We start from the raw sequence: 57,671 nt of genomic DNA, 5'->3' as shown, positions 1-57,671 counted from the left end.
AAATTACTATTTATATTACTCAGCCTTAAATTGGAATTTATTAAATTAGTAACCAATAAAAGCTTTGAACTTCTCAATACTTGTATTTAGAATCAATTCCTCATCAAAATTTAATTCTTTTAATAGTTTATATGCTTCAGAAAAATCACCCACATAGCTTGGATCATGAGCATCAGAATTGATGATTATTGGCACCCTATATTGACTACAAAGAGTAAGCATTTTCTTATAATTCTCCACACAATTTAGTCGCCTATTTTTCTTTAATAAAGAACTATTATTTACTTCTAATGCAACATGATACTGTTTTGCAGCCATAACCAATTTTTTATAATCTAATGGTGTGTTATCATCATCAGGATGTGAAACAAAAAATACTTTTTTATTTTTCATACAAGAAATTAAGTTCTGAAAAAATATTTTTAATTCTTCATTCATTTAAATTACACCTAGTATCTAATCATGTACATTATAAGTACATTTTACCACAAAAATAAGAGCTTACTTTACGTAAACTCTCAATAAAATATAATTTATTTAAATAGGTTTAATTCACAATCAAAAATAATAAACTAATACCATCATATACTTGTCCATTATTTTTTCATGTGTTTAACTAGAGAGCATATTAATTGTTTGATATTATCTAAGCATCCATCCTGAAATTACCATCATTTGAACTTCTGATGTTCCTTCATAGATTTCTGTTATTTTGGCATCACGCATCATTCTTTCAATTGGATAATCGCTTGTATATCCATAACCACCAAATAATTGTAAGCAACGATTAGTTACATCAGTAGCATTTCTAGCAGAAATTAATTTTGCCATAGCAGCTAAATGTGTAAATTTTTCATGATCATCTTTTGCACATGCAGCTTGATATACTAAAAGTTTCGCAGCTTCCGTGTTTGCACGCATCTGTGCTAATTCAAATTGTGTATTTTGGAATTGTGAAATAGCACGTCCAAATTGAACACGTTCCTTAACATATTTTACAGTTTCCTCTATTGCGCCTTCTGCAATACCAAGAGCTTGTGCAGCAATACCAATACGACCTCCATCAAGAGTCGCCATTGCAATGCCAAATCCTTTGCCTTCTTCTCCTAAAAGATTTTCCTTTGGAACTTTACAGTTATCAAAGAATAATTCGCATGTAGAAGATGCACGGATTCCCATCTTTAATTCATGACTTCCAACTGAAAATCCCGGGAAATCTTTTTCAACAATAAATGCTGAAATACCTTTTGTTCCTTTAGTCTTATCTGTCATAGCCAAAACAATATATATGTCTGCATAGCCTGCATTAGTAATAAAAATTTTGCTTCCATTTAATACATAGTGATCTCCGTCGAGTATTGCTGTTGACTTTTGCATAGAAGCATCAGTTCCAGCAACAGGTTCTGTTAATCCAAAGGCTCCTAATTTTTCTCCTGAAGCAAGTGGTTTTAAATACTTCTCTTTTTGCTCCTCTGTACCATATGTGTAAATTGGTGTTGCACAAAGACTTGTATGTGCTGAAACTATAACACCTGTAGTAGCGCAACATTTAGATAATTCTTCTACACATTGTATATAACTTAAGGTATCCATTCCAGCTCCGCCATATTCTTCAGGGAATGGAATTCCAAGCAAGCCCATTTCAGCCATTTTTGCTACATTTTCTTCTGGAAAACGCATGCTTTCATCTATTTCTTTTGCAATTGGTTTTACCTCATTTTCTGCAAACTCTCTATACATTTCTTGTAATTGTTCATGATTTTCATCTTGTTTAAAATTCATTTTAATCTTCTATCTTCCTCTTTTTTACATTTCCTTTTTTATTTTGTGGGATATAGCTCGCATTTTAATTGTATCTTATTATATTAATTACTCTACTTTACAGCATACTTTACCTGGATTCATATAAGAAGCAATTTTATTTACTTTATTCACAAACCTTTCCAGGGTTTAATATATTTTTAGGATCAAAAGCTAATTTTATTCCTTGCATTATATTCATACATTGATCTGGTAGTGATTGTTTTAAATATCCTTTCTTTGCAAAACCTATACCATGTTCTCCTGAAACTTGTCCTTTTAATTCTTTAGCTTTATCATACATTACTTGCATAATTTCTCTTAATTTTGTATGCCATTCTTTTTCATTCAATTCATCTCTTAATATATAAACATGTAAATTTCCATCTCCAGCATGACCAAAGCTTTTTATTCTGATATTAGCTGTTCGTTCAAGTTCATGAGTAAAAGTTACAAACTCTCCAATTTTATTTCTTGGTACAACAACATCAACTTCATCCATTTCAGTAGTTAATGCTTTAATTGCTTCAAGAAAACAGCCTCTAGCTGACCATATTGATTCTTGTCTCTCTTCTGTATCTGAAATCAACACATCTAACGCTCCAGATTCCAAGCAAATATTAGCAACATTTGCATAATCCTTTTCAATTTCTTCTGTAGAATTTCCATCAAAAGTTAATAAAAGATATGCATCTGAAGATTTGTCTGGAAAACTCTTTCCTAGGAATTCTTCCGCTGCTACTATTGCTTCTCTTTGCATAAACTCAATTGCTGTTGGTATTGACTTCGATTTAATTATTTTCGGAACAGTCTCTATTGCTCTTTCAAGACTTTCGAAAGGTATAAGTAAACTTAGTGCTTTTTTAGGAAGTGGTAACAATCTTAAAATTGCTTTTGTAACTATTCCTAAAGTACCTTCTGAACCAACCATTAAATCTTTTAATGAATATCCTGAACTGTTTTTAACAACTTTTCCTCCAAGTTCTACCACTTCACCATTTGGAAGTACAACTTCAAGACCTCTTACGTAATCTCTAGTGACTCCATATTTTACAGCTCTCATTCCACCTGCATTAGTGCTTATATTCCCACCAATTGTTGCCGATTTTTCTCCTGGATCTGGTGGATAAAACAAGTCAAATTCTTCAACATATTTACTTATTTCCATAAGTAAAACCCCTGGTTCTAATGTTAGTGTAAGATTTTCTTCATCTAGTTCTAACATTTTATTCATTCTACTAAGATCTATAACTATCCCACCTTCAAGTGGAACTGCTGCACCAACAAGCCCAGTACCAGAACCTCTTGGAGTCACAGGTATTCCCTTTTCATAAGCATACTTCATAACTTTTGAAATCTCTTCAGAATTTATAGCTTGAACTACTATATCAGGCATTTTCTTAATTCCACCTAATTCATCATGACTATAATCCTCATTTATATTTTCCTTAAATAAAACTCTTTCTTTATCATTTTCTGCAATAGATAATATATATTCGTAGTCTTTTAATTCAACTTCTTTGTAACTCATAACCTATGCCTCCTTATCCATTTTTATTTTTTCTAAAAGTTGTGGAATTATTTCATACATATTCCCAACAACTCCATAGTGAGCCACTTTAAATATTGGTGCTTTTTCATCTGTATTAATAGCAAATATATACTCTGAATTATTCATTCCTGCTGTAAATTGAACTGCTCCAGATATTCCACAAGCTATTATAAGTCTTGGTCTTACTGTTCTTCCACTCAACCCTATTTGCCTTTTTGCATCAACCCATCCAGCTTCAATTAGTGGTCTAGTGCATGCAAATTCTGCATTCAAAACTTTAGCTAATTCCTTAACCATGTCCAAGTCTTTTTCTGACTTAATTCCTCTTCCAGCTGCTACAATTACTTCTGCATCACTTATTCCAACTTCTGATGCTTTTTTCTTTATTTCAAGGGCTGTTATTCCAGATTTTAGTTTTTCTTTGTCTATACGGCAAGGAACTATCTCGCCTTTAATTTCTTTACTTCTTTTTGGAGCTGTCATAACCTTGTATCTAACAGTTGCGAGTTGTGGTCTTGAATTAGGAGTAACTATTTGAGCCATTATATTTCCTCCAAAAGCAGGCCTTATTTGAACCAAATCTGTATTTTCTTTTATATCTAAAATAGTACAGTCAGCTGTAAGTCCAGTTTTAAATCTAGCCGCAATTCTTGGTGCCAATGATCTTCCTATAGTAGTTGCTCCAACTAATAAAGCCGTTGGCTTTACCTTTTTTATAAAATCTTCAAAAGCAGCTGTATATGGTTCTATTCTAAAATATTTTAATTCTTCCTCATCATATACAAAAACCTTATCTACTCCATAGTGTAAAAGTTCCTCTGCTTTATGAGAAATATTCTTTCCTACAAATACTGCATAAACCGGATGATTTATTTTACCTGCTAGTTCTCTGGCTTTTCCTATTAGTTCATAAGTAACTGGATGTATATCTCCATCTACATGGTCAACATAAACACCAATACCTTTCCATGCACTCTTATCTATTTCCTCAATTGCCTCTTCTATATATTCAACTGCACCTTTAGGACCTTTTTTAACACAAAGTTTACACATTTTGCAGGCTCCACTTATCTCAACTGTTCCATTATTATTTTCAATAGCCCCAAAAGGGCAAACTTTCATTAATTCTTCAATATTTATTATCTTTTCTTGATTTACAACTAATTTTGCCATAATTTCTTCCTCCTCTTTAATCTTCCATTTAATTTAAGAATATTTGACAATACTATTTACATTCTTAGTGTTTTATCTAAATAACTTTTAACGCTTTTAATTTATTCCCTACTCTTTCACTCAATTCACTTGAACTTCCATTCCACATTTCCCTATCATCATTAACATCTGGTGGAAATATTCTTTCAACTTGAGTAGGCGAGCCATTAAGTCCATAATTTTTTTCATCCTTATCATCAAAATCATTAAGACTTAATATTTCTATATTCCTATTTTCAGTTACTAATTTCTTTTTATATGAAGGTAATCTTGGTTCAAAGATACCCTTGTCTACAGTAATTAGGCATGGGTATTCTATTCTTACAGTTTCAATACTCTCAGGCATGTCCATTTCAACTGTAATTGTCGAATCTTCTACTTCCATTATATTTTTAACATTAGCTACATGAGGTATATCTAACCACTCTGCCATTTCAGATCCAACTTGTGCTGTATCACCATCTGTGGTTTGTTTCCCACAAATTATAAGTTCGAAATCCCCCATCTTTTTAACTCCTTGAGAAATTGTATATGATGTAGCCAAAACATCTGCGCCACCAAACTTTCTATCAGATAACAAGGTGCCTTCATCAGCTCCCATTGTATAAGCTTCCCTAATTACACTTAATGCTTGATTAGGTCCCATACTTAAAACCTTAACTGTTCCGCCTTTTTTCTCCCTAATTTTTAATGCTGTTTCTAATGCATATAAATCATATGGATTCATTTTAGAATCTATCCCATCTCTCTTTAACACTCCTGTAACTGGATCAACTTCTACTTTTGAAGTTCCTGGTACTTGTTTAATACATACTAAAATATTCATTATACTTTTTCCTCCTAATAATTTATATTTAAAATTCACTTATCACAACTTGTGGTTAGCAAAGTTCATTAACTTTTTATTTCAAAATCCAAATATGGAACTACAAAAAAGCACTATTATTCCTGCTATAACAATTAAAAACGTTATCACAAATGCCCTGTGGCAAGCTTTATCACCTGCAATTTTGAGCTTTCCATCTTACATCCTTTGGTCATTCCAATTATAAATTGGTCATACCAATTTATAACTTAACTTGATTATAACTATTAAAGTATTTCTTGTAAAGTATTGTTATTTTTTTAACATACAAATGTTTACATGTTTTATATTCATTAAGTTTGTATTATTAAGCGCTTTTCATATTATAAGATTTAGTTGAATTTTAAAAAAAAATTGATGTTTAAGCTTAAATTTACTTTTTTTGGATTTACTTGTTAATAAAATAACAAATAAAATACTGGAATTACCTTCATAACTTAAATCATGCTGATAATTCCAGTAAATATCCTTAGATTTATAAAATAAATTTATTTATCATATCCATAGGCTTTCCTAATCAGATTAAAATGTTCTTTCATTGCATCACAAACCTTTGATTCATCCCTGCACTTCAATGCTCTTGCTAAATTTTCATGTATTCCTAATAAACTTTCTTTAGTGTTTCCTTCATGCAAAATCTGCATTCTAGATTTCTGAATGAATTCATCCATAAGTTGTGATATAACTTCAAGGACATTAATCAGTAATACGTTTCTTGATGATTTCGAAATTAAATAATGAAATTTAATATCAAATTCAAGACTTTCTTCTTCATTTCTCGCAATATACATTTTATCTAATATTAAACTTTGTCAAAAACATTTATAAACATTTGTTTGATTTCACTTATCAATGGATATCTTGGATTTGCACCTGTACATTGATCATCAAAAGCGTGTTCTGACATTTGATCTAGAGTCGCATAGAATTTTTTCTCTGTAACTCCTGCTTCATTAATAGTTTTTGGTAAATTTAATTTCGCTTTTAATTCTTCTATAGCTTTAATTAATAATTCAACCTTCTCATCTTCTGTTTTTCCGCCTAAGTTTAAGTAGTCAGCAATTCTAGCATATCTAAATTTAGCATTTGGATATTTATATTGTGGATATGCAGTTTGTTTTATCGGATCCTCCACAGCATTAAATCTTATAACTTCATTAATTAATAATGAGACAGCTACTCCATGTGGTATATGGTATTCTGCGCCTAGCTTATGTCCCATTGAGTGACATACTCCTAAAAACGCATTAGCAAAAGCCATACCTGCTGTAGTTGAAGCATGTGCCATCTTTTCTCTTGCTTTTACATTAGTTGAACCCTCTTCATATGCTTGTGGTAAGTATTTAAATACTAATCTTATTGCTTCTAGTGCAAGTCCATTTGTATATTCTGATGCCATCACTGATACATAAGCTTCTATACCATGAATTAAAGCATCTATACCGGATGCTGCTGTCAATCCCTTTGGCATATTCATCATTAATTCAGTATCAATTATAGCCATATCTGGAGTTAATTCATAGTCCGATAATGGATATTTCGCCCCTGATTTTTCATCAGTTATAACCGCAAATGGAGTAACTTCTGAACCTGTACCGGAAGTTGTTGGTATTGCAACCATCATAGCTTTGACACCTAATTTAGGGAATGAATACAATCTCTTTCTTATATCCATAAATCTCATAGCAAGGTCTTCAAATTTTTCTTCTGGATGTTCATATAATACCCACATGATTTTAGCAGCATCCATTGGTGACCCACCACCAATTCCTATAATAGTATCTGGTTCAAAGCTAAGCATTTCTTTAACGCCTTTTTTAGCTGTAGCCAATGTGGGATCTGATTCTACTTCTGCAAATATCTTATAGCTAATTCCTATTTCTTCAAGAACCTTTGTAACATTATCTACATAGCCTAATTCTTGAAGGACTTTATCAGTTACTATAAAGGCTTTCTTTTTATTCATGTCTTTTAATTCTCTTAATGCAAATCCAAGACATCCATATTTAAAGTAAATCTTTTCTGGGACTCTAAACCAAAGCATATTTTCTCTCCTCTCAGCTAAGCTCTTAATATTTAATAAATGTTTAGGTCCAACATTTTCTGATATAGAATTTCCTCCCCATGAACCACAACCTAATGTAAAAGAAGGAGCTATTTGAAAATTATATGAATCTCCGTTAGCACCCTGTGATGCTGGCATGTTAATGAAAGTCCTTACTGTCTTCATGGCATCACCAAATTTATCTATCTTTGCTCTTTCTGTCATTGAATTTACATACAATACTGATGTATGTCCTAATCCCCCTAATTCAAGAAGTTTCCTCGCCTTTTCTACTGCATCATCAAAGTTCTTGGCTCTATACAAACCAAGTACAGGAGATAACTTCTCGTGTGCGAATGGTTCTTCTACTCCGACAGATTCCGCTTCTCCGATAAGTACTTTAGCTGTTTTCGGAATTTTAACCCCTGCCATTTCAGCTATTTTAAAAGCTGATTGACCTACAATTTTCCCATTTACGCTTCCATTTATAAATATTGTTTTTCTAACTTTATCTATTTCTTCTGCATTAAGTATATATGCGCCTCTTTTATCAAATTCGCTTCTAACCTCATCATATACTGAATCCAATGCTATTATTGATTGTTCAGAGGCACAGATAAGCCCATTATCGAAGGTTTTCGAAAGAAGTATTGAGTTTACAGCCATCTTTATTTCAGCACTTTCATCAATTATAACTGGTGTGTTTCCAGGACCAACACCTAATGCCGGCTTACCTGATGAATATGCAGCTTTAACCATTGCAGGTCCCCCTGTAGCAAGTGTTATATCTGCTTCTCTCATTAAAATTTGCGAAAGTTCAACTGTTGGTTCATCTATCCATCCTATTATTCCTTTTGGAGCGCCAGCTTTAACTGCTGCATCAAGAACTATTTGGGCCGCAGCTATAGTTGATTTTTTTGCTCTTGGATGTGGTGCTACTATTATACCATTTCTAGTTTTCAAAGCTATTAAAGTCTTGAAAATTGCTGTTGAGGTTGGATTAGTTGTTGGAATAATAGCTGCGACGACGCCTATTGGTTCTGCAATTTTAGTCATACCAAATGCTTCATCCTTTTCTATAACTCCACAAGTTTTTTCATCCTTGTACTTATTATATATATACTCTGAAGCAAACTGATTTTTAATAATTTTATCTTCTAATATTCCCATTCCAGTTTCTTCTACAGCCATTTTAGCTAAGCTAATTCTGTAATTTGATACTTCCATAGCTGCTTGTCTAAAAATTTCATCAACTTGTTCTTGTGTGTAAGTTGAGAATTCTTTTTGAGCATTCTTTACTTCTTGTAATTTTTTCATTAATTCTTGGACATTTGTAACTTTCATCATCGCTCTCTCCTTTAAATAGATTTAATACATGAACTTACTTTCAATTTAATAAATTGTGTTTATAATTCCTCTAATAAGATTCATTCAGCGGAAGATATTGTTTGTTAAATATCAAACAGTATCTTTGATTTTTTAAAGAAAATATTCGTTACTTTTCTTTAAATTGAAATATTTTCATAGCATTTTAATAATATTCTAAAACATAACTATATTTATTTGTTAAATATTTAACTATCTTGGCATTATTTATTGTAGCGCTTAATGTAATTATAGCTGACTTTATTATGGTAATCAAGGGTGAAAATAGACTGAATTTTTTGAAAAATAACCCAAAATCAATTGATTTATAACGTTTTTATCATAAAATCTTCTAATTATTACTTTATAATCCTAAAATCTATATCCTAGTAAGATAATATTTATAATTATCCTATAAAATTAAAGCTTTCTTCAAAGTACTTTATTGATAAAATTTTAACTTTCATTTATATTGGGAAAAGCATTGATCTATTATATATTTTCAATCAGTTTCCAAATTATAACAATCCGCAAAAAAACAATTATGAGATTACTTACCTATATTGTTAATTCTTTTTAATTTATATTTGAAAGGATATCATGGTTTATCGGACAATACAGAAGAATTGGTTTATAAAAGGTCATCAAAGAAAAATACCGACATACGGTAAAAATGCTGGTGTTAAACTTATAGGCATATTAAGACTATGTTACTGGTAAAGTTTATTGCGAAGATCATGAAAGATATGATGTTGAATCATCTTCAGTCTAGTTGGCATGAAATTGCAAGGAGCAATGGCAATATTGGCTGTAAATCTTAAAATGGTTCTAACTTTAATGAATGAGAAATAACAAGATATAGTAAACCAAAAATCAATAAAATTATATCATTTTCAAGGTTAAACAACAGCCTAAAATATATTTTCATTATTTAATATGACTTCAATTTCAAATAAAAAACCAACTCTTAAAGAGCTTGGCGAAGAATTTATATTGACAATATATAGTTCTTGATTAAGGCACTATCAAAAAAATAACAAGTTCCCTACAATATATAGTTGAACTTGTTATTTTCATAATTTATTTAAATAGGTTTAATTCACAATCAAAAATAATAAACCAATACCATCATATACTTGTCCATTATTTTTTCATGTGTTTAACTAGAGAGCATATTAATTGTCAAGATATTATCTAAGCATCCATCCTGAAATTACCATCATTTGAACTTCTGATGTTCCTTCATAGATTTCTGTTATTTTGGCATCACGCATCATTCTTTCAATTGGATAATCACTTGTATATCCATAACCACCAAATAATTGTAAACAACGATTAGTTACATCAGTAGCATTTCTAGCCGAAACTAATTTTGCCATAGCTGCAAAATGTGTGAATTTTTCATGATCATCTTTTGCACATGCTGCTTGATATACTAAAAGTTTTGCAGCTTCTGTACTTGCACGCATCTGAGCTAATTCAAATTGTGTATTTTGGAATTGTGAAATAGGGCGTCCAAATTGAACACGTTCCTTAACATATTTTACAGTTTCTTCTATTGCACCTTCTGCAATACCAAGCGCTTGCGCAGCAATACCAATACGGCCTCCATCAAGAGTTGCCATTGCAATTCCAAATCCTTTGCCTTCTTCTCCTAAAAGATTTTCCTTTGGAACTATGCAGTTATCAAAGAATAATTCACAAGTAGAAGATGCACGAATTCCCATCTTTAATTCATGACTTCCAACAGAAAAACCTGGGAAGTCTTTTTCAACAATAAACGCTGAAATACCTTTTGTTCCCTTACTCTTATCTGTCATAGCAAGAACAATATATATGTCTGCATATCCTGCATTAGTAATAAAAATTTTACTTCCATTTAATACATAGTGATCTCCATCTAATACTGCTGTTGACTTTTGCATTGAAGCATCAGTTCCAGCAACTGGTTCTGTTAATCCAAAGGCTCCTAATTTTTCTCCTGATGCAAGTGGTTTTAAATATTTCTCTTTTTGCTCCTCTGTACCATATGTGTAAATTGGTGTTGCACAAAGACTTGTATGTGCTGAAACAATTACACCTGTAGTAGCGCAACATTTAGATAATTCTTCTACACATTGTATATAACTTAAGGTATCCATTCCAGCTCCACCATATTCTTCAGGGAATGGAATTCCAAGCAAGCCCATTTCGGCCATTTTAGCTACATTTTCTTTTGGGAAACGCATGCTTTCGTCTATTTCTTTTGCAATTGGTTTTACCTCATTTTCTGCAAACTCTCTATACATTTCTAGTAATTGTTCATGATTTTCATCTTGTTTAAAATTCATTTTAATCTCCTACCTTCCTCTTTTTACATTTCCTTTTTTTTATTTTGTCTGATGTCTAGCCACTGTAACACTCAATCTTTTTCAAATCTTGAGCTAACAGTGGCACGACCCTAGACGAGTTCAACTAAGATTCACTTTGTGGGATATCGCTCGCATTTTGATTGTATCTTATTATATTAATTACTCTATTGGGCAGCATACTTTACCTGGATTCATAATCGAATTTGGATCAAATACTTTTTTAATACCTTTCATTATGTCCATATTTATTTCTCCAACACTATCTGCTAAATAACTCATCTTTCCACTGCCAATTCCATGTTCTCCTGAAACAAGGCCGCCACATTTTATTGCTTCTTTGTAAATAATCTTGAAGAACTTATCAACTCTTGCTTTAAATTCTGCTTCTTCTAAATCATTACTGCATTGGTATATGTGAAGATTTCCATCTCCTGCATGTCCAAAACTTTTAATAGTTATTCCACACTCTTCACCCGTTTTATTTACAAAAGCAAGATAAGGAGCAATTTTATTTACTGGAACTACAACATCGCATTCATCTAACAATTTAGTTTCTGCCATAATTGCTTCTAAGAAGCTGGAACGTGCAGCCCATGCATCTTTTATTTTTGCAGGTGTATCAGCTACAAGCACATCAATTGCTCCTGCTTCTAATACTATTTCACTTGCTTGTTCAATAAGGTTATTTAATTCATCTTCATTACCTGCATCTATAGTAACAAGTAAATATGCATTTGCAGTTACTCCATCAATTACTTGTGGGAATACGCTCTTTCCAATATATCTTTCACTGGCTAAAACAATTTCTCTTTCCATAAATTCCAATGCTTGTGGATTCATGTGTTCCATCTTAAATTTAGGAACAGCAGAAATACAATCATCTAAATTTTCAAAAGGAATAATCAAACTAGCAACTACCTTAGGTGCTGGCATGATTTTCAAAGTAAGTTCTGTAATAATTCCAAGGGTACCTTCTGATCCAATCATTAAATTCAAAAGGCTATAACCCGAACTTGTTTTTGATACTGTAGCTCCAAAGTTTGTAATTTCTCCTGTTGGAAGAACCACCTTCATTGCACGTACATAATCACGTGTTGCACCGTATTTAACAGCTCTCATTCCACCAGCATTTGTTGCAACATTTCCACCTAAGCAAGCGAACTTTTCACCAGGATCTGGAGCGTATAATAATCCTTGTTTTGCACAATCCTCTGCAAGATCGTTTAACAAAACACCCGCTTCTACATGAACGACAAAATTTTCTAAGTCATAAGAAAGTATTTTTTTCATCTTTGTAATATCAATTAAAACACCACCGAGTAGCGGTACTGCTCCTCCTGCAAGTCCTGTTCCTGCTCCTCTTGGAGTTACTGGTATCTTATTTTCATTACATATCTTTACTACTTTTGCAACTTCCTCTGTAGAATGTGCCATAAACACAACTTGTGGAGCTTTCTTTCCATAAATAGGCATTTCATCGTGACAATAATCTTCATTAATATCATTACCTGTCAAAATATTCCCTGGAGCTGCCTCCTGTAATTTTGTGATTAATTCTTCTGTCAATTTATTATACTCAGCCATAATACTCATTCCCTTCCAATTTTTCCTTACTTCATAATAAGTGTTCCTACAAAACATACGATTCCAGCGATTACTATATAGCATACAAAATATTTAAATACACTTTTTAAAATTTTACTTTCAGAGCCAGATTGATTAATTGCACTTGCACCAATTGCAATACTTTGAGGACAAATCATCTTTCCGATACCTGCGCCTAAAGTATTTGCTGCTGCCATCCATGCTCCAGAAAGTCCAAGATTTTGTGCCGTTTGTGATTGTAATCCTCCAAATAAAACACTAGTTGATGTACCTGAACCTGTAACAAAGCCTCCAATAGCTCCAATTAATGGGGCTATTAATGGATACGCTCCTCCTGTAACTATAACTAAAAGACTTGCAATATCTGAAATCATTCCACTATAACTCATTACCTTTGCTGTTGACATAACTGCACAAATTGTAACAATTGTTTTCCAATTTGCCTTTAGTGTATTAAGTAACACCTCATACATGGTTGATATTTTTGCACCTTGTATAAGGCCTCCAATAATTGCAGCAACAAAAATAATAATACCTGGTGTATTAATCCAACTAAAGGTCAATGTATTTGCCCCTTTACCACCATATACACTTGTACTTGTTTTAAATACTGCAATTGCATCATGAATTGGTGCACATAATGTAGATGTAAACATTAGCATTAAAAATATTAAAATAAATGGACACCATGCTTGTACTGCTTTACCTAGTGATAAAGTTTGTTCTTTTTGTTTATTAGTAATTTTAATACAATATTCTTCCTGAGGTTTTTTATTAAGGATTTTTGCTGCAACAACCGTGCAGATCATACAACAAATAGAGCCTACTATATCTGGTAATTCTGCTCCAACTACTGTTGCTGTAATATAAGCAGGTACTGTAAATGATAACGCAGAAACTAATGTAATAAAAAATACTCCCTTTAATGCCCTTATTCCACCACCTACAATACATACCATAATAAATGGAGTTATAATAATAAGAATTGCTTCAATTATCGCTGTATTTGCAGCCAAAATGTTAGATCCAATTCCTGTTACTGCAGAAGCCGTTACTAAAGGTATTCCAACTGATCCAAATGCAGTTGGTGTACTATTAGCAACCAAACATGCTAAAACTGCGGAAAATGGATTAAGTCCAATACCTGCAAGAATTGATGCTGGAATAGCAACTGCTGTACCAAAGCCCGCCATTCCTTCCATAAAGCATCCGAATCCCCATCCAATAATTAATGTTAAAACCCTTTTATCCCTGGAAACTCCTGCTAACATTTCTTTTATGAAATCCATGGCACCTGTACGTAAAATCAAATTATACGTAAACAAAGCCGCAACAATAACTAAACAAATTGGCCACAATGCATTAAGTATTCCTTCAAACACACCGGTTACAGTATAATCAACATTCAATTTCCAGAAAAAAATAGCTAAAAACATTGTAAGAACAAGTGCAATTAAGCAGGCTTTATACCCTGGCATTTTTAATCCACTGAGTGCAATTATAAGCCAAATGATAGGTAATATCGCCATTAAGAATTTAAAAAACAACATTTTTTTATCCCCCTTATTCACTTTAGATAACTAATTTTAATCTACGTTCTTTACAACTACTCCTACTCCATTTGGAATTACTGCAACATCTGCATCCTTCCCTTTTATGTCATATGCTAAATTTAATGCTTCATTAAAAGTGTACGCATGTTTCATATGCATACTTTTAATCATATTTGGATCACACATATCTGTAACAACAATTACAGTATAATTACTAAGAATTCTTGCTAAAATTTGAATTTCCCATTGATCAGGTATTGTTTCATTTCTAGGTACTTTTAATATTTTTTCAAGAAGTTCTTTTGGTCCTGTTGAATTTGCTAAAGTATCGTAAAAGGATTTCCCTCCATGGCCATCATTACAAGCAGCTATCATAATAATTACTCCGCCTTTTCGACAAGTGGCTTCTGCAGCAGTCATACCTTTTACAGACTGGTATATATTTTGATCTAGTGGGTAGCCTCCATTGCTTGAAATTACAATATCAGCTTGTATACTTTTTACACTGGAAAGTTCCATAACAAATCTGCAGCCTTCTTCATGGGCAAGCTGACTATCTCCTGAAAAAGCATTTATGATATTTTTCTCTTCATCTATAACTACATTTAATATAAATGCAAGGTTTGCTTTTTCTGCTGCATAAAGCATATCCTTATGTATAGGATTATCCTTTATAATTCCAGTTCTTGCATGATTGCTATTGATAAATTCTGAACAGTGATTAGCCATTATAGTTTTTGCTGATGCTATTCCAGGTAAAATGCTTTTTCTTCCTCCAGAGAATCCTGCAAAAAAGTGTGGCTCTATAAACCCTTCAGCTATTAATAATTCTGTTTCTATGGCTAATTTATTTAAATATAGTTCCCCACCAGAAGGTAATGTTCCTACATTAATTAAACTGCTTTCATCTGTAGAAACATGGTTTATAATTTCTTCATTGTCAACTATATTTTGTCCAAATTTATTTATCATTTCTTCTTTTGTTGTTGGTCTGTGAAATCCTGTAGCTATAATAATCTTTATATCTATATTAGGATTTACCTTTCTTATTCTTTCGAGGAGAATAGGCATGGTTATCTTACTTGGAACAGGTCTTGTATGATCACTGGTTATAATAACCATGTTGTGTTTATCTTTTACTAATTCCTCTAAAGATTTGCTGCCTATACAATTATCAAGAGCCCTGTGTACTATATCACTTTGTGAACAATCAGCTTTATAACAATTTGCCTTAGAAACTAATACTCCTTTTAGGTTTTTGTCATTAATTTCTATTTTTAAAGATTTTGTTGAATATGGTATCTCTATTGACGCCATAATATACCTCCTTACTAAAAAAATAAATCTCTATATAAGTTGCAATCAACCTTCAGTAGAATATTAAAACTGCCTCTGAAGCTAATCTTTACTCTGCTTTTGCTTTCTTCATTTCTTCAATCATAACTGGAAGAACTTCAGTTACATTTCCAACAATAGCTATATTTGCAATTTCAAAAATCGGAGCCTCTTCATCTTTATTAATTGCCACAATATAATTAGAGCCTGACATTCCGGATGTATGTTGTGTTGCTCCAGAAATGCCACATGCAATATACAGTTTTGGTGCAACAATCTTTCCTGATTGTCCAACTTGGTGTGCACGAGAAATCCATCCATCTTCAATTGCTGGTCTTGTTGCACCAACTACGCCACCAAGTGCACGTGCTAATTCCTCAACAAGTTTAAAATTTTCTGCATTTCCCATTCCACGTCCACCAGAAACAATAACCTCAGCTTCTTCTAAATTAACAGATTCAGAAATTTCTTTTACTACATCAATAATTTTTGTCTTAATGAACTCTTCTGAAATTTCTACTTTTTTTTCTGTAATTCCTGCATTTGAAGCAGCTTCTGGTTTTGAAAAGCTTCCATTTCTAACTGTAACTACGGCTGTGCCTTCTACTTCAATATGTTCCAAAATTGTGCCACCATAAGCTGGTCTAGTATATATAACTTTACCATCACTTTTACTAATTCCTGTTACATCACTAACACATCCTAAACTCATTCGTCCTGCAATACGTGGTGCAATATCTTTAGATAATGGTGTATTTGCTAATAAAATAATATCTGGATTTTGTTCTTTAACAGTTTCTGCTAATACTTCTGTTAAAGTATCACAGCCAACCGCAGTATCTGTAAAAATAACTGGAATTCCAAAAGCAGCTACTGTATCTGCTAAAGCCCTGTTACCTACTACAAGCGCTGTTCCTTCTGCTTCTAATACTTTTATTGCACTAATAAGTTCTAGGCTTCCTCCCAATACTTTTTCTCCATCTGTTTCAATAAATAATAATACTTTCATGATCTCATTTTCCCCCTTAAGTTAGATTGCTTTATCTTTTTTCATTTGCTCCATGGCAGCACTTACTGCAAGTAGCGCATCTTTCTCTTGAATCTTGATACCAGCTTCTTTCTTAGGAGGTTCAACATATTGAGTGCAGCGTACTTTTGCCTGTTTGAACTCTCCAATTTCTGCTGCGCAGTAAGTTGGAATCACTGCCTTTCGGCTTGCCATCTTAGTCTTAATAGTAGGGTAACGCGGATCATAATTAGGTTTACTTACTGTTAATACAGCTGGACATTTTAAAGAAACTAAATTATATCCTTCATCAGTTTCTGCATGAACTTCCATTGAATTATCTTTAAAATCGATTTCAATAACACTACTAACAAAACCCATTTTAAGTTTTTCAGCAAGCATTGCTCCTACTTGTCCAGTAATTTCATCTGTAGATTCTTTTCCGCAAAGAATTAAATCAAATTTTTCACCCTTGTCTTTTTCAATTTTATGAATAGCATCTGCCAAAACATGAGCTGTTCCAATGGAATCTAAATCTGCATATAAATCATCTTTTATAAAAAATGCTTCTTTAGCTCCTACAGAAAGACAATTTTTTAAGGTGTTTAAAGAATCTTCACTTCCAACAGTTAATACACTTACTTTTCCTCCATGCGCTTCACTTAAACGAACTGCTAACTCTAATGCATATGTATCAAATGCATTTGCTACCAAACTCACTCCATTCAATTTAGGTTTTTTAGCTTCCTTATCCAAATGAATTTCAATAGAATCATCTGGAACTTGTTTTACACATAACAGAATCTCCATACTTTTTCTCTCCTTTACCCTTTACATTAATTAAACTATTTTTGATAAAATGATTTTGTATTTCTATTGTTAAAAATACTGTTAAACTTTTGTTTTAATTCCTGTAAAAAATTTTATTTATTGAAATTACCTTTTCATTGTCATACCAGTTATAGATTGGTAATACCAATCTATAACTTAATTATATCTTCTAAAATATTCCTTGTAAACAATTGTTATTAATTTAACAAGCAAAATGTTTACATAGGCAATGCCTCTTCCAACTTATAACTTATGTATTACATGGATCTTCACACGGAATATAATTCATTTGAAATCAAAAAAAGTTTTGCAACTTTAATTTTGATTTGTTTTAAAGCTTTTAATTGTTTGAAAAATATCAAGAAAATACTTGTATTCACAACATAATTTAAAAAATCATGGTACAAACAAATTATCTGCACCACGATTTACAATATAGCCCAATATTTTGCTTCAACTTAATAAACGCATACTCCATTATTATCTATTTCATATCCATCTATATTAGTATTAACAGCCATTTTTCCTAATTCATAATTTTATTACATGGAAGTATATCATTATATTCACTAATTTATAAAATTAGCAATTTTATTCACATACTTTTCCTGGATTTAATATATTCTTAGGATCAAAAGCTAATTTTATTCCCTGCATTATGCTTATACATTGATCTGGTAATGACTGCTTTAAATATCCTTTCTTTGCAAAACCTATACCATGTTCCCCAGAAACTTGTCCTTTTAATTCTTTAGCTTTATCATACATTATCTGCATAACTTCACTTAATTTTGTATGCCATATTTCTTTAGATAATTTATCCCTTAATATATATATGTGCAAGTTTCCATCTCCAGCATGTCCAAAACTTTTTATTCTTATGTTTGCTTTTTTTTCAAGTTCATGGGTAAAAGTTACAAACTCTCCAATTTTATTCCTTGGCACGACAACATCAACTTCATCCATTTCGCTAGTTAGAGCCTTGATCGCCTCAAGAAAACATCCCCTAGCTGACCATATTGATTCCTGTCTTTCTTCTGTATCTGAAATGAACACATCCAATGCTCCAGATTCTAAGCAAATGTTTGCAACATTTTCATAAGCCTTTTCAATTTCTTCTGTGGAATTTCCATCGAAAGTTAATAGTAAATATGCATCTGAAGATTTATCAGGAAAACTTTTTCCAAGAAATTCTTCTGCTGCAATAATAGCTTCTCTTTGCATAAATTCAATTGCTGTTGGTGTTGATTTTGATTTAACTATTTTAGGCACTGTATCTATTGCTTTTTCCAAGGTTTCAAATGGTATTAAAAGGCTTAAAGCTTTTTTAGGAAGAGGTATTAACTTCATAGTTGCCTTTGTTACTATTCCTAAAGTTCCTTCAGATCCAATCATTAAATCTTTTAATGAATATCCTGAGCTGTTTTTAACAACTTTTCCTCCAAGTTCTACTACTTCACCATTTGGAAGTACAACTTCAAGACCTCTTACGTAATCTCTAGTGACTCCATATTTTACAGCTCTCATTCCACCAGCATTAGTACTTATATTTCCACCTATAGTTGCAGATTTTTCTCCTGGATCTGGTGGATAAAATAAATCAAATTCCTCAACATATTTTCCAATATCCATTAAAAGTACTCCTGATTCTAGAGTAAGGGTTAAATTTTCTTCATCTAGTTCTAATATTTTATTCATTCTGCTAAGATCAATAACTATTCCACCCTTTAAAGGAACAGCTGCCCCTACAAGACCTGTACCAGATCCCCTTGGAGTTACAGGAATGTTATTTTCATATGCATATTTCATTACTTTTGAAACTTCTTCTGTTGTTATAGCTTGAATTACTATGTCTGGCATCTTTTTAATTCCACCAAGTTCATCGTGACTATAATCTTCATTTATTTCATTTTTAAAAAATACTCTTTCTTTATCATTTTCTGTAATTGACATTATGTACTCATAATCTTTTAACTCAACTTCTTTATAACTCATTGTCTATGCCTCCTTAGCAAGTTTTATCTTTTCTATTAATTCAGGAATCACTTCATATAAATCTCCAACAACTCCATAATGAGCAACTTTTAGTATTGGTGCTTTTTCATCTGTGTTAATTGCAAAAATATAATCAGAATTATTCATTCCTGCTGTGAATTGGACTGCCCCTGATATACCACAAGTTATTATAAGCCTTGGTCTTACAGTTCTTCCGCTTAATCCAATCTGCCTTTTTGCATCAACCCATCCTGCTTCAATAAGGGGCCTTGTACATGCAAATTCTGCATTCAAAACTTTAGCTAATTCTTTAACCATGTCCAAATCTTTTTCTGACTTAATTCCTCTGCCAGCTGCTACAATAACTTCAGCATCACTAATTCCAACTTCTGATACTTTTTTCTTTATTTCAAGGACTGTTATTCCAGATTTTAATTTTTCTTTATTTATACTGCAAGGAACTATCTCACCATTAATTTCTTCACTTCTTTTTGGAGCTGTCATAACCTTGTATCTAACAGTTGCGAGTTGTGGTCTTGAGTTAGGAGTAACTATTTGAGCCATTATATTTCCACCAAAAGCTGGTCTTATTTGAATCAAATCTGTATTGTCTTTTATATCTAAAATAGTACAGTCAGCTGTAAGTCCAGTTTTAAATCTAGCCGCAATTCTTGGTGCCAATGATCTTCCTATAGTAGTTGCTCCAACTAATAAAGCCGTTGGCTTTACCTTTTTTATAAAATCTTCAAAAGCAGCTGTATATGGTTCTATTCTGAAATATTTTAACTCTTCCTCATCATATACAAAAACCTTATCTACTCCATAATGTAAAAGTTCCTCTGCTTTATGAGAAATATTGTTTCCTACAAATACTGCATAAACAGGATGATTAATTTTACCTGCTAATTCTCTGGCTTTTCCTATTAGTTCATAAGTAACCGGATGTATATCTCCATCTACATGGTCAACATAAACTCCAATTCCATTCCAAATACTTTTATCTATTTCCTTAATTGCCTCTTCTATGTATTCAACTGCACCTTTAGGACCTTTCTTAACGCAAAGTTTACACATCTTGCATGCTCCACTAATTTCAACTTTTCCGTTATTGTTCTCAAGAGCACCAAAGGGACATATTTTTAATAATTCTTCAATATTTGTTATCTTATCTTGATTTACAACCAATTTTGCCATAACTTCTTCTCCTCCTCTAATTCAAAAATATTAATAAATTTTTTAGCCCTTCCAGCCTATTTGTTAAACAAATTTTAATGTTTTTAATTTATTTGATATTCTTTCACTTAATTCACTTGAACTTCCGCCCCACATTTCTCTATCATTATTAACTTCTGGTGGAAATATTCTTTCAACCTGAGTTGGAGAACCATTCAATCCATAATTTTTTTCATTTTTATCATCAAAATCATTTAGACTTAATATTTTAATTTCTCTATCCTCAGTAGATAATTTCTTTTTATAAGAGGGTAACCTTGGTTCAAATATTCCCTTATCTACTGTAATCAAACATGGATATGCTATTTCTACAGTTTCAATACTTTCCGGCATGTCCATTTCAACTGTAATTGAAAACTCTCCTATATTAATTATTCTTTTTACATTTGCTACATGAGGTATGTTTAGCCACTCTGCCATTTCAGGTCCAACTTGTGCTGTATCCCCATCTGTAGTCTGCTTACCACAAATTATAAGCTGAAAATCCCCCACTTTTTTAACACCTTGAGCAATTGTATAAGAAGTAGCTAAAACATCAGCACCTCCAAATTTTCTATCTGATAACAAGGTTCCTGCATCAGCTCCCATAGTATATGCTTCTCTTATTACGCTTAAAGCTTGATTAGGTCCCATACTTAGAACATTAACTATGCCACCTTTACTCTCTTTAATTTTTAATGCTGTTTCTAAAGCATATAAATCATATGGATTCATTTTAGAATCTATACCATCTCTTTTCAATACTCCAGTATCAGGATCAACTTCTACTTTTGCAGTTCCTGGTACTTGTTTAATACAAACTAAGATATTCATAATAATTTTCCTCCTATTAATTTATGCTCACTTGTCATACCAATTTTAATATTGGTATGACCAATTTGTAATTTCATTATAGCTCCTCAAATATCGCTTGTAAACAATTGTTATTAATTTAACAGAAAATGTTTACACGAGTATTATCTTCTCGTGTAAATAATTACATATTTATGCTATAATTAATTTTCTAAATTACAGATTAAAAATAAAAATTTTTTTCTATATCTTCATTTTTAACATTCATTGTTAAATTAATAACATACCTATATAAAAAAATACTTAGATTATCAACATAACTTGTATTAATAATCTAAGTAAATATATTGGAATTTAAGGAATTATCAAAAAAATAACAAGTCAATCTACTTGCTTGTTATTTTCTTTCATATGCCTAATCATCATATCCATAAGCTTTCCTAATCAAATTGAAATGCTCCTTCATGGCATTATACACTTTTGATTCATCCCGGCATTTCAAGGCTCTAAGTAAATTTTCATGTATTTCTAATAGACCTTCTTTATTTCCTTCATGTAAAATCTGCATTCTGAATTTTCGAATAAATTCATCCATAAGCTGAGATATAACTTCAAGAACATTTATCAGCAATACGTTTCGTGAAGCTTTTGCAATTAAGTAATGAAGCTTAATATCGAGTTCAAGACTTTCCTCTTCACTTCTTGCAATATACATTCTGTCTACTATTGCAGTCAAAAGTGCAAGTTCATTATCCTCTATATTTTTAGCCGCTAATTTAGCACATTGTAATTCTAATGTTTCTCTTAAGTCAAACATTTCCCTAACAGAACATTCCTGCAGCATAAACATTGCTGAAAGAGGCTCAAATAATGAATTATCAAAATTAGTTTTTATGTAGTTCCCAGCTCCCTGCCTGCTTTCTACCAAACCAACCACCTCTAAGGCTCTTATAGCCTCCCTTACTGATGTTCGTGACACACCAATTGATTCTGCCATTTCTCTTTCTGATGGTAATTTATCTCCCTTTTTTATTTCTCCACATTTTATTTTATTTTTAATTTGTTCTATAACTTGATCATATACTTTTGTAGTTTTATTAGGTGTTATCATATGTGTCTCCCTTATTTCTTTATCTCTAATTTATATTATTTAATACATTATACATCAAAGACAAAACATATAAAAGAAAATTAAGCTTCATCGTTTATCCTTGCAAAATAAAGGTATACCATCACTTTTTATATAAAAATTTTCGTCCCAATTATTATAAATCATATAAGTGTGAAATGGTAAAAGTAGCAGAATACTCATCCAACGAAGATTATCAAGGCAACTTTGGGCTTGTTATTTGCTTTCATGTGCCTAAAGTGTTTTAAAATAGCCCTATAAAACACACATATTCAATATCCAAAACATCCTTACCAAAACCCTCTCTAAAAAATTCTATAACTGCTTGAGTATTATTGCCAATAATTCTTGAAAAAACTACAATATAATCTTTTATGTCTTGAGGATCTATTTCCTTGTTTTTACTCATACAATATTTCAAAAATACAGCATACCTTACTAATAAATACTCTACTATAATCATTTGAAAAGAGATAGCCATATCGAAAATATCATAGCTTATGCAGCTGCTTAAAATATCGGATATAATACAATTTTCATTTAACATATTATATTGTTCAAACAAACTTTTATAATCCTGCCACGCCGCAGAAAGATTTTCAATTTTAATATTTTTCGCAAAGTCAGAAATATCTTTTAAAAAGATCTCAAAAATAGCAACTTCCTTATAATTCTTTGTCATATCTAAAAATAGATAATTAATTTCTTCAACTGAATCATTTATGCCAAAATCTATTTTCTTATATATTTCTATATGTTTTTGTATATAATCTCTGCTTTTATACTTTTCTAGTTCTTCAATTAAATTTTTTTCTGTGAAGTTTTTATCTTCTAAAATAGTTAATAACATTTGAAAACTAACAATCAACTTCTCATCTAATGAAAATTTTTCCATTTGCATAATATTAATTATAGCATCCCTGACTTTAAGTTCTAATAAATTACTTTTTAAATTATTATCATTTTCTGAAACAATATTTATTTTTCCAGTTAATTTGCTTATAAGTTCTACTACTTCAGGACATGCACATGATAATGAAAGTTCCTTTTTATCTTCAAAGATATTCTCTATCCTAGGAAACGTATGACATGTAAAAGACAAATACTCTTCTCCAAGGGTTTTGACTACCTGGCATAATCCCTGTTTATCCAAAAGCGCACATGCTTCATGATTTTCCTTATTAATAAAATACTCTCTTTTACTTCCGCATTTCTTTATCTTTACATTATTCAAAATAAACCCTGTCTTATGATTTTCTTTTTTCCATTTATTATAAGTATCTTTATCTATACTAACGTCCCATCCTTCGCAACATGTAAATCTGCATTTATCAGCTATGCACTTAAACTTATCATAATTTGAAATTTTAAATATTTCTATTTTTTTATTCATATAATTTGACTCCAATTTTTTATTTTATTATTTTAACTGTCTATATAAAGGGAGCATAACAAGTCTGCATTCATTAATATATCACAAATAAACATTTACTTTACAATAATCCATTCATAATATCCTCTCTATTATGAAATTCCTTCTTGCACAACATCTGCAATACAATATATTATATTCACGAAAAAAGACACTTATATAAGTGCCTCATAATTACTTAACTATTTTTAAATGGTCTTTTATATCAAAAACATCTTCCTCTGTTTCATGAAGTTTATGTTTAATAAATTTAACATCTTTATTAATAGAACTAAAATTATCTTTAGTTTCAGTACGAAATTCAGTTAAATCGGCAGTTTGATCATATACAGAATTAATTTTTCCTTTAATTTCAGTTATGTCAGATTTCATTCCAGTTATATCAGATTGTATTCCCGTTATGTCAAATTGCATTCCAGTTATGTCAGATTGCATTTTAGTTTGATTTTCAAGAATCTGTACTAATAAAGATTCAATTTTATTATTTTCCATTCACACAGCTCCTTATAAATTAATCGTACTACTATTATACACTAAAAATCAATAAATATCCTGTGCTTAATCCTTATATCTCAAGATAATTTTTAAGTTGAAAGTAAAATTCTTTTTCCTCAATGGATTTTGTTGATGACAAAATCACCAAATGATTAATCCAACTTAATTCTTGATGCAATGCGTCAATATTGTTAAACAGAGAAAACAAACTTTTTATTAACCTTATTCACAATATTCCTTAACAATATCGGATTTTTCTTTGCGTCCATTTTTTCAGATGTAGCTCAATTCTTAGAATAATTCCTTTAACATTGTTGAAATAGAAACAAAAGTTTAATATAATATTGTTAATACACCAATGGAATGGAGGACAGGCCATGAAAAAAGAAGAACAGGTCATGATGGGTCTAAGGGACTTATTAAACAAGATGGCTTCGCTTAATAAGTCTAAGATGAAAGACAGTTTTAAGGATTATAAGTCTTCTGAAGTACATTGCATCGAATACATAGGAGGAAATGTAGATTCCAACGTGACAAAACTTGCGGAGTCCTTTTATGTGACTAGGGGTGCCATAAGTAAACTAAGTAGGAAGCTCATAGAAAAAGGCATTATCGAAAGCTACCAGAAGCCGGATAACAAGAAAGAAATCTATTTTCGATTGACGACCCAAGGGGAAGAAATTAACAAAATCCATAAAAAGTTGCACAAAGAGTTTCAAGAGCGGGATAAAGTCGTATTTGAGCAGATAACCGAGGAACAATTTGATAGCATGATTAGATTCGTGGAAAAGTATAGTAAGCATTTGGATTCAGAAATAGAGAAGCAAGGTGTAGATATAATAAATCAAAATGATTTTGAATAATAAGGTTGCATAAAAAATCGCCTAAAGGGGGTTGTATAATACGCTGAACCATCAGCGTATTATACAGTTCCTGTTTATTGTTGACAAAGAAACAATAAAATGATAAGCTTATTATGTTGCCAAGGAAACATAATGATTGTTTTCGAGAGTTGAAAATGTTAAATGTGTAAAAAGAAAAAATTAAATAAGTAGCATAAAAAATTTACGCTACCTGAAAATTTAAGGAGGATTATTATATGGGGAAAAAATGAGCAAAAAATTTTTGTGGATCATTGTGGGAATTGTGCTTATGAATGGAATCTGGATGACGGTGGTATTCCCCCTATTGCCATTTTTACTTGGCAACTACTTGCCCGCTTCGCAAATAATTGTAGGAATGAGTGCATTGGCATCAGTTTTTGCGGCTTGCACCTTTTTTGCAGCGCCAATATTCGGGGCATTAAGCGATCGCTACGGTAGAAAAAAGATTTTAATTATTAGTTTACTCGGATCTGTTATAGGATATATTCTGTTTGGTATCGGTAGGGCGCTGTGGGTACTCTTTCTGGGCCGCATAATTGATGGACTAACAGCAGGCAATATCAGTACGTTGTTTGCTTACATTGCTGATAGCACAGAACCCCAGGAGCGCACAAAATGGTTTAGCTATATAGGTGCTGCCATGGGAATAGGATGCATGATAGGGCCTGCACTGGGAGGCCCGCTTGGTGCCATTTCAATTACGCTGCCGTTTTTCGTTACTGCTGGTATAACGTTTTTCTCCATTATTTGCACCTATTTCTTTCTGCCGGAATCACTGTCTCCTGAAAAACGATCACCTCATTTTTCCATAAAAAGTTTTAATGTCTTCGATCAGTTCAAATATATTTTCACCATGAAAGAGGTCAGAGCGCTTATCATTGTCGGAGGATTCTTCTATGTGGGACTCGGAATCTATCAATTCAATTTCAGCATCTTCTTAAAAGATATTTTCTCGTGGGGACCTGCGCTTATCGGTGGTATGTTTACTATTATCGGAGCCTGCGATATTATTTCGCGAGCTGTGTTATTACCGCGTCTTCTTAAAAAGTTCAGTGAGCGAAATATTGGTATTGTCGGTCTTTTCGGACTAGCACTTGGATTGGGGCTGATAATTCTTAGCATTAATATCTCGTCTCCAGTACTTATTATTGCTGCGGTTATAAGTATCACCCTAGGCGAAGGCTTGTTCGATCCATCCTACAACGGACGACTCTCGCAGTCTGTAGATGAAAGTAGCCAAGGAAAATTACAAGGTGTAAATCAAAGTTTGCAGTCTGCTTACAGAGTTCTTGTTCCTCTTGCAGCAGCAGCTATATATTCATTCAGTCCGGGCATTTTATACGGAGTTGCAACTTGTGTTATAATTGGATCCCTCATTTTATTCTCGAAATTACAACCGCAATATATTTAAAAATATATTGCACCTTATTTTAATGTATGATACATTAATGATATGATTTAATTGTATTAAATTTAATTTAAACTAATTATATTTTGTTATCTACAAGTATAATACATATACATAACTCATAATTTTCACAAATTTAATTTATAAGGAGATTTTAAAATGGATAAAATAATTGATTTTTTAGAAAAAAATAATGTAGGTGTCTTAACAACATCTGAAAACAATAAACCTCATGGCAGACCACAGCATATTCATTTAATAAAGGATGGTAAATTTTACTTTACTACTGCCAATGTTAAAAAAGCCTATACTCAACTAAAAGAAAATCCATATATCGAATTTATTGTAACTACACAGGATTATGTAACAGTTAGAATAAATGGAAAAATTGAATTTGCAGATAACTTAGCTGAAAAACAACTTATCATTGATAATGCACCTTTAGTGAAAAAAGGATATGAAACAGCTGAAAATCCAATTTTTGAAGTTTTCTATCTTCAACATGGTGAAGCCATTTATTCAAACTTATTATCTAAGGAACCTGATGAAACTTTCACTTTTTAAAAAGAATAACCTATTGTACAAACAACTTTATAATTAAAAATAAAAAGATGCAGCCATATTAATTACTGCATCTCTATACGAATTTATGGTAATAGGTTTCCTTCTTTAACTTCTTTTGCAACTTCATTTTTATATGCCTCACCAATTGATATATCAACTGGTTTATACATGAGACTTTTGGTTTTACTTCTGTCCACTATTATCTATAAACCAACCATAAATACCAACTTTACTAACACCTTGACCTTCTTCAGTTGCTATATTTGTTGTTTCATCGGGTCTATACATATATTTTCTACCTTCAACTGTGCATCCTCCATCAGATTTAATTAAATCTCTTGAAAAATTACTATCTATGAACATTATATTTAAATTATTAATTGTACCAGAATAAGCTTGAATCCAGGTTTTATTCCATAGATTATTTTGATTCATTTCTTTTTTACTATAAAAACTTGGATTCTTATCATCATATTTGCAATAATATAAATCTAATGGAATAACATTGGTTAAAGGTACTGAAATAGCACCTGAAAATCTACTATCTTTATACTCTTGTGCTGATTTTATTATTTTAATTTTTCTATCTCCTACCTGTTTAATTGACTCACTATTTTTTTGTGCCTTATCAATTTCAGTTTGTGATGCATCAACAAATCCGTTGCCTACCCAAATATAACCAGAATAATATGACATATATTTCTTTTCAATCATATCAAACGCATCATCCTGAGTACCATATTTTGATCCTTTCACTTCATATATACCATTTTTATCAATAGCTTTATTACTAAATTTTGAATCTGCAAACATGAATATATTGTAATTATTAAGCAATCCAATATATAATTGACTTTCAACTTTACCCCGTAATCCCTTTTGGTCTAATTCACTTTCTGAAAATATCACTCTATTTTCAAAGGGTTCTGATATTTTATAATATTCTATTGGTTTCACATTACTGAGGGATATTCTTATATTAGTATTAAACTCAGTATCAAGGAACCCTGTAACTGAATAAACTTTTGTAAATATATTATTATTATCAACAACTTTCTTTTTGTCTTCATATGATTTATTAGCCTTATTATAATTAGACTCAGCTTGATCTTTATTTGCAGATATACGACCTAATGCACTAATTATCATAATAAGGCATATGATACCTCTAATTATGCCTCTGGTATTTAAAGGCTTATTTTGCTGCTTTTCAATATATATTTCTTTGGTTTTAATTTCCTTTTTAACAACTTCTTCTGCCATAAGATTATCTTTATCAAATCTTATTTTTCTAACATTCTTTCCTTCTAATTGTGACTCTATATTTTTTAAATATTTCTTTATTGTTTTATTATTATCATACAAATATATCAGTTTTTGAAAATTCTCTCTTGCCATTATTAAATCATCATTATAATAATAGCAGTATGCAATATGATTTAAAGCTAATTTATCATTATTATTGTAAGATAAATACACGTTTAAATATGATATTGCTTCACTAAAGCGTTCAAATGAAACTAAAATAATTCCAATACGTAATGCACTCTTTAAGTCATAATTATTTATTTCAAAAGCTGATTTATAAAATTCTAGTGCTTTTTCTATATCGTTAAGCTCATAATTATAATTTCCCATTAATCTTAATAGTTCAGCATCCTGATTAAATAAAGAATTTGCCTTTTTTAAATGTTTATATGCTTTAGCATACTTTTCATTTTCCAATGCTTCATCTGCTTGTTGTCTTTCATATAAATATTCATCCGCAATTTCTGGACTTATTGACCTTATATAATCATATTTAAGCTTACTTGGGTTCTTAAGATTTTTTAGAAACTCATTAACTATAGATTCAGAATATTTATCATATAATTTTATTTCATTTTTGCTCCAATTAAAATTATTATTTAGCTTTGTCCATATTTCTACTGGTAAATATCTATGCTTGATTAGAAAATTAAACATATCATCTTCTATAATTGAAAAAGCTTGTACATTCCAAATCACATCAGAATTTAATAACTCTTCCCATGCTGCTGAATCTGTTCTTAAGTAGATATTATTATATATTTCATTTAATCTATTTGAAAATTGCTTTATTTGTTCATTTAAATTAATATTTGTATCTTGCTTTTCAATGTAGATTTCATTAATATTAATATTTGATTTAAATTTAATTTGTTCATCCTCAATTTTAGTTTTACCTGCTTCATAATTAATATAGTCAATGTATGAATCTGTCCTGGATTCACTGAGTTTATCCTCATTATTATTTATATGTACTTCATTAATATTGCTTTTATCTAAATTATCATCAATAAATTTCTGAGCTTTTTGATTATCATTATTTTTCTTTGCATATTTTACAGCCGCATTATATGCTTCTCTAAGCCTTTGATATCCTTCCGCATCATCTTCAGGATTATAAATTTTGAGTAATTTTGCATAAGCTTTTTTTATTGTTTTCAAATCGCTATCATACGATATCTCTAATATATTCCACCAATTCATAATTAATAGTAACTCTCCAATTCATTTAATCTTTCAGCAAACAATTTAGTATTTTTTCAATTAGCCTTGGATATTGAGTTTATAATATTCTTTCAAATTCACTTAATAAATTTGAAATATACTTATGGTTTTCACCTAGAGCTTCTTCATACTTTTTTATTTTACTTTTATATCCATAACTTTAAATTTTATAGCTTAATGTAAATTATAACACATAAGCATAAACCGCCCAATATATTATCATATAAATTAATTATGAGATATGATACTTCTATTCAAAATACAATGTAATTCTATTTTTCCCACCTTTTTTTACTGGTATTTTCTTAATTATTCATAGCTTTCTGCTTTTACTTTTCAAATTTATTTTCTAATCTCTATTTTTAAGTGCCTCACTTAAGGATATTGAATTTATATGTCTCTTTAATAATATATTGCTCATAAAATATGCACATATTATTAATGTAATTATAAAACAATAATCTCTTGGTTCTAGTACAATTGAAAAATACGCTTGTACATTTGCTATTAAGCTTGGATAAATTGATTTTGTTATTTTTAGTGCTAATGGTATTGATATAGCTGCTGAAATCATTACAGTATATAGTGAACTTCCCAGATATAATTTATTTATCTCTCTTTGATTAAATCCAAAAATTTTAACTAAAGAAATGCTTTGAAGGCTCTTATCAATCATTAATTTAAGCAGTAAATACATGCTTATTACAAAAAGAATACTTGAAAATCCAATAAGAATTATAATTATTGGTAATAACATAGATGCCAGACTTTCAGTAGATTTTATTACATTCTTTGAGGTTATTTCTGAAAACATATAATCATCATCAATATCAAGTTTTTTCTTAGATAAATATCCATTAAAATAGGATTTATCTTCTTTTATTAAGCTATTCATTTGGGCTCTGTTCATAAATATATTAAGTCCTGATTTATAATTTACAATTCCTTTTACTTTTAAATTAAGCACCTTATTTTCACTTTTATCTTTTAATGCAATATTATCTCCTACTTTTAAATTAAACTTATCTTTTACACTATCAGATATATATAATCCTGGGTCATCTTTATCTATATTAAAAGAATAAAAATTAGACTTGTCATTAATTCCTCTAAGCATTACATCCATATCCAAGCCTAAATCCTTATAATAAATGGCTAAACTTTTAAATGTACATTTTTCAAGTCCATCATTTTCTGTAATTTCAATTGGAAGTTTTAAGATATACATATAATTATAAGTAGCTTCTGCTTTTACATTTTTTATATATCCATTGATTGCTGAATGTGATGAAACCCCAAAAACCAATAAAAAAGTTGACATAAATATTCCAAAAAATAAAATAATATTTCCTCTGATTTCTCTTAAAAATTCCCGCAATCTAAATTTAGTTATAAAATTGAAGTGATTTATCTTAATTGTGTTTAATTTATTTGCTTTCTTTTCTCTTCTTAGTAATTGAAGTGGAGTGCTGTTAAGTTTTTTTGAAATTATAAAATAATTAATTATTACTACTATTAATATAGGAACAATTATGCCTATGAAAATCAAATATGGAGGATATATTCTTTCAATATTAGGAAGCATATAAGCATCAGAAGTTGCTTTTCCTATTGAATCTTCTATTGAAAAGCCTACGCATGTTCCAATAATTGATCCAAAACTTACAACAATTGTTGGCAAAATCATAAAATGATTTAAGATCTCTTTTTTTATATAACCTAAAGAATATAATGCCCCTATTATTGGACTTTCCTCATCTATTGAATTCATAAGAGACATGGAGATCATAAAACCTATCATTATACATAATACAAATCCAATTATTATTGATATATTTTTATTTGTTGTGCTATCGTCTATATATCCTATGGCTCTTGTATTATCAGATATTTTAGTAAATTCTGTTACAGTAGAATTTTTTGATACAATATTCTTTAATTTATCTGCTGAAATTCCATTTAACTTAAATACATATGAATAAGATTTATTCTTTAAATTTCTAAAATCCTCTTCATTTACAAAACCAATACCAAAATTCTTTGGATTTGGCACTACATCAGATAACTTTTGAATAACATAAGTATAATCTGGAGCTGCCCCATATCCAACTATTTTAAAATTCTTATTTTCAATATTTAAATTACTTAGCAGCTTATAATTATTACCATCTCCCAAATGTCCATCTATAATTATTTCACTTGCTTCGCTCAATTTATTTCCTTTAGTTATTGATAATTTATTTATATTTTTCCTATCTTTAAATATCCTAATAGTTTGATTTTCATAAAGCTTATAATCCACATAGAGATTTTCTTCAATATTAACTCCTAAGTCCCTTATTTTTTCTAAAGTCATATTATTTAATGGGCCACTCACATAAAATTCACCATCTTCAAGATTGTTTTTAAGGGCAGCTTTTTCACCTGTGTTTATAATAGAATCTGCTGAATCAGAAAATCCTACTATTGCCATAGAACTTATTAATACTAATACTATTAAGCCTAAATATTTTCCTATGTTTTGAGTAAATTCTCTTATTATTCTTTTATTTAATACCATTTACTCACCCCTTTAAGTATCTTATTAGTCATGTATAATTAAAGTTTTTCTAATTATAATCTCTAGAATTTGTATAACTTTAGCACTGTTAATTAGATTATTTTACTTTAATCGTCATATTTTACATTGAATATTTTTTAATATTTTCAGATAATAATTTCAGTAACTTTTTTATACAAAAATTTTACCCTTAGCCCTTAATACAGGGGCTTTTTTTGCATTATGCCTTACTTCAAAAATGATTAATATTAAGAATTATTTGAGCTGATATACTTAGTATAAGGTAATCTAATTGCGACTCCTGTTTCATCAGGTTTATATTGTGTGCCATAAAGAGGATCATTGCCTTGAAATATATTCATTCCTATTGTGTAAGCAGCCTTTGCCATCTCATATGGATCTTGAATAACTGTACCTGCCATATAACCCTTTTTAACAAACTCTTGAGCCTCTACTATTGCATCAACTCCAACAATAGGTATTGTTTTTGATTTATCTCCTTTGTTATACCCATAACCTTGTAATGCTTCAACAGCTCCTATTGCCATTTCATCATTGTTTGCAATTATTGCCTCTATTTGAGTACCATACTTTAGAAACAAATTACTTATAGCATCTTTTGCTAAATCTCTTTTCCAGTTGCTAATACTTAATGCAAGTTGATTAGTTTTTATTCCTGATTCATTAATAGTTAAAATAGAGTATTCCGTTCTTTCTTGAGCCTCTATACTAGTACGTTCTGCTTGCAACATAATATATTGTAAAATTCCATCATTATTTTTATCTATAAAGTTTCTGTCATTATTCCATAAGTCAATTAGAATTTCACCTTGCAATCTACCTGCCTCTTTTGAATCTCTTCCTACATAATAAGATTTTTTATAATCTTTAATAGGCTCAATTGCAACCGGTTCTCTATTAAAAAAAACCACAGGAATATTTTTGTTCTTAACCCTATCAATAACTTGTTGAGTATCTTGAGTATTAACCAAATTTATTAATAAAACATCTGATCTTCCTTTTCTTATTATTTCATCAATCACTTCATTTTGTATTGCTTGATTTCCTTTACCATCAAAAAATTCAAATACAACTTTTCCCTCATTTTGTTTTTGAATTTCTTCTAAACCTTGCTTAACTAAAGAAATATACTCATCATCGAAATTATATAATACTACATCTACGCTTACAGGCTTTTGCCTTAATCTACTTGGTTGTGCATTAACTTTTTGTGTACTACATTCTGAAGCTAAAACAAAAACAATAGCTATACACTCTAAAAATGCTAATATCCTTTTTAATATTTTCACTTTAAACTCGCCTCTTTTCACCTTTAATAACATTATTATCATCATTTTTGAACAATAATATTTATTAATAATTAAAAATTGAACGAGTAAATTTTTAATTTTATATTAAGATTAAGTGTTAACACCATTAATTATTGTGAGAATTAATAAAACAAAAAATATTATTACTGAAGTTTTATATAAACCGATTTTTTTCATTTAATCTCACCTCATATTATTAATAATTTTCACGAAATAGCTATAACATATTTCAAATACCATAAAAGCGTTAAAATTCCGACTACCACTCAATATCTTTTACCTTCATTAAGTTCTCATTTTTATATTCTTTTTCAATTTTCCCATCCCTAACTTTTATGACTTTGTGGGACATATATTTTATCGAATCATTGTGGGTAACTATTATCATAGTTGTTCCATATTTCATATTTACATCCTCTAAAAGTTCAAGGATTTCCTTAGAAGTTTTATAATCCAAAGCACCCGTTGGTTCGTCACAAAGAAGCAGTTTTGGATTCTTAATAAGTGCTCTTGCAATTGCTGTTCTCTGCTGGTAAATCTATAAGCACATCTAATCTTCTTAATTCTTTTATCACAAATACTAAAGTCACACCAAATGATAAAATATCAGCTACAACAAACGAAGCGAATACTCCTGATATGCCCAAAAATATTGGTAATATAATCGCAAGTGGTATGAGTAAAACAAATTGTCTTAAGGCTGACAATAAAACTGATTGTTTTACTTTTCCAACATATTGGAAGTAACTTGCACCAATTAATTGAAATCCAATCGCAGAAATACTTAATCCTACTATACGTATTCCATTCGATGTCATTTGAGCAAGTATATGATCATTAGCTCCACCAAATATAAGAGCTATTGAATTGCTGAATAATTCCATAATAATGAACATAAAGACGGCAAATATTGTTGCATACTTAATAGCTTTTATAAGAGTTTCTTTTACTCTAGCTTTTAATTCAGCACCATAATTTATTCCTATTATTGATTGAATACCTTGACCGAGTCCCATAATCGGCATATATATCATCATTAACAATGTATATATGATTCCATAAGCAGCTTGTCCTTTACTACCGCCATATTTATTTGATACATGGTTAAATACCATGGAAATTACACTTACTGTCATTTGCATTACTAATGCAGATACACCAACAGTTAATATTCTTTTTACTGCCCACTTTTCTAATTTGAAAAATGATGTACGCAATCTTGCAACGCATTTACCGTTTATTAAAAATTGAGCAGCTAATATACAAGAAACAAGATAACCTATTCCACTTGCCACTGCTACTGACCTTATTCCCATATGAAATACAAATAGAAAAATAGCATTTAAAATACCATGGGTAATAATACTAGATAGGAAATTAAAAGTTGCTTTTTTTGAATACCCCATTCCACGAATAATATTATTAAGTACTTGGCTACTAATAAAAAAGATTGTACTTAATATCATAATAATTGTGTAAGGCATCGCATAATCCATACTTTCTGCTGTAGCTGCATACAGTATTAAAATTGGTTTAACAAAAACACATCCAACTATTGTAATAATAATACTCATTATGATTCCAAGAATGAATGCATTTCCAATTATACGTTGTGCATAATTCTTATTATTTTTACCAAGCTCTATTGCAATGGAAGAAGATGCTCCTGAAGCAATTAATTGAGCAAAAGCTTGAATCAGCATTTGAATTCCAAGTGCAATAGATACAGCTGCCAATGCAACTGTACCAACAGATTTCGCAAGAAATATTCTATCAAGCGCCAAATTTAGTGTGCTTACTATAAATGCAAAAATTGCTGGTCCAGATAGACTTAGAATTAAGTTATTAATAGGGAATGTTTTTAGTTGTTCTGTTTTATTCATATTTATCTACAACTCCTTTTTATTGTGAGTAATTGCTCACGTTATTATGGATTATAGACTTGCGTGAAATATTTGTCAATATAAAATGAGTAAAAACTCATATTCCATTGACAATTTTATAAAAACCCATTAAAATATGTGTATTAGCACTAATAAGATGAATAGAAGAAAGTAGGAGTTCATATGAAAACTCAAGAAATAGTTAATAATTCTTGTAACGAACAAGAAGAAAATAAAAAAACAGATTTTATAAGGCAACCAAAACAAACACGAAGTATGGAAACCAAAGAAAAAATATTAAAAACAGCTTTGAGACTTTTTTGTGAAAATGGCTTTTACAAAACTACAACAAATGAAATAGCAAAACAAGCAGCTGTTCCTATTGGTTCTCTTTATTCGTATTTTAAAAATAAAGATATGATTTTACTTAAAATATTAGATGACTATAACCAAGATTTTATAGACAAATTTGATAAGCTAAACATTGGAGAAAATATAGATCTTTCTCAAAATGATAAAAAATCATGGATTAAAATAACAATTGAAATGTTAATAGAAATTCATGAAGAAACCAAAGAATTTAATTTAGAATTGCAAGCACTTTATCATTCAATGCCTGAGGTTTATGAAATTCATAATATTCATGATTTAAAGATAAAAGAAAGGATTATTAAAGAATTCGAGTATTTCAAAGATGAGTTGAAGACTACAGACCTTGAGGTATCTGCTATAATTACAAATGATATTATTTCTTCTATAGTAGATCGTATCGTATTTACTAATAGCCCAATTAGCCGTGATCGTATTATTAATGAGGGCGTAGATGTTATTTATAAATACTTGTTTTGTTAATTTATTTAAGTTCAGCATTTTTAACCACCACACTTTTTACAGATAATTTGATCTGCAAAATCTTCCTTATCAGATTCGCTATACAATTCAAGAAGTCTGTCTTCTACACAATCTCTATCATCTAAATTTTTATGGTTATATTTTAACATAAAAATGAACTTTAAATTTATATAAAAGCTACAATGGTTAATACATAAAAAGTTAATATCTAAAAATTTACACATATTTTTTATTATATTTGTTAAAGATATATCTATTAAGTTACTATAATTTTTATGGATAGGGGGAATATAAAAATGAATTCAAATAAAAAGACTAAAAATGTTAAACAAAATAAAGCTATAGATTACATTACTGAAAATACTATGGATATGAATGTCACAAAAACAACTTTTCATAATGGTTCTACTACTAAAAACAAATAGTTACTTTTAACTAAAAACTAACCATTTGATTCATATGGAGTTTTCTTAATATGAAAAAATGCAGTCACAATAATGACTGCATTTTTCTTATATAATTTGTGAAGGGCATATATAAAGGGATTATTGATTTTTGAGAATTTAAAGATCAATGTATTCTTAATTGCTAATTTAAGAACATTTGCTCGTAATCCAAGTAAAATTACTTTATGATAAATGTTTATCTTAAGAAAGAACTACTAAATTTTTTTATCCTCTTCCTTTTCATCTAGCTTATCATTAATATTTTCTGCTATCTTCTCTTTTGTGTTGTTAACCTTCTCCTTTAGATCCGCTTTTTGGTACTCAATCTTCCCTTTAAGTTCTGTCACTTGGCTACCAGTAACTTTTCCTAACCCCTCCTTAGCTTTTCCTACAACTTTATCTTTTGCATTTTCAAATTTGTTTTTTAAATCTGACATTCTGCACCTCCATTTTAATTTTTTCAATTCCAATTCCATTAATTATATTGTTAAATATTGTTATCTAATTAATCACCCCAGTAGCCTTGGCGATTATAATGTTTATGCAGTCCAATCTCATAATCACGGTTTAGCATAGACTCATCAGTGTATTCAGGTGAGTTCTTGATGCTCTCTCGTAGAAGATTGACGAATACTTTCGACTCCACTCCACTAACTCGTTCAATCCATTTCGGTGAAATTAATACTTTTTTCCCCGGCCACCAGTTTCCTGTATCAATGATTAGATAACGAATCGTCATGGTCTCGTCATCGATTATAAAATCCTTAATGTGCCCAATTTCACCGTCCGCAGCCTGGATATCATCTCCAGTCACATCGTAAGTGCTACGCAAATTCGGATCCCAATCTTCATCTACTTGGGGGTCTTCTTTCAATTTTATGGGATCAATTTCAATATTAGGATAAACTGCTCCCATGCATGGTGCACCCCAATAAGCTGGCCATCCATAATACCCATTGTATGCCTCCTCAAATTGTCGTGAGACCGGCTTATCACTTTCCACCGATGGGCTGTCCTCAATCTGATTTTTAGTCAAATTGATATTAATGTTTTCTTCCTCTTTATTTACGCCGCTCATGGCATAAGGTGATATCAGTACCTGCCTGTCCTGAAGCCAACTTCCTGTGTCGGCTACCAAATATCGAATCGTCCAGTGTTTGTCATCGAAATAGAATTCTTTTACCTTACCTATTTCCCCTTCTAGGCTGTTCAATTTGTAACCTTTTAGTGTTTTAGCTTTATTTAACATAATAATACTCCTTTCATCCTTTGAGTTTTATTTTCCATATATTCGTACTCTATCCTTTTAGGATTTTGTTTTATGACTTAAGTGTTGTATTTACGTCTTTAGTATCACTATTATCAGTCTCAAATTTATATGGGTTAAAGTATCCTTTTCCCTGTAATTAACTTTATCAAAACCACAATTATAGCAACTACAAGAAGAATATGAATAAACCCTCCCATAGTATACGATGTAACGAAACCAAGTATCCATAAGACCACAAGAATTATTGCGATTGAATATAACATATTTATCATCCTTTCTTTATTAAGAGTAATGGCAAAGTCTGCTTGCTAGAAGAAAATGTGCAATCCACTCTAAATGCTTAATAATTTATTCTAATGTAAACTACTTGATCATTTCTATTTCTTCTATATCATTTTTTAAATTTAAAATGGAGTATATTACCCTGTCACCTTCTATTGGTAAAGACTTTATAACCTTTGAAATATCTTTTCTCTCATGACTTTCCATATACTCGATAAGTACTGAAAGCCTTTCATATTCATTAATAGAAAATAATACTGCATCCGGTTGGTTATTCTTTAAAATAAATATCTTACCGAATCTTTCTGTCTTTTCCCTGCAAGCTTTATAGTTCTTTATCATTTCAGAATTTGATACGATTGCTTTTGTTGAAATATTCATTTAAATCATTTCCTTTTTTCTTTGATTTATATACATCTTACAGTAGTTATGATAATTAGTCAACAAATAGTTCTAACTTTTTGTTGTATTATTAATATAATTATACTTTATATAATTATATTAATAATATTTATAATTATACTTTTACTAATTATACTAACATTCTATTTTTTACTTTTCAAATATTTCAAGTAATGTACACGTAATTACTCCATTACTAATATAGTTAGAATAATGTAGCATTCACAGTACAGTATTGAATACAACTTATTAAGGCACAATCAAAAAAATAACATGTCCATAGGGCTACTCGAATTATCACCCTAGTTTATATATAATTTAAGGGTGGTAACTCTGAAATCAGAATTACCACCCTTAGGTTTTAATAATTAATTATAATGTGAAGTACACTATCGTATATTGCTGCAATTTATTTTATATCGTTTCTTAAATGGTCAATGGAGTACATTTCCCTATTTCCTTCCTTTGGTAATGATCCAATAACCTTGGAAATATCTTTTCCCTCAAGACTTTCCAGATACTCAATAAACGATGAAAGCCTTTCATATTCAGCAATAGAAAACAATACTGCATCCGGTTGATTATTTTTCAAAATAAATATCTTGCCAAAACTTTCCGCCTTTTCCCTACAAGTTTTATAATTCTTTATCATTTCAGAGTTTGATACGATTGCTTTTGTTGAAATATTCATTAGATTGATCCCTTTCCTTCTACTTATTATAACTGATATTCCACATTTCATTTATCTACAACATGGAACATAAACATGCATATAATTATATATTTTCATAAATTAATTTATAAAATCAAGATATAAAAATATAAAAGTTATAATTATTCTATAACTTACTATAAATCAAATTAAATTATTATTTAATTTATTCCATATTTCAATATAGTTTATTTGTTAATTCAATAAGAAAACTTATCCTAATAATATTATTATGGATAAGTAAATATCAAATAATATTTATTTTATGTTCGGAATACATTCTACATTAGCAGTAATAACTTGTCAAATGTCTCTAATAAAAAGCTCATATATAAATTGTAATATAAAGTATGGAAGTAGAGTGGTTTTCGTAGTTTCATCATAAAATCCATTTGCCTAATATCTTGATAAGTCGATTACTTAAATTCATTTCTTTATACAAAGTTCCACTGGTGTTAAAAACAGCTTTGAGACTCTTTTGTGAATATAAAATTATTGTGGTTACTATTTTAACACTAACTTCATCTAATGATTTATAACTGTAATCTAAGTACCTTAATTCTTTCTTTAATATTCTATTATTAGCTTAGTTCTCCTTAGAGTTTTTTCTAGTTAATCTAAAAAAAGTTAAACCTGCTCCCACTAAACTTATAATTGCCGCAGCTATATATACAGTTTTCATACCATATATGAAAGCATCATTTCTTCCTGCTACATAATCTGTAACACGGTATCCAATTTTAGAACTCATCATACTATATAAAAGTGTTGTAGCTAGAGCTATTCCACATATCATCCCCAAGTTTCTTACAAGTGCGTTTATGCTTCCAGCAATTCCAAGTTTATCCTTTGGTACTGTTGACATTATTAATGAATTATTAGGTGGCTGGAATACTCCCATACCAATTGACATGATTCCAATGAATAATATCATGCTTAGTAAAGTTGAATCTACATTGAACATAGACATTAAAAATAATCCTAAGCTTACAAAGGTTAAACCTATGAATGTTAAAAGTTCTGAACCAATCTTATCTGATAAGGTTCCACTAACAGGAGATACCACAATTAGAATTAAAGGATTAATCATAAGTATTAATCCAGCATGCTGTGGTGAAAAGTTCATTACATCTTGTAGGTAAAAAGGGAGAATAATATTGTTGCAGAATATCGCTATAAAGCTTATAAATGCACAAAATATACTCAACGAAAATAACTTATTACTAAATATTTGTAAATGTAATAGTGGGTTTTCTTTTCTCTTTTCCACAAAAATAAATACTATAAAAGAAATAAGTGCTATAATGAAGCCCAATATAATTATTGGATCTGTAAAACCAATGTTTAAGCCTTCTTCTAAGGACATAAAGAGTGGAACTATAGTAAACATAAATAGTATAGCACCGATTCCATCCAGTTTTCCTTGGACTTTATTATTATCTTTTGGCAATAACTTATGGGCATATAATAAAGCTATTATACCAATGGGCACATTTATTAAAAATATAAATTCCCAGCTGGCTGCTCCTACTATAAATCCTCCAAGTCCTGGTCCTACTATAGATCCCAAGGCTACAGAAATCCCTAAAAAGCCAAGTGCTTTTCCTCTTTCATTTTTACCAAAGGTCTCTGTAATAATTCCTTGATTATTAGCCATAGTACTAGCAGCGCCAATAGCTTGTACCACTCTTGATATTATCAATATTGGAAAGGACTTTGATATACCGCATAACAAAGATCCCAAAGAAAATAAGCTCACTCCAAACTTAAACATCTTGGATTTTCCAAACATATCTCCCAATCTTCCAAAAATTAATACTATCCCTGCTATAACTATTAAATAACTTGTTACCACTAATTGAATGCTTGAAGTTGTTACATTTAAGGCTTTAGCCATTTTAGGTAATGCTACATTTACAACACTACTGTCTAAGGTTGACATAAATGTTGACATTAAAACTATAACCAATATGGTCCATCTGCTTCTAGCATTTTCCTTATCTATTTCTTTTTCCACAGCTTTTGCCTCCTAAAAATTTACTTCTTTTATTAAAAATTTATTTTATATCAACTTTAACTGCGTCAGTATTTTAGCTTCGTATTATTTTCATATTTATTCCAATAATTAAATATGTATATTTAATTTAATATTGCACACAATAGCATTAGAAAGAGGTGATTCTGATGGAATTAGATTTTGAAAATAATATTTTAGGATTAGTCCGAAAATGATTTTAAAGTCCCAGTAAGTACACTTATTTCTAAATGAAACCAGGGTTTAAGAATAAACCCTGGTTTTGTTTGTATATTTCTTTTCCATTTTATTATACTCTTAGTTCGAGTCAAAAAATAAAAAAACTATATTTTTTTAAAAACAAAGCCCTAAAATGTTAATAAATGAATCAAAACATAAAACAGAAAGTATTAGAGGATATTTAAATGGAAACTGTAGTAGATGTAGTTAATGTCATAATGATAATACTACACATATTTCTTAATTTGCATATTAACAGTAGTCAAAATTCATCCCGACGATTTTGAAAGAAATCATAAAAACACTTTACATTTTCCAATTCATTCCACTTGCAAATATCAAAATCTTTCAAATTTAGGTTATATATTTTTGTATCTAATGTTCCAAGCATAAATGGTGAATGCGTTGCAATAATATATTGATTGTTTAAAAATCTTGCTCCAAAATTAATTTTCTGTGCTAAAAGCACTTGATTTTGTGGTGATAATGAAACTTCAGGCTCATCTAAAAGGTATAGTGAATCAGTCTGCAACCAATCATCAAATATTTGTAAGCTCGTTTCACCATTTGAATATTTTTCTTGACCAAATTTCATTCTTTCTATCTGTTCCTCCATCTTTGGCGAATGCTTTAGCATTTCTAGCTGCTCTTTATTATATCCTTTTTTAGCATGCTCATAAATATATCCTTCTCGCAAAATTGCTTCCCTTTGAATTTTCTTAATTTCATACATTATGTCTTCACTTTTAATATAGCGGCTATTCTCAGGAATATTCTGTTGTACTTGTTCCTTTTCATTTTCTCCCAATCCATAAGTACAATCATCTACAAATTCTTGGAAATAAGGTTTTCCTTGTTTAATTATGACTTCTTCCTTCCCAATTAGCTTCAATTTATTAGCTATAATATTTAATAAAGAAGATTTTCCACAAGCGTTATTCCCATAAAATATTGTGATTTTGTCAAAAACAAGACATTTCTCATTTTTACTTACAAATACATTATAAGGATATATATTGGGATTAGAAACTGTTTTATTCGATAATTTAAATGTACTTACGTAAATCAATTTATTTCACCTTCATCCTTTTATCTTCAATCTTGTCTTTTATTATATCAAAAGTCACTCCATATTTCTCTAACATATATACATTCTTTTTCTTGAATATATTTTCAACATAGTGAATTTTTAAGGTAAAAATAAAGATCAACACTCATAAATATTTTTAGTTAGAGTATAATTTTAGTAGGCAGAAACAGTAATAAAAACTGTATAAATAGTAAAAGGAGATGCGAAAGCATCTCCCAAATACATAAATTATCCATTATAATTAAGTTGCTAAGACTAAATAGAATGGAGTTATATTTATGTATGAATTAAGTTTAAATGATAAAGGAATGACTTTCAAGGAGTTAGAGAAAAGAATTTATAAATATGCTTGTGACGAAGCTTGTAATGCTTTAAAAAGTATATTAGAATTTTTAGATGAAAAACTACTTAATGAAAGAGATAGCAAGGTTTACCGTAATAAAGGTCGTAAGCAAACTTGTTTGAGGACTATTATGGGGAACGTAGAGTATTCTAGGCGCATTTATGAATTTAAACTTGAAGATGGTAAGAAAGCAACTAAGTACCTTTTGGATGAGTATTTAGGGATGGACACTTTAGGAAATGTGTCTATAAATCTCGTAGAAACTATTTTAACTAACGTGACGGAGGTTTCTTTTAGAAAGACATCTGAGAATATTAAAACTATGTGTAATCAAGATATTAGTGCTCAAGGCGTTTGGAACATAGTTCAAACACTTGGGGAAAAGATTAAAGAAATAGAAAATCGTAAAATTGAGTTAAATGACAAAGGTGCATTAAAAGGCGAAAAGGAAGTACCAGTATTGTTTCAGGAGCAAGATGGAGTTTGGCTCTATCTTCAAGGTAATGATAGACCAAAAGGGAAAAATAAAAAGAAAGAGTTAAAACTAGCAGTATCATATACTGGCTGGACTTTACGCCCAGGGAGCAAAAAAGAATATGTGGTTGTTGATAAAACTGTTTGTGCAAGCTTTAGCAATTCCAATCACTTTAAAAAGCTTGCTAGCGCAACAATTTCAGAAAAATACAATGTAGATGAAATTCAAACTAGAATATTAAACGGTGATGGAGCAAATTGGATTAAAGCAACTTGTGAGGATGAAGACATTCATTTTCAGCTAGATCCATTTCATGTAGGCCAAGCGATTATACGTAAGGTAAGTGATAAAAGAGCTCAAAAGCAATTACTAAAACTATTTAGAGAAGGTAAAATTGATGAAGGTCTAGAAACTATTGTAAATATGATGATACTTACAAACGAAAAAGATATTGCATTTAAGAAGCTTACTGAATTATATGATTACTTTGTTCACAATAGAGATGGATTAATACCGTATAAATTAAGAAGTGACATAAACATGCCTACGGCGCCGGAAGGCATGGAATACAAGAATCTAGGCACAATGGAACATAATATTTGTGATGTATTAGCTCAAAGAATGAAGGGCAGAAAAATGAGCTGGTCTATTAATGGTGCAGATAATTTATCTAAAATATTATCTGAAAAATTTAGTAATAGGTTGTTTGATACTGTAGATAAAATCTACAGAAATATTATTTCTGATGATGTTATTGATACAGTAGTTGCAAAACTACCATTAACAGTATTTCAAGCGAATAAAGAATCTAATAAGTGTAAGGCATATAAGTGCAATAGTGCACAAATTCCGTATAGCGGAGCTGCCGCAACGTTAGGTAGAAAAATAGTACGTGATTTATGTGGATTAAAATCATTTAGTGATATTAGTTATAGTTAAATATACAGTATGGGTAGGGAAATTTTAAAAATGCAATGTAAAATAATGGATAATAATTTAAATAAAATTCTTGCCAACTTTTACTTGACTCAACCATATTTTTACTATTTTATTGTATATTATTCCATATATGCTATAATATATATGCTGGCTTTATTTAAAATCCTAATGTTCTCAATAAATGAAATTTTGAATATATCAAAAAGGAGGCATAACATATCTATAATCCTGTATACAAATTTGGGCATGTTTATTCTTTTATGCAATCGTTTGCCTAAATGTTAATAACTAAATAGTATAGGAGTGTGTATTAATGAAAAAAAATTTAATATCTAAGTTAATTGCTGCAGGTTTATTTTTCAACCTAACTTTTTTCCTTTTTCCAGAAGCAACCTTTATAACTAATAACTTATCAACAGTAGCATATGCTGCCGATAGTACTAACTTACCATCTAATACTAAGGACGGTACTATTCTTCATGCTTTTGATTGGTCTTTTACCGCAATAAAGAATGAGTTACCAAATATCGCAGCTGCAGGCTTTAAGTCAGTTCAAGTTTCTCCTGTACAAGGAACTAAAGATTCAATTAAAGATTCAAGTAAATGGTGGCTATTATATCAACCAACCAATCAATCTATTGGTAATGCTCAACTTGGAACTTATGATGATTTCAAATCCCTTTGCACTGAAGCAGATAAATATAATATTTCTATTATTGTGGATGTAGTAATGAATCATATGGCTAACAACGGAAATGCAGATCAATTAGACTCTAAAGTAGATTCTAGTTTTCAAAATACTAATTTCTATCATAATCTAGGACAATGTAGTAATTGGAACAGCCGACATGATGTAACACAACTAGGCATTGGTATGCCAGATTTAAATACTCAAAATTCTGAGGTTCAAAGCAAAGCAATTACATTTTTAAATCAATGTGTAGATGCTGGTGCTGATGGTTTCCGTTTTGATGCAGCTAAGCATATTGAAACTAATATAGGTCTAGATGCTAATCAATCTTGGTCTGGTAATTACTGGGCTAATGTATTAGGTAATTTAAAAAATAAATCAAGCTTATTCATATATGGTGAAATTTTGCAAGATGGAACAGTAGATAACATTGCATCTTATGAAACATTCATGAATGTTTTAGCTAGTAATTTAGGCCATAGTATAAGAACTGCTCTTACTTCAAACAACTTAAGTTCCATTGGTACTAATCTTGGTGGAATCGATTCAAATAAAGCTATAGATTTTGTTGAAACTCATGATACTTATGAAGATGGTTCAAGTAGTGGTTTAACAAACAATCAAATAAAAATGGGTTGGGCTATTGCTGCTGCTCGTTCAGGTGCAACACCTTTATTCTTTGACAGACCTACTGGTAATATCGGAAATGAAGGTGACTCCCTATGGAAAGATGCTGATATAGTAGCAATTAATAAATTCCATAATGCAATGGCAGGGCAAAATGAATATTTAAGATTTACTAATAATAATACTACTATGTTAATTGACCGTGGAACTACTGGAACTACAATTATAAATAATGGTTTAAACACATCTATTAATTCAGTTACCAATTTAGCAAATGGAACCTATAAAAATCATAGTAGTGCAACTTGCACTTTAACTGTTTCAAATGGAAAAATTTCAGGAAACATTCCGGCAAATTCAATTATAGTTCTTTATGGTGGTGATCCAATAATACCTGATGCACCAACTACAGATTACTCACCACATTCAGGTTATAAGGTAGACTATGACAGTAGTAATCTTGTTCAAGGTAATATATTTACTGTCTACTATAATGGCTCTTTGGCTAGTTCCAACAGTGTTTCTCTTCACTGGGGATATAACGGTTGGACAAGCGCTACTAATGTTACTATGACTAAAGATTCAAGTGGTTTTTTGAAGGGAACTGTAACTATTCCTACTTCAGCTACAAAATTAGACTTTGACTTTACTGATGGTAGCAATTGGGATAACAATAGTAATCAAGATTGGCATTTACCTATATGGTCAAGCTCTATACCAGTACAAGTAACTCCAGCACCAACTGCTGGCAAAGACGTTACAGTTTATTATAATGGAAGCTTAGCTTCAAGTTCCAGTTCTATGATATTACATTGGGGCTATAATAGCTTTACATCTCCAAAAGATGTACCCATGACTAAACAATCAAATGGAAAATGGACAGCTACAATCACATTGCCATCTGAAAGTTATATGCTTAATATGTGCTTTAAAAATAATTCAAGTACTTGGGATAATAATAATTCTAGTAACTACAATTATTCTGTAGCAAAATAAATTGAATACATCTAAGACATAAAGTTAAATTGCTAGTTACTTAATTTTGTAACTAACAATTTAACTTTTAATTTATATTAGGCACATGAAAGAAAATAACAAGTCCAAAGCTGGCATGAATATTTTTCATCAGACAAGGAGGTGAAGTGCTATCATAGCTGGTCTATTCTGGCATTTTGCCGACGCAGAATGGTGGAAAATATACTGCCAGATGGACTTGTTATTTTTTTGATTGTGCCTTAAACTAATGAATTATAAGCTTCATTTAAAGCCTTCAAGAATTGCTTGGGATCCTGAGCCCCTGAAACAGTATAACGATCATTAATAAGTACAAAAAATACTACAGATATGAATGGTGATGGTATTAAATTTGGTGGTAACCAAGCACCTCCAAAGGGTACTCATAGATCAAAAGGATCACACTTAGTAACTGGCTGCAAATCATATGATAATAAAGGTAGTGGATTTGCTCAAAATAATAGTGCAGGATCTCTAACACTTATTGGCTGTGATGCTGATAGAAATGGTGCTGATAATATTCTTGGTGCTAATGTGAAAACTACTAAAGGTAATTTTAATTTCCCTTATAATCCAGGTAGTCCTAATGTATTTACGTTCACAAACTGTACTACTAAAGGAAAATGTACAATATATTCTGCTGCTAAAGTTACAGGTGGTACTGTAACTGCAACATCACCAAACACTCCTTTAGCTCCTATTTCATAGTTTACTTAAGTTTATATAGCCTATATCTAAAGAGATTGGTAATATGTTCAAATCCAATTAGCTACGTAAGCAAAATTGTATGAATTTAATTTGTATCTCTCTATTTTAGCACCTCACTGTCTTGTATAAATGATTTTTTTAATTACAGTACTCTTTTCTATCCCTTCAAAACAGACGCAATAAAATCATCTATCATCATTTCAAAACTCTCCTCTAAATTTACTGGATTTTGAAAATATCCATGTGCACTTAAGGATACAAAACCATGCAAAAGGCTCCTTAATGCTCTACTTTTATGAATTGCAATACTTTCATCCTCTATATAATAATTTAAAATCTTACGTATAATAACGCTAGTTCCATCGGCTAAACGTTTTACATCATCATCTTGTGTACTTGGAACATTCATATAAACTCTATAAGCAGTCTTATTTTCAAAAGCAAAATCCCTATAAGCATATGCAAACTCTCTGATAGCAGTTTCACCACTTTTACCAATTAACCTTTGCATTAGCTCCAAATTCAAATTTTTTAAAAGATATACTGTCATTTTTATTTTAAGATCATCTATATTAGCAAAATGATTATATAAAGATGGATATTTTATACCCAATTTTTCTGCAACCTTTTGGAAAGTAATCTGATTAATTCCAATTTCATCAGCCAATAAAACAGCTGCTTCAATAATTTTTTTCTTGGTTAAGTTTCGTTTTTGAATCATTTAATCACCCTTTCCAATCTTATTTATTAAAAATAGTTTATCATGATAACCTATTTTTATCAAACTACAAGCAATAACAATAAACTATATTTTATAGTTTACAAGTTATAAAATATAGTTTATTGTTATATTAGAAAGTATCACATGATACAAAATGTATTTTATTGCAATAAGGCACAATCAAAAAAATAAAAACTAATAAGAAGGAATAGATATATTATGAAAACGTGGAAAAGAAATTTAATAGTTTGTTGGTTTGGAATGTTTGTGACAGGAGTTGGTATGAGCCAGATTGCACCAATATTGCCCCTTTTTATAAAGCATCTTGGAGTTGATAATGCAGCTTTAATTTCAAAACTTTCAGGAATTGCTTTTGGTATTACTTATATAGCTATGGCTATTTTCTCACCAATTTGGGGGCAAGCTGCTGACAAAGTTGGAAGAAAACCAATGCTGCTTAGGGCAAGTCTTGGTATGGCAATAGTTATAAGTTGTATGGGGTTTTCACCAAATGTATATGTATTTATAGGACTTAGACTACTTCAAGGTACTATCTCAGGTTATAGTTCAGCCTGTATTACATTGATTGCAACTCAGACAGATAAGGAAAATGCAGGTTATGCTTTAGGTACACTTTCAACAGCAAACATTGCAGGTTCTTTGCTTGGACCAACTATTGGTGGTTTTTTAGACGAAACATTAGGTTTACAAAGTGTATTTTTTATTACAGGTGGGCTACTCTTTATTGCATTTATTACAACTACGTTGTTTGTAAAGGAATCTTTCACTCGTGAAGATAAAAAGGTACTTAGTATGAAGGAGGTATGGAATACTGTTCCTGAAAAAAGCTTGACTATTACCCTATTTGTGACTTTTTTTATATTAAATGTAGCATTATATTCAGTAGAACCAATCATAACAGTATATGTTTCTCAGTTATCCATCAGTGCAGCTCATATTTCTCTGATCGCTGGAATAACATTTTCAGCTTCAGGTCTCGCAAATATAATTGCAGCCCCAAAACTTGGGAGACTATCTGATAAAATAGGAGCACATAAAATTATATTAGTATCCCTTGTATTTGCAGGAATCATTTTCATACCACAAGCTTTTGTAAAAAACACCTGGCAGTTAATGGGTCTTCGCTTTTTATTGGGATTAACAGTTGCAGGACTTGCGCCATCTGTTAATATTTTAATAAAGAAAATTACACCATCCACTCTTGTAGGTAGAGTTTTTGGTTTTAATATGTCTGCAGCATATTTAGGTACTTTTGGAGGGTCAGTTTTAGGCGGGCAGATAGCAGGATTTTTTGGAATAAGATATGTATTTTTTATTACAAGTTCACTATTACTGATAAATGCAGTGTGGGTTTATTTTAAAGTTTATAAAAAACTAAATTTAAATTATTATAATCATACACAAAATGTAGCGAGTTAACGTAAATAAGGTAAAATATAGCATTACAAATAAAGTTAATTAATAAGGAGAAAAAAATGGAAGATTTAAAATCAACAAATAAAACTGAATTTATTACCGCAGAAAAAACAGCCCTTGTAGTTATTGACTTGCGAAATGGAATTGTAAACAATGAGCGTGCCCCTTATACGGGTGCTCAAGTTGTTCAAAATTCATGTAGATTAATTGATGCCTTCACAGATAATGGTATCTTTGTAATTCTTGTGAGAGTTTCCTCTTTAGACGGGAAAGATATGGTTATACCAAGTTTAGATTCAAAAATTAATCCTATGCAATTTCCAGAAGGATGGGATTCCTATGTGCCTGAACTAGCGAAATTCAAGACTGCTCATACTATTACTAAAAGACAATGGGGTGCATTCTACGGTACTGACCTTGATTTACAACTACGACGACGAGGAATTGATACTATTGTACTATGTGGTATTTCTACCGAAATTGGCGTAGATACTACAGCAAGAGAAGCTTATCAACATGGTTATAATCAAATTTTTGCTGAAGATGCAATGACAGCTGGAACAAAAGAAGAACATGATTATGTTTGTAATTATATCTTCCCTAGAATAGGTAAAATTAGAACAAGTGAAGAAGTAATTTCGTCATTACGATAAAAAAGTAAAGTTAATATATTAGGCACTAGCAAAAAAATAACAAGTCAGTATGCTAATCTATTTTCTTTCTAGTGCCTTACTTCATTACATAATTTTAAAAGCACAGATGTATTAACAGTTACAATTTTTATTATTTATTTAATTGTAGATTTCCAACAATCTACATATTCTTCTAGTATTTTATGAAGTGCTTCACCAATTTTGCTATACGCTTCATCATTAAGATTTGCTAGAGATATTCTTATAGACCACTCAGGACCTTGGAAACCACCGCCACTTAATAATACTATGGATGATTCTTCAGCTAATCTATATAGAATATCTACAGGCTTATATTTATTTTGTAAATACTCTCCAAATTCATCCCCATAATAGCAGATAGCCCATTCTAATAAATCAAATTCTGTGTAATATGCAGCATCATATTGATCCTTCCTTAAATCTAAACCTAGCCCTTTGAATAGAAGCTTTTGCCTACGTCTGCAAATATCCTTTGTCTGCTTCTTATATTTATTTTCCTTGTCAAGCAGAGCGAAAGCACAGAAAAAAGCCATTTGAACCTGTTGAGGCGTTGATAAACCTGCTGTATGATTAAGAGCAACCTGACGGCTATCTGCTACTATTCGATCTATAAATGCTATGCCATCTGGCTGAATCGAAAGTGCTCCATAGCGCTGCCTAAGCTCAATCTTTTTTTCCTCTGACATTTCTTTTAATAATTTATCAAATATATTTTCTTCCTGAAGTACTATAGTTCCGAGTCTCCAACCTGTTACTCCGAAATATTTTGAAAAAGAATAAACACCTATTGTATTATAAGACAAGTCAGCCATCAGTGAACGAAAGTTATCAACAAAAGTACTGTATACATCATCAGAAATAATCATTAGATTCGGGTTGCAGTTTTCTACTATATGTACTAGTTGCTTAACAGAATCAGGTTTCATTGCAACTGACGGAGGATTGCTAGGATTAATAGCAAACAAAGCCTTTATGCTAGAATCCTTAAGCTTATTAAGTTCTGACTCAGGATATTGCCATGTATGAGTTCCATCGCTTGTTAGCTCTATTGCGCTAATATGTACAACTTCAAAATTATAACGTGGCAAGTGTGGTATTTCAAGATAAGGTGTAAAAACAGGAACCATTAGTGCTATTTTATCTCCTCGTGCTAACAGTTCGTTAGCTATTAGACTATCAAATATATAGCACATTGCTGCAGTAGCTCCCTCTACAGCAAAAACATTAAATCTACCAGTTGGAGGTTTGTTATAGCAAAGTTCTTGAACAAGATATTCATGAACAATATTTTCAATATGAACTAACATTCTATCTGGTACTGGATAATTATCACCAATAATTGCATCAGTCAGCTCAAATACCCACTTATCAGCATTAAAACCTTGACGCTTAATCCCATAGTCAATTATATTTCCTAAAAGTGTTATTCCTGGCATATCCTTATGTTTTTCCCAATAGTCATAAAGTCGCTTAGCTATCCCCTCTTTTCTTGGCATCCCAGCTAAGTCGCCATCATTCCAAGTTCTTCTTGTTTCTTCTACTGCAAACATACCAAAGGTAAAAAAAGCTTCCCTTGGTGTTGCTGCTATCCAATTTGGATTTCCTCTTCCTGCATCTAATAATGTATGGGCACTTTTTTCTCTTTGCCCTTGTGAGCCTTGTGCAAGGTTAATTAATTTATTTTTGAATTCAAATGGGCTAATCTTACCATAAATTTTTTCTATTTCTTGGCGTTGAACATTGTGAGTCTCCATAAATAATACTCCTTATCTAAGTAATCTATAAATATAATTTATATTGTTTGATAAGTTTTAATATTTTATTCTTATTAAGATTTCTAAAATTACTTATTATTCTCAAAAGTACCAAAGACAATAGGTTTATATTTATAAACCATAATCTTACCTTTGCATATAACAGAATGAATTTTTAAATTCTCATCTAACAAAATTATATCTGAACTTGCTCCCTCAGTTAGGTTACCCTTTCCATTTAATTTAAGCAATTTAGCAGGTGAAGAAGTAAATGGAATAAGAGCTAACTCCATAGGTATTCCAGCCTTAATGCAACTTTGTAAAATTTCAATATTGGAACTTGGTGATCCAATTCCAAATTTTGTTAGGTTACCATTTGCATCAAATATAGGAGAACTACCACCAGAATCTGAACTCATTGTAATTTGATAGGGTGAAATATTGTGTTTTAATAGTTCTTGAAATGCATCTACAGGGTGCACTTCATCGTTTCCTTCAGGTCTTATACTTGTAGTGATATCTACAAATCCGCCATCCATTGCATACTGAATTGCTTGTTTAAAAACTAAAGAATTCCTATTTATATGGGTAGGTAAAATATTACTAAAAGGTATTTCAGAATTTTTTCTTATATAAAATAATGGATTTATTCCATTTTTACCATCTCCAACATGCACATGAAGTATTCCACATTTACCAGAAAGCATACCACCTAGTCGTGCCTCTGTAGCTAAATGAATTAGATCTTGGTCTGACGGTTGACTTGATCTGTGATCAGAAATTGCAATTTCTCCTACACCTATTATTTTATCAACTAATATAATGTCTCCTCTAACGCTATCCGTAATTGTTCTAGTTGGCACCGCATATGAACCAGTCCAAACATAAGTGTTTAATCCCTCTAGTTCTAAACTTCTTGCTTTTGCAATAAGATTTCCCATACTTCTTGTAGTACCATCGGTACCAAGTAAACCAATACAGGTTGTAACCCCGTTGGTAGTAAGCTCTGTAAGCATGAGTTCTGGTGCTCTACTAGTAAAACCCCCTTCTCCTCCTCCTCCAGTTATATGAACATGTAAATCAATAATTCCCGGAATAGCTTTTAGCTTTGAGCCATCTATAATCTCAGTTTCTGGAAAGTTACTAGATGGCAAATCAATTTTTTCTGAAATATATGCAATTTTATCAAAAGTCGTCAAGATATCCTTTATGCCAATATGTTCTGGACTATATGTATCAATATTTTTAATTAAAATCATTAAAATCACCTCTTAGAAATAGTATGGGTAAAAAATTCAATTCTTATAATAAACTTTTTTAAATAAACAAATTTTTCATTAAGCTTATCTATCAAATAGCACACTTTTAACAACTGCTAAAGCTTCTCTAGTATATGTTGAAGGAATAAAGTACCAAACTGTAGAGCTAGAGTAATTATCAAAATTCACATATCCATGTTTCTTAGCCAAAATACTACTTCTAAAGGCATGAAAATCTGTTGTTACTATTTTAATGCTAACTTCATCTATTGATTTATGACTATGTTCCTCTATCTTTTCCTTAGAATATTTTATGTTTTCATTAGTGTCTTTTGACTCATCTTCTTCTATTATTTTTTCTTTATCTATGCCTCTTTCTTGTAAATACGCGCTCATAGCCTGAGCTTCTGGCAAGTATTCATCTGTGCCTTGCCCACCAGATAATACAATATATTGAGTTGGATTTTCTTCTTCACTCTTTATTGCTGCATCTAGCCTTTCTTGAAGTATTAAATTAGGAGTCCTACCATTATCAAGCCCTGCACCCAGCACAATAATATAATCATCTTTTTTTTCATTATGCTTAGGATAACTTATTATTGCAGCTTCTATACCTATGAAACATATAAACGTAATACATAAAAATATCTTTATAATTTTATGGGCTTTAAATAAAAAATCATTTTCTTTTCTTTTATTTTTGAAAAAAAGGTGCCCCAAGAATATGATTCCTAAAATTGTAAGTGGCAAACCAAATGCAATTCGTATTTCTGATATTATGTACCAAATTCTCTCCAAATTCATCTCTCCTATAAATTTATTTCTGCTAAACATATTTATATTTAGCAATAACTTATAAATTTATTATAAACATAACTAATAAGCATGTAATTAAAAATTGTACATCTTATGTAATATATGCATATTACATGCTAAAACACAGTGTTTTCTGTTTAGAAATTTAACATCAGTATAATTCATATTAATATTTAAGCAAAATATAATTGCACAAAATTAAATATAACGCTATTGACTTCAATTATCATTTGAAGTATGATAATTGAAAGAAAGAAATTACGTTGTGTTAGTTAAAATTTATTTGATAAAGACTTAGTATAATTTATTTTTTAACTATTAGAAAAAGTACATGTACTATTTCTAAGTTTTCACTTTTTTACTAACATAATAAATAAATTTATGAGGTGATATATAATGAGTAATACAATAGAAATAATTAAAAATCATAGATCTATAAGACAATATTTAGACAAAGATGTTTCAGATGAACTTATTGATGAAATAGTAAAGGCTGCTCAAGCTATGCCTAATTCAATAAATGGTCAACAAACAACTGTTATAGTAATCAAAGATAAAGAAAAGAGAGCAAAGTTAGCAGAGCTTGTAGGTAATCAAGAATATGTTGCAAAAGCTCCAGTATTTTTAATTTTTGTAATGGATTTTTATAGAACTTATCTTGCTGGTGAGAAGACTGGTTTTAAGCAAGTAATTCATGAAGATATAGAAGGTGTTGAAGCTGGATCTGTGGATGTTGGGATAGCTTTAGGTGCTTCAATAATCGCAGCTGAATCTCTTGGACTTGGTATTGTTCCTATCGGTGGTATAAGAAAAAATCCCGCTGAGGTTATCAAGCTTTTAGGACTTCCTAAATATACTTTCCCTATGGTTGGATTAGTAGTTGGATATCCTGCAGATCAATCACATCAAAAACCAAGAGTTCCTTTTGATAGTTTTAGACATAATGAAAGCTATGATTTAAAAGCTATTGAAAATTCTATTGCTCCTTACGATGAACAAATGAGTGATTATCTAAAGGATATTGGAAGATATGAGCAAGAAGTAGATTGGAGCACCCTTACTTCTAAAATATACCAATCAGTTTATTATCCTAATGTTAAGGGTGCTATGGAGAAGCAAGGCTTTACAACTAAAGAATAAAATTTATTAATTAGATAGAGCTAATGATTTCATACGGAGATCGTTACTTTAACTGAAAAAATAAAATTAGAGACTAGTTATTTTTAATTTACAACTAGTCTCTTTAAAAATTTCTTTTAAATAAATTTATATAAATTACATAATTGTAATTTCATCAGCCTCTTCCAAAATTCACATTCTTAGGCTTGCTAAAATAAATAACAAGTCCATTTATACTTTTTTAAATTACCAGCTTAATACTTGCAATTAAACATCATTAAAAGTCTTAAACCCCTTATGTTTCCTATAAATATTTATATATGTTTATATTTTTATTTATACATATGTAAATATTTAAATAGTTTTATATAAACCTTTAAACCTATTTTTATTCTTATATTTTTTATAATCTTTTCTCATAAAATAGTTGCCTTAACATAAAAACTATATAATAGCCATATTATTTTTTTAAAAGCTTTATTCTTCAATAAATTTGACTAATTCTTCGTTGAATTTCTCACGCTGATCATAAAAAGATCCATGACCGCTGTATTTAAATGGCACAAGCTTTGAATTTCTGATATTTTGTTCTTGTACTTGTCCTAACTCAAAAGGTACAACTTTATCATGAATGCCATGAATAATTAAAGTTGGAACATTTATTGCTCCTAGATCAGAAAACAGTACTTCATTTATCCAAGTATTTGCGATGTTTGCAGTTGCCCAACCTGCTGCCTGTAATCCCAATTGGAAGAACCAATTTGAGAAAGCTTCAGTTATATGCTGATAAAAAAATATATCCCCAAAACCTTGCAGCATTTTAGGACGATCAGTATATGTTCCTTTAATAATTTGCAGAACAGTGTCTTCTTCTAAACCATAAGGGAAATTAGGACGCTTTATAAGACTTGGTGCAGCTGCTGCAAAAAGAGCAAGCTTTGATACTCCATATCCTTTATGCCGAGCCATATATCTAATGGCGATTGCTCCACCAGTTGAATGTCCTGCAAGTGTAATATCACATAATTTCAAGGTATCAATTACATGCCTAACATCATCTGATAACGTATTATAGTCGTATCCACTATAAGGCTTATCTGAATTACCGAATCCTCTTGTATCTATTCCAATACACCTATATCCCATCTTTGAAAACTGATCAAATTGATATTCAAACAACTTATGGCTTCCAGGCCAACCATGTAGAAACAAGATTGTATTATTGCCGTCAGGGTTTAGATCCTCTACATAAATTTTCACATTAGGTTCTACTTTAATATAGTAGCCCATCATAATCTCCAATAAAAAATTACTATTATTAATAGGTTATTCTCTGAACATAAATTGGTGACTATTGCCAATCGTACTTTTTCTCATCAAGCAAAGCGACAAATTGCTCTTATAGTGTGGACTACTATGAGAGCAATTTGCCGATGAGAAGAAAACCAAAATCTATAATTTTTTATGAATCACTTAAATTACTTGATAAATTTTTAAAATGTTTCAAGATACGTCTCTATACTTCTTGTATCTTTTATCTTATAATACCCATCACAGAAAATTAAATATTCCTTTGCCGCTTTATCATTTTGGTATTCTTTTAAAACTTCTATAGAACATCTTCGCGCATTATAAAAATCTTTATTTAAATAATACGCAATGCCTTTCTAAAAAACTTAATCTATTTCATTTATTATATTTTAAATTTCAACACCATTTCATTAAGTTTCTCTGCAAATTCTGCTTGACTTTGTGCAGTTATAGCTACTTGTTCTATTGCTTTTGTTGTTTCATCTACATTTTCTTTTATTGTTTCAGCATTTTCCGATGATCTTTGTGAAGCTACTGCCACATTTTGTATTGCTCCGTTTACTTGACCAACTGTAGCAGTAAGTTCTTCTGACATAGATGCTATTTCTTCTGACATTTTGCTAACAAAATCTGAATCACTATAATATTGACTTCCCACATTCTCAAAATACTTAAATTGTGGGTCTACATTTTCATTTATAAACTTTAATGAGTCTTC

Annotated in this window: 47 protein-coding genes and 2 pseudogenes (1 of these 49 running past the window's edge); 11 read left to right on the top strand and 38 right to left on the bottom strand. The window is 30.4% G+C overall.

Annotated features, from left to right (window positions below; all coding sequences use genetic code 11):
* Positions 1-45: 45 nt before the first annotated feature.
* The 19 genes and pseudogenes from psyc5s11_RS09185 to psyc5s11_RS09095 form a co-directional block, all read right to left on the bottom strand.
* The gene (locus psyc5s11_RS09185; protein WP_224037295.1) at positions 46-438 is read right to left on the bottom strand and encodes a PHP domain-containing protein; all 393 of its coding nucleotides are present in this window, start codon (positions 436-438) and stop codon (positions 46-48) included.
* Positions 439-642: 204 nt separating this feature from the next.
* Positions 643-1,782 carry an acyl-CoA dehydrogenase gene (locus tag psyc5s11_RS09180; protein ID WP_224037294.1) on the bottom strand — a complete coding sequence of 380 codons (1,140 nt, stop codon included), beginning with the start codon at positions 1,780-1,782 and terminating at the stop codon, positions 643-645.
* 145 nt (positions 1,783-1,927) lie between these two features.
* Complete coding sequence (locus tag psyc5s11_RS09175) at positions 1,928-3,331, bottom strand: FAD-binding oxidoreductase (protein ID WP_224037293.1); 1,404 nt, start codon at positions 3,329-3,331, stop codon at positions 1,928-1,930.
* A 3-nt stretch (positions 3,332-3,334) separates the two neighbouring features.
* The gene (locus tag psyc5s11_RS09170) at positions 3,335-4,525 is read right to left on the bottom strand and encodes an electron transfer flavoprotein subunit alpha (RefSeq protein WP_224037292.1); all 1,191 of its coding nucleotides are present in this window, start codon (positions 4,523-4,525) and stop codon (positions 3,335-3,337) included.
* Positions 4,526-4,601: 76 nt separating this feature from the next.
* Entirely contained in the window at positions 4,602-5,390 is a 789-nt protein-coding gene (locus psyc5s11_RS09165; protein ID WP_224037291.1) for an electron transfer flavoprotein subunit beta/FixA family protein, read from the bottom strand.
* A gap of 527 nt (positions 5,391-5,917) precedes the next feature.
* A pseudogene (locus psyc5s11_RS09160) lies at positions 5,918-6,232 on the bottom strand (FCD domain-containing protein); the annotation flags it as partial.
* Complete coding sequence (gene adhE / locus psyc5s11_RS09155; RefSeq protein WP_224038160.1) at positions 6,232-8,817, bottom strand: bifunctional acetaldehyde-CoA/alcohol dehydrogenase; 2,586 nt, start codon at positions 8,815-8,817, stop codon at positions 6,232-6,234. The pseudogene psyc5s11_RS09160 and the gene adhE, both read right to left, overlap by 1 nt.
* A gap of 1,211 nt (positions 8,818-10,028) precedes the next feature.
* On the bottom strand, positions 10,029-11,168 hold the full coding sequence (locus psyc5s11_RS09150) for an acyl-CoA dehydrogenase (RefSeq protein ID WP_224037290.1): 1,140 nt from the start codon (positions 11,166-11,168) through the stop codon (positions 10,029-10,031).
* 180 nt (positions 11,169-11,348) lie between these two features.
* On the bottom strand, positions 11,349-12,773 hold the full coding sequence (locus tag psyc5s11_RS09145; protein WP_224038159.1) for an FAD-binding oxidoreductase: 1,425 nt from the start codon (positions 12,771-12,773) through the stop codon (positions 11,349-11,351).
* A 26-nt stretch (positions 12,774-12,799) separates the two neighbouring features.
* Positions 12,800-14,344 (bottom strand): L-lactate permease, encoded by a 1,545-nt coding sequence (locus psyc5s11_RS09140; RefSeq protein WP_224037289.1) that lies wholly within the window; start codon positions 14,342-14,344, stop codon positions 12,800-12,802.
* A gap of 36 nt (positions 14,345-14,380) precedes the next feature.
* A complete protein-coding gene (larA, locus tag psyc5s11_RS09135; protein ID WP_224037288.1) occupies positions 14,381-15,664 on the bottom strand; it encodes a nickel-dependent lactate racemase in 1,284 nt (427 codons plus the stop codon).
* A gap of 88 nt (positions 15,665-15,752) precedes the next feature.
* Positions 15,753-16,691 carry an electron transfer flavoprotein subunit alpha/FixB family protein gene (locus psyc5s11_RS09130; protein WP_224037287.1) on the bottom strand — a complete coding sequence of 313 codons (939 nt, stop codon included), beginning with the start codon at positions 16,689-16,691 and terminating at the stop codon, positions 15,753-15,755.
* A 21-nt stretch (positions 16,692-16,712) separates the two neighbouring features.
* Positions 16,713-17,498 carry an electron transfer flavoprotein subunit beta/FixA family protein gene (locus psyc5s11_RS09125; protein ID WP_224037286.1) on the bottom strand — a complete coding sequence of 262 codons (786 nt, stop codon included), beginning with the start codon at positions 17,496-17,498 and terminating at the stop codon, positions 16,713-16,715.
* Positions 17,499-18,110: 612 nt separating this feature from the next.
* The gene (locus psyc5s11_RS09120; protein ID WP_224037285.1) at positions 18,111-19,514 is read right to left on the bottom strand and encodes an FAD-binding oxidoreductase; all 1,404 of its coding nucleotides are present in this window, start codon (positions 19,512-19,514) and stop codon (positions 18,111-18,113) included.
* 3 nt (positions 19,515-19,517) lie between these two features.
* On the bottom strand, positions 19,518-20,708 hold the full coding sequence (locus psyc5s11_RS09115; protein ID WP_224037284.1) for an electron transfer flavoprotein subunit alpha/FixB family protein: 1,191 nt from the start codon (positions 20,706-20,708) through the stop codon (positions 19,518-19,520).
* 63 nt (positions 20,709-20,771) lie between these two features.
* Positions 20,772-21,560 carry an electron transfer flavoprotein subunit beta/FixA family protein gene (locus psyc5s11_RS09110; RefSeq protein ID WP_224037283.1) on the bottom strand — a complete coding sequence of 263 codons (789 nt, stop codon included), beginning with the start codon at positions 21,558-21,560 and terminating at the stop codon, positions 20,772-20,774.
* Positions 21,561-21,954: 394 nt separating this feature from the next.
* Positions 21,955-22,650, bottom strand: coding sequence for a FadR/GntR family transcriptional regulator (locus psyc5s11_RS09105; protein WP_224037282.1), 696 nt, complete (start codon positions 22,648-22,650; stop codon positions 21,955-21,957).
* A 262-nt stretch (positions 22,651-22,912) separates the two neighbouring features.
* Positions 22,913-24,061 carry a flagellin lysine-N-methylase gene (gene fliB, locus psyc5s11_RS09100; RefSeq protein WP_224037281.1) on the bottom strand — a complete coding sequence of 383 codons (1,149 nt, stop codon included), beginning with the start codon at positions 24,059-24,061 and terminating at the stop codon, positions 22,913-22,915.
* Positions 24,062-24,274: 213 nt separating this feature from the next.
* A complete protein-coding gene (locus tag psyc5s11_RS09095; RefSeq protein WP_224037280.1) occupies positions 24,275-24,592 on the bottom strand; it encodes a hypothetical protein in 318 nt (105 codons plus the stop codon).
* Between the two features lie 380 nt (positions 24,593-24,972).
* Between psyc5s11_RS09095 and psyc5s11_RS09090 the strand changes: the two genes are divergently transcribed.
* From psyc5s11_RS09090 to psyc5s11_RS09080, 3 genes are all read left to right on the top strand, one after another.
* Positions 24,973-25,458, top strand: coding sequence for a MarR family transcriptional regulator (locus tag psyc5s11_RS09090; protein ID WP_224037279.1), 486 nt, complete (start codon positions 24,973-24,975; stop codon positions 25,456-25,458).
* 247 nt (positions 25,459-25,705) lie between these two features.
* Positions 25,706-26,890, top strand: coding sequence for an MFS transporter (locus psyc5s11_RS09085; RefSeq protein ID WP_224037278.1), 1,185 nt, complete (start codon positions 25,706-25,708; stop codon positions 26,888-26,890).
* 156 nt (positions 26,891-27,046) lie between these two features.
* Complete coding sequence (locus psyc5s11_RS09080) at positions 27,047-27,451, top strand: pyridoxamine 5'-phosphate oxidase family protein (protein ID WP_224037277.1); 405 nt, start codon at positions 27,047-27,049, stop codon at positions 27,449-27,451.
* Between the two features lie 183 nt (positions 27,452-27,634).
* On the opposite strand, the gene psyc5s11_RS09075 is transcribed toward psyc5s11_RS09080, so the two are convergent.
* From psyc5s11_RS09075 to psyc5s11_RS09055, 5 genes and pseudogenes are all read right to left on the bottom strand, one after another.
* Positions 27,635-29,962 carry a J domain-containing protein gene (locus psyc5s11_RS09075; RefSeq protein ID WP_224037276.1) on the bottom strand — a complete coding sequence of 776 codons (2,328 nt, stop codon included), beginning with the start codon at positions 29,960-29,962 and terminating at the stop codon, positions 27,635-27,637.
* A gap of 370 nt (positions 29,963-30,332) precedes the next feature.
* Positions 30,333-32,543 (bottom strand): ABC transporter permease, encoded by a 2,211-nt coding sequence (locus psyc5s11_RS09070; RefSeq protein ID WP_224037275.1) that lies wholly within the window; start codon positions 32,541-32,543, stop codon positions 30,333-30,335.
* A gap of 248 nt (positions 32,544-32,791) precedes the next feature.
* Positions 32,792-33,853, bottom strand: a complete 1,062-nt coding sequence (locus tag psyc5s11_RS09065; protein ID WP_224037274.1) for a galactose ABC transporter substrate-binding protein — start codon at positions 33,851-33,853, stop codon at positions 32,792-32,794.
* 280 nt (positions 33,854-34,133) lie between these two features.
* Positions 34,134-34,406: pseudogene (locus tag psyc5s11_RS09060) on the bottom strand (ATP-binding cassette domain-containing protein); the annotation flags it as partial.
* A complete protein-coding gene (locus psyc5s11_RS09055; RefSeq protein ID WP_224037273.1) occupies positions 34,372-35,757 on the bottom strand; it encodes an MATE family efflux transporter in 1,386 nt (461 codons plus the stop codon). The pseudogene psyc5s11_RS09060 and the gene psyc5s11_RS09055, both read right to left, overlap by 35 nt.
* 183 nt (positions 35,758-35,940) lie before the next feature.
* On the opposite strand from psyc5s11_RS09055, the gene psyc5s11_RS09050 reads away from it, so the two are divergent.
* Complete coding sequence (locus psyc5s11_RS09050; RefSeq protein ID WP_224037272.1) at positions 35,941-36,609, top strand: TetR/AcrR family transcriptional regulator; 669 nt, start codon at positions 35,941-35,943, stop codon at positions 36,607-36,609.
* Positions 36,610-36,629: 20 nt separating this feature from the next.
* Here the strand turns inward: psyc5s11_RS09050 and psyc5s11_RS27845 are convergent, their stop codons facing one another.
* On the bottom strand, positions 36,630-36,758 hold the full coding sequence (locus psyc5s11_RS27845; RefSeq protein ID WP_258712438.1) for a hypothetical protein: 129 nt from the start codon (positions 36,756-36,758) through the stop codon (positions 36,630-36,632).
* 147 nt (positions 36,759-36,905) lie between these two features.
* Between psyc5s11_RS27845 and psyc5s11_RS27840 the strand changes: the two genes are divergently transcribed.
* Complete coding sequence (locus psyc5s11_RS27840) at positions 36,906-37,034, top strand: hypothetical protein (protein ID WP_258712437.1); 129 nt, start codon at positions 36,906-36,908, stop codon at positions 37,032-37,034.
* Positions 37,035-37,270: 236 nt separating this feature from the next.
* Here the strand turns inward: psyc5s11_RS27840 and psyc5s11_RS09045 are convergent, their stop codons facing one another.
* The 7 genes from psyc5s11_RS09045 to psyc5s11_RS09015 all read right to left on the bottom strand — a co-directional run bounded on the left by psyc5s11_RS09045 (position 37,271) and on the right by psyc5s11_RS09015 (position 43,044).
* Positions 37,271-37,492, bottom strand: coding sequence for a CsbD family protein (locus tag psyc5s11_RS09045; protein WP_224037271.1), 222 nt, complete (start codon positions 37,490-37,492; stop codon positions 37,271-37,273).
* 68 nt (positions 37,493-37,560) lie between these two features.
* Complete coding sequence (locus tag psyc5s11_RS09040; RefSeq protein WP_224037270.1) at positions 37,561-38,304, bottom strand: PRC-barrel domain-containing protein; 744 nt, start codon at positions 38,302-38,304, stop codon at positions 37,561-37,563.
* A 134-nt stretch (positions 38,305-38,438) separates the two neighbouring features.
* Complete coding sequence (locus tag psyc5s11_RS09035; protein WP_224037269.1) at positions 38,439-38,588, bottom strand: lmo0937 family membrane protein; 150 nt, start codon at positions 38,586-38,588, stop codon at positions 38,439-38,441.
* Between the two features lie 100 nt (positions 38,589-38,688).
* On the bottom strand, positions 38,689-38,988 hold the full coding sequence (locus psyc5s11_RS09030) for a hypothetical protein (protein WP_224037268.1): 300 nt from the start codon (positions 38,986-38,988) through the stop codon (positions 38,689-38,691).
* A gap of 430 nt (positions 38,989-39,418) precedes the next feature.
* Positions 39,419-39,700 carry a type II toxin-antitoxin system prevent-host-death family antitoxin gene (locus psyc5s11_RS09025; protein WP_224037267.1) on the bottom strand — a complete coding sequence of 94 codons (282 nt, stop codon included), beginning with the start codon at positions 39,698-39,700 and terminating at the stop codon, positions 39,419-39,421.
* Positions 39,701-40,307: 607 nt separating this feature from the next.
* Positions 40,308-41,675, bottom strand: a complete 1,368-nt coding sequence (locus psyc5s11_RS09020) for an MFS transporter (RefSeq protein WP_224038158.1) — start codon at positions 41,673-41,675, stop codon at positions 40,308-40,310.
* 562 nt (positions 41,676-42,237) lie between these two features.
* Positions 42,238-43,044, bottom strand: a complete 807-nt coding sequence (locus psyc5s11_RS09015; protein ID WP_224037266.1) for an AAA family ATPase — start codon at positions 43,042-43,044, stop codon at positions 42,238-42,240.
* 299 nt (positions 43,045-43,343) lie between these two features.
* On the opposite strand from psyc5s11_RS09015, the gene psyc5s11_RS09010 reads away from it, so the two are divergent.
* The 3 genes from psyc5s11_RS09010 (at position 43,344) to psyc5s11_RS09000 (ending at position 47,862) form a co-directional block, all read left to right on the top strand.
* Positions 43,344-44,822: an ISLre2 family transposase gene (locus psyc5s11_RS09010; RefSeq protein WP_224033258.1), complete on the top strand. Its 1,479-nt coding sequence runs from the start codon at positions 43,344-43,346 to the stop codon at positions 44,820-44,822.
* 313 nt (positions 44,823-45,135) lie between these two features.
* Positions 45,136-47,136 (top strand): carbohydrate-binding protein, encoded by a 2,001-nt coding sequence (locus psyc5s11_RS09005; RefSeq protein WP_224037265.1) that lies wholly within the window; start codon positions 45,136-45,138, stop codon positions 47,134-47,136.
* A 348-nt stretch (positions 47,137-47,484) separates the two neighbouring features.
* Complete coding sequence (locus psyc5s11_RS09000; RefSeq protein WP_224037264.1) at positions 47,485-47,862, top strand: hypothetical protein; 378 nt, start codon at positions 47,485-47,487, stop codon at positions 47,860-47,862.
* Between the two features lie 157 nt (positions 47,863-48,019).
* Here psyc5s11_RS09000 and psyc5s11_RS08995 read toward each other — a convergent pair whose 3' ends face one another.
* Entirely contained in the window at positions 48,020-48,583 is a 564-nt protein-coding gene (locus psyc5s11_RS08995) for a TetR/AcrR family transcriptional regulator (RefSeq protein WP_224037263.1), read from the bottom strand.
* A gap of 219 nt (positions 48,584-48,802) precedes the next feature.
* Here psyc5s11_RS08995 and psyc5s11_RS08990 point away from each other — a divergent pair, with 219 nt between their 5' ends.
* A complete protein-coding gene (locus psyc5s11_RS08990) occupies positions 48,803-50,023 on the top strand; it encodes a multidrug efflux MFS transporter (protein ID WP_224037262.1) in 1,221 nt (406 codons plus the stop codon).
* A gap of 56 nt (positions 50,024-50,079) precedes the next feature.
* A complete protein-coding gene (locus psyc5s11_RS08985) occupies positions 50,080-50,673 on the top strand; it encodes a hydrolase (RefSeq protein ID WP_224037261.1) in 594 nt (197 codons plus the stop codon).
* 134 nt (positions 50,674-50,807) lie between these two features.
* Here the strand turns inward: psyc5s11_RS08985 and aspD are convergent, their stop codons facing one another.
* The 3 genes from aspD to psyc5s11_RS08970 form a co-directional block, all read right to left on the bottom strand.
* A complete protein-coding gene (aspD, locus tag psyc5s11_RS08980) occupies positions 50,808-52,448 on the bottom strand; it encodes an aspartate 4-decarboxylase (protein WP_224037260.1) in 1,641 nt (546 codons plus the stop codon).
* A gap of 89 nt (positions 52,449-52,537) precedes the next feature.
* Positions 52,538-53,707, bottom strand: coding sequence for a beta-aspartyl-peptidase (iadA, locus tag psyc5s11_RS08975; protein WP_224037259.1), 1,170 nt, complete (start codon positions 53,705-53,707; stop codon positions 52,538-52,540).
* An 84-nt stretch (positions 53,708-53,791) separates the two neighbouring features.
* Entirely contained in the window at positions 53,792-54,511 is a 720-nt protein-coding gene (locus tag psyc5s11_RS08970) for a YdcF family protein (RefSeq protein ID WP_224038157.1), read from the bottom strand.
* A 408-nt stretch (positions 54,512-54,919) separates the two neighbouring features.
* Between psyc5s11_RS08970 and psyc5s11_RS08965 the strand changes: the two genes are divergently transcribed.
* Entirely contained in the window at positions 54,920-55,663 is a 744-nt protein-coding gene (locus psyc5s11_RS08965) for an NADPH-dependent oxidoreductase (protein ID WP_224037258.1), read from the top strand.
* Between the two features lie 456 nt (positions 55,664-56,119).
* On the opposite strand, the gene psyc5s11_RS08960 is transcribed toward psyc5s11_RS08965, so the two are convergent.
* Both psyc5s11_RS08960 and psyc5s11_RS08955 read right to left on the bottom strand, forming a co-directional pair.
* Positions 56,120-56,932, bottom strand: coding sequence for an alpha/beta fold hydrolase (locus psyc5s11_RS08960; protein WP_224037257.1), 813 nt, complete (start codon positions 56,930-56,932; stop codon positions 56,120-56,122).
* A 403-nt stretch (positions 56,933-57,335) separates the two neighbouring features.
* Positions 57,336-57,671: the 3' end of a methyl-accepting chemotaxis protein gene (locus psyc5s11_RS08955; RefSeq protein WP_224037256.1), read on the bottom strand. Its footprint extends 1,377 nt past the window's final position; only the last 336 of its 1,713 coding nucleotides appear in the window; the start codon falls outside the window, past its right edge — the gene reads right to left on this strand; it ends in the stop codon at positions 57,336-57,338.

The sequence above is a fragment of the Clostridium gelidum genome (assembly GCF_019977655.1).
Taxonomy (GTDB): Bacteria; Bacillota; Clostridia; order Clostridiales; family Clostridiaceae; genus Clostridium; species Clostridium gelidum.
This window is presented reverse-complemented; position numbering and strand designations above follow the sequence as displayed.

Coding starts and splice junctions, on each gene's coding strand:
- psyc5s11_RS09185 (WP_224037295.1), bottom strand. CDS start 438: ATGAATGAAGAATTAAAAATATTTTTTCAGAACTTAATTTCTTGTATG.
- psyc5s11_RS09180 (WP_224037294.1), bottom strand. CDS start 1,782: ATGAATTTTAAACAAGATGAAAATCATGAACAATTACAAGAAATGTAT.
- psyc5s11_RS09175 (WP_224037293.1), bottom strand. CDS start 3,331: ATGAGTTACAAAGAAGTTGAATTAAAAGACTACGAATATATATTATCT.
- psyc5s11_RS09170 (WP_224037292.1), bottom strand. CDS start 4,525: ATGGCAAAATTAGTTGTAAATCAAGAAAAGATAATAAATATTGAAGAA.
- psyc5s11_RS09165 (WP_224037291.1), bottom strand. CDS start 5,390: ATGAATATTTTAGTATGTATTAAACAAGTACCAGGAACTTCAAAAGTA.
- adhE (WP_224038160.1), bottom strand. CDS start 8,817: ATGAAAGTTACAAATGTCCAAGAATTAATGAAAAAATTACAAGAAGTA.
- psyc5s11_RS09150 (WP_224037290.1), bottom strand. CDS start 11,168: ATGAATTTTAAACAAGATGAAAATCATGAACAATTACTAGAAATGTAT.
- psyc5s11_RS09145 (WP_224038159.1), bottom strand. CDS start 12,773: ATGGCTGAGTATAATAAATTGACAGAAGAATTAATCACAAAATTACAG.
- psyc5s11_RS09140 (WP_224037289.1), bottom strand. CDS start 14,344: ATGTTGTTTTTTAAATTCTTAATGGCGATATTACCTATCATTTGGCTT.
- larA (WP_224037288.1), bottom strand. CDS start 15,664: ATGGCGTCAATAGAGATACCATATTCAACAAAATCTTTAAAAATAGAA.
- psyc5s11_RS09130 (WP_224037287.1), bottom strand. CDS start 16,691: ATGAAAGTATTATTATTTATTGAAACAGATGGAGAAAAAGTATTGGGA.
- psyc5s11_RS09125 (WP_224037286.1), bottom strand. CDS start 17,498: ATGGAGATTCTGTTATGTGTAAAACAAGTTCCAGATGATTCTATTGAA.
- psyc5s11_RS09120 (WP_224037285.1), bottom strand. CDS start 19,514: ATGAGTTATAAAGAAGTTGAGTTAAAAGATTATGAGTACATAATGTCA.
- psyc5s11_RS09115 (WP_224037284.1), bottom strand. CDS start 20,708: ATGGCAAAATTGGTTGTAAATCAAGATAAGATAACAAATATTGAAGAA.
- psyc5s11_RS09110 (WP_224037283.1), bottom strand. CDS start 21,560: ATGAATATCTTAGTTTGTATTAAACAAGTACCAGGAACTGCAAAAGTA.
- psyc5s11_RS09105 (WP_224037282.1), bottom strand. CDS start 22,650: ATGATAACACCTAATAAAACTACAAAAGTATATGATCAAGTTATAGAA.
- fliB (WP_224037281.1), bottom strand. CDS start 24,061: ATGAATAAAAAAATAGAAATATTTAAAATTTCAAATTATGATAAGTTT.
- psyc5s11_RS09095 (WP_224037280.1), bottom strand. CDS start 24,592: ATGGAAAATAATAAAATTGAATCTTTATTAGTACAGATTCTTGAAAAT.
- psyc5s11_RS09090 (WP_224037279.1), top strand. CDS start 24,973: ATGAAAAAAGAAGAACAGGTCATGATGGGTCTAAGGGACTTATTAAAC.
- psyc5s11_RS09085 (WP_224037278.1), top strand. CDS start 25,706: ATGAGCAAAAAATTTTTGTGGATCATTGTGGGAATTGTGCTTATGAAT.
- psyc5s11_RS09080 (WP_224037277.1), top strand. CDS start 27,047: ATGGATAAAATAATTGATTTTTTAGAAAAAAATAATGTAGGTGTCTTA.
- psyc5s11_RS09075 (WP_224037276.1), bottom strand. CDS start 29,962: ATGAATTGGTGGAATATATTAGAGATATCGTATGATAGCGATTTGAAA.
- psyc5s11_RS09070 (WP_224037275.1), bottom strand. CDS start 32,543: ATGGTATTAAATAAAAGAATAATAAGAGAATTTACTCAAAACATAGGA.
- psyc5s11_RS09055 (WP_224037273.1), bottom strand. CDS start 35,757: ATGAATAAAACAGAACAACTAAAAACATTCCCTATTAATAACTTAATT.
- psyc5s11_RS09050 (WP_224037272.1), top strand. CDS start 35,941: ATGAAAACTCAAGAAATAGTTAATAATTCTTGTAACGAACAAGAAGAA.
- psyc5s11_RS27845 (WP_258712438.1), bottom strand. CDS start 36,758: ATGTTAAAATATAACCATAAAAATTTAGATGATAGAGATTGTGTAGAA.
- psyc5s11_RS27840 (WP_258712437.1), top strand. CDS start 36,906: ATGAATTCAAATAAAAAGACTAAAAATGTTAAACAAAATAAAGCTATA.
- psyc5s11_RS09045 (WP_224037271.1), bottom strand. CDS start 37,492: ATGTCAGATTTAAAAAACAAATTTGAAAATGCAAAAGATAAAGTTGTA.
- psyc5s11_RS09040 (WP_224037270.1), bottom strand. CDS start 38,304: ATGTTAAATAAAGCTAAAACACTAAAAGGTTACAAATTGAACAGCCTA.
- psyc5s11_RS09035 (WP_224037269.1), bottom strand. CDS start 38,588: ATGTTATATTCAATCGCAATAATTCTTGTGGTCTTATGGATACTTGGT.
- psyc5s11_RS09030 (WP_224037268.1), bottom strand. CDS start 38,988: ATGAATATTTCAACAAAAGCAATCGTATCAAATTCTGAAATGATAAAG.
- psyc5s11_RS09025 (WP_224037267.1), bottom strand. CDS start 39,700: ATGAATATTTCAACAAAAGCAATCGTATCAAACTCTGAAATGATAAAG.
- psyc5s11_RS09020 (WP_224038158.1), bottom strand. CDS start 41,675: ATGTCAACATTTATGTCAACCTTAGACAGTAGTGTTGTAAATGTAGCA.
- psyc5s11_RS09010 (WP_224033258.1), top strand. CDS start 43,344: ATGTATGAATTAAGTTTAAATGATAAAGGAATGACTTTCAAGGAGTTA.
- psyc5s11_RS09005 (WP_224037265.1), top strand. CDS start 45,136: ATGAAAAAAAATTTAATATCTAAGTTAATTGCTGCAGGTTTATTTTTC.
- psyc5s11_RS09000 (WP_224037264.1), top strand. CDS start 47,485: ATGAATGGTGATGGTATTAAATTTGGTGGTAACCAAGCACCTCCAAAG.
- psyc5s11_RS08995 (WP_224037263.1), bottom strand. CDS start 48,583: ATGATTCAAAAACGAAACTTAACCAAGAAAAAAATTATTGAAGCAGCT.
- psyc5s11_RS08990 (WP_224037262.1), top strand. CDS start 48,803: ATGAAAACGTGGAAAAGAAATTTAATAGTTTGTTGGTTTGGAATGTTT.
- psyc5s11_RS08985 (WP_224037261.1), top strand. CDS start 50,080: ATGGAAGATTTAAAATCAACAAATAAAACTGAATTTATTACCGCAGAA.
- aspD (WP_224037260.1), bottom strand. CDS start 52,448: ATGGAGACTCACAATGTTCAACGCCAAGAAATAGAAAAAATTTATGGT.
- iadA (WP_224037259.1), bottom strand. CDS start 53,707: ATGATTTTAATTAAAAATATTGATACATATAGTCCAGAACATATTGGC.
- psyc5s11_RS08970 (WP_224038157.1), bottom strand. CDS start 54,511: ATGAATTTGGAGAGAATTTGGTACATAATATCAGAAATACGAATTGCA.
- psyc5s11_RS08965 (WP_224037258.1), top strand. CDS start 54,920: ATGAGTAATACAATAGAAATAATTAAAAATCATAGATCTATAAGACAA.
- psyc5s11_RS08960 (WP_224037257.1), bottom strand. CDS start 56,932: ATGGGCTACTATATTAAAGTAGAACCTAATGTGAAAATTTATGTAGAG.